Annotated in this window: 54 protein-coding genes and 1 pseudogene (1 of these 55 only partly in view); 32 read left to right on the forward strand and 23 right to left on the reverse strand. The window is 67.0% G+C overall.

The window, feature by feature from the left end:
* Together QFZ61_RS07490 and QFZ61_RS07495 are read right to left on the reverse strand one after the other, a co-directional pair.
* Positions 1-741, reverse strand: partial view of a carbohydrate ABC transporter permease gene (locus QFZ61_RS07490; protein ID WP_373427137.1) — the 5' portion only. It extends 180 nt beyond the left edge of the window; 741 of the gene's 921 nt are visible here — the first part of the coding sequence; it begins with the start codon at positions 739-741; the stop codon falls past the left edge of the window.
* Positions 738-1,688 carry a carbohydrate ABC transporter permease gene (locus QFZ61_RS07495; RefSeq protein ID WP_307034748.1) on the reverse strand — a complete coding sequence of 317 codons (951 nt, stop codon included), beginning with the start codon at positions 1,686-1,688 and terminating at the stop codon, positions 738-740. Before QFZ61_RS07495 ends, QFZ61_RS07490 begins: the two co-directional genes overlap by 4 nt.
* Positions 1,689-1,919: 231 nt before the next feature.
* Between QFZ61_RS07495 and QFZ61_RS07500 the strand changes: the two genes are divergently transcribed.
* From QFZ61_RS07500 to QFZ61_RS07535, 8 genes are all read left to right on the forward strand, one after another.
* Positions 1,920-2,960 carry a P1 family peptidase gene (locus QFZ61_RS07500; protein ID WP_307034750.1) on the forward strand — a complete coding sequence of 347 codons (1,041 nt, stop codon included), beginning with the start codon at positions 1,920-1,922 and terminating at the stop codon, positions 2,958-2,960.
* Positions 2,961-3,128: 168 nt separating this feature from the next.
* Complete coding sequence (infA, locus tag QFZ61_RS07505) at positions 3,129-3,350, forward strand: translation initiation factor IF-1 (protein ID WP_009358723.1); 222 nt, start codon at positions 3,129-3,131, stop codon at positions 3,348-3,350.
* Between the two features lie 69 nt (positions 3,351-3,419).
* Positions 3,420-3,533, forward strand: coding sequence for a 50S ribosomal protein L36 (gene rpmJ, locus QFZ61_RS07510; RefSeq protein ID WP_009358722.1), 114 nt, complete (start codon positions 3,420-3,422; stop codon positions 3,531-3,533).
* 182 nt (positions 3,534-3,715) lie between these two features.
* Entirely contained in the window at positions 3,716-4,090 is a 375-nt protein-coding gene (gene rpsM, locus QFZ61_RS07515; RefSeq protein WP_307034752.1) for a 30S ribosomal protein S13, read from the forward strand.
* A gap of 99 nt (positions 4,091-4,189) precedes the next feature.
* A complete protein-coding gene (gene rpsK, locus QFZ61_RS07520) occupies positions 4,190-4,591 on the forward strand; it encodes a 30S ribosomal protein S11 (protein WP_018773682.1) in 402 nt (133 codons plus the stop codon).
* Between the two features lie 127 nt (positions 4,592-4,718).
* Positions 4,719-5,729, forward strand: a complete 1,011-nt coding sequence (locus QFZ61_RS07525; protein ID WP_307034754.1) for a DNA-directed RNA polymerase subunit alpha — start codon at positions 4,719-4,721, stop codon at positions 5,727-5,729.
* Positions 5,730-5,804: 75 nt separating this feature from the next.
* Positions 5,805-6,401 carry a 50S ribosomal protein L17 gene (rplQ, locus tag QFZ61_RS07530; RefSeq protein WP_307034756.1) on the forward strand — a complete coding sequence of 199 codons (597 nt, stop codon included), beginning with the start codon at positions 5,805-5,807 and terminating at the stop codon, positions 6,399-6,401.
* A 31-nt stretch (positions 6,402-6,432) separates the two neighbouring features.
* Entirely contained in the window at positions 6,433-7,323 is an 891-nt protein-coding gene (locus tag QFZ61_RS07535; RefSeq protein ID WP_307034758.1) for a tRNA pseudouridine(38-40) synthase TruA, read from the forward strand.
* 118 nt (positions 7,324-7,441) lie between these two features.
* Here QFZ61_RS07535 and QFZ61_RS07540 read toward each other — a convergent pair whose 3' ends face one another.
* Positions 7,442-9,124, reverse strand: a complete 1,683-nt coding sequence (locus QFZ61_RS07540) for a cell wall metabolism sensor histidine kinase WalK (protein WP_307034760.1) — start codon at positions 9,122-9,124, stop codon at positions 7,442-7,444.
* A gap of 187 nt (positions 9,125-9,311) precedes the next feature.
* On the opposite strand from QFZ61_RS07540, the gene QFZ61_RS07545 reads away from it, so the two are divergent.
* A complete protein-coding gene (locus QFZ61_RS07545; RefSeq protein WP_307034762.1) occupies positions 9,312-10,070 on the forward strand; it encodes a response regulator transcription factor in 759 nt (252 codons plus the stop codon).
* Here QFZ61_RS07545 and QFZ61_RS07550 read toward each other — a convergent pair.
* From QFZ61_RS07550 to QFZ61_RS07605, 12 genes are all read right to left on the reverse strand, one after another.
* Complete coding sequence (locus tag QFZ61_RS07550; RefSeq protein ID WP_307034764.1) at positions 10,067-10,525, reverse strand: Hpt domain-containing protein; 459 nt, start codon at positions 10,523-10,525, stop codon at positions 10,067-10,069. The genes QFZ61_RS07545 and QFZ61_RS07550 overlap by 4 nt on opposite strands.
* Positions 10,526-10,611: 86 nt before the next feature.
* Positions 10,612-11,493, reverse strand: coding sequence for a type II secretion system F family protein (locus QFZ61_RS07555; protein WP_307034766.1), 882 nt, complete (start codon positions 11,491-11,493; stop codon positions 10,612-10,614).
* Between the two features lie 7 nt (positions 11,494-11,500).
* Positions 11,501-12,433, reverse strand: a complete 933-nt coding sequence (locus tag QFZ61_RS07560; protein ID WP_307034768.1) for a type II secretion system F family protein — start codon at positions 12,431-12,433, stop codon at positions 11,501-11,503.
* Between the two features lie 7 nt (positions 12,434-12,440).
* Entirely contained in the window at positions 12,441-13,961 is a 1,521-nt protein-coding gene (locus tag QFZ61_RS07565) for a CpaF family protein (RefSeq protein WP_307034770.1), read from the reverse strand.
* A 1-nt stretch (position 13,962) separates the two neighbouring features.
* A complete protein-coding gene (locus QFZ61_RS07570; RefSeq protein ID WP_307034772.1) occupies positions 13,963-15,153 on the reverse strand; it encodes an AAA family ATPase in 1,191 nt (396 codons plus the stop codon).
* Positions 15,150-15,917, reverse strand: a complete 768-nt coding sequence (locus tag QFZ61_RS07575; protein WP_307034774.1) for a Flp pilus assembly protein CpaB — start codon at positions 15,915-15,917, stop codon at positions 15,150-15,152. The genes QFZ61_RS07570 and QFZ61_RS07575 overlap by 4 nt, the downstream gene beginning before the upstream one ends.
* 42 nt (positions 15,918-15,959) lie before the next feature.
* Positions 15,960-16,994, reverse strand: a complete 1,035-nt coding sequence (locus tag QFZ61_RS07580; protein ID WP_307034776.1) for a pilus assembly protein TadG-related protein — start codon at positions 16,992-16,994, stop codon at positions 15,960-15,962.
* Positions 16,982-17,356: a TadE/TadG family type IV pilus assembly protein gene (locus QFZ61_RS07585; RefSeq protein WP_307034778.1), complete on the reverse strand. Its 375-nt coding sequence runs from the start codon at positions 17,354-17,356 to the stop codon at positions 16,982-16,984. Before QFZ61_RS07585 ends, QFZ61_RS07580 begins: the two co-directional genes overlap by 13 nt.
* Positions 17,357-17,457: 101 nt before the next feature.
* Complete coding sequence (locus tag QFZ61_RS07590; RefSeq protein WP_307034780.1) at positions 17,458-17,697, reverse strand: Flp family type IVb pilin; 240 nt, start codon at positions 17,695-17,697, stop codon at positions 17,458-17,460.
* Between the two features lie 58 nt (positions 17,698-17,755).
* On the reverse strand, positions 17,756-17,983 hold the full coding sequence (locus QFZ61_RS07595; RefSeq protein ID WP_307034782.1) for a Flp family type IVb pilin: 228 nt from the start codon (positions 17,981-17,983) through the stop codon (positions 17,756-17,758).
* A 212-nt stretch (positions 17,984-18,195) separates the two neighbouring features.
* Positions 18,196-18,357 carry a hypothetical protein gene (locus QFZ61_RS07600; RefSeq protein WP_307034784.1) on the reverse strand — a complete coding sequence of 54 codons (162 nt, stop codon included), beginning with the start codon at positions 18,355-18,357 and terminating at the stop codon, positions 18,196-18,198.
* 260 nt (positions 18,358-18,617) lie between these two features.
* The gene (locus QFZ61_RS07605) at positions 18,618-19,283 is read right to left on the reverse strand and encodes an A24 family peptidase (RefSeq protein WP_307034786.1); all 666 of its coding nucleotides are present in this window, start codon (positions 19,281-19,283) and stop codon (positions 18,618-18,620) included.
* 307 nt (positions 19,284-19,590) lie between these two features.
* Between QFZ61_RS07605 and rplM the strand changes: the two genes are divergently transcribed.
* The 3 genes from rplM (at position 19,591) to glmM (ending at position 22,084) form a co-directional block, all read left to right on the forward strand.
* Positions 19,591-20,034, forward strand: coding sequence for a 50S ribosomal protein L13 (gene rplM / locus QFZ61_RS07610; RefSeq protein ID WP_015937805.1), 444 nt, complete (start codon positions 19,591-19,593; stop codon positions 20,032-20,034).
* Positions 20,035-20,073: 39 nt separating this feature from the next.
* Positions 20,074-20,580, forward strand: a complete 507-nt coding sequence (rpsI, locus tag QFZ61_RS07615) for a 30S ribosomal protein S9 (protein WP_307034787.1) — start codon at positions 20,074-20,076, stop codon at positions 20,578-20,580.
* A 142-nt stretch (positions 20,581-20,722) separates the two neighbouring features.
* Complete coding sequence (gene glmM / locus QFZ61_RS07620; RefSeq protein WP_307034789.1) at positions 20,723-22,084, forward strand: phosphoglucosamine mutase; 1,362 nt, start codon at positions 20,723-20,725, stop codon at positions 22,082-22,084.
* A gap of 17 nt (positions 22,085-22,101) precedes the next feature.
* Here glmM and QFZ61_RS07625 read toward each other — a convergent pair whose 3' ends face one another.
* Both QFZ61_RS07625 and coaA read right to left on the reverse strand, forming a co-directional pair.
* The gene (locus tag QFZ61_RS07625) at positions 22,102-22,974 is read right to left on the reverse strand and encodes a D-alanyl-D-alanine carboxypeptidase family protein (protein WP_307038053.1); all 873 of its coding nucleotides are present in this window, start codon (positions 22,972-22,974) and stop codon (positions 22,102-22,104) included.
* Positions 22,975-23,033: 59 nt separating this feature from the next.
* Complete coding sequence (coaA, locus tag QFZ61_RS07630; RefSeq protein WP_307034791.1) at positions 23,034-23,999, reverse strand: type I pantothenate kinase; 966 nt, start codon at positions 23,997-23,999, stop codon at positions 23,034-23,036.
* Between the two features lie 117 nt (positions 24,000-24,116).
* Here coaA and glmS point away from each other — a divergent pair, with 117 nt between their 5' ends.
* The 8 genes from glmS to QFZ61_RS07670 all read left to right on the forward strand — a co-directional run bounded on the left by glmS (position 24,117) and on the right by QFZ61_RS07670 (position 36,666).
* Positions 24,117-26,009, forward strand: coding sequence for a glutamine--fructose-6-phosphate transaminase (isomerizing) (gene glmS / locus QFZ61_RS07635; RefSeq protein ID WP_307034793.1), 1,893 nt, complete (start codon positions 24,117-24,119; stop codon positions 26,007-26,009).
* 4 nt (positions 26,010-26,013) lie between these two features.
* Complete coding sequence (locus tag QFZ61_RS07640) at positions 26,014-26,361, forward strand: holo-ACP synthase (RefSeq protein WP_307034795.1); 348 nt, start codon at positions 26,014-26,016, stop codon at positions 26,359-26,361.
* Positions 26,362-26,366: 5 nt separating this feature from the next.
* Positions 26,367-27,905: an NAD(P)H-hydrate dehydratase gene (locus tag QFZ61_RS07645; protein ID WP_307034797.1), complete on the forward strand. Its 1,539-nt coding sequence runs from the start codon at positions 26,367-26,369 to the stop codon at positions 27,903-27,905.
* Positions 27,906-27,994: 89 nt separating this feature from the next.
* Entirely contained in the window at positions 27,995-30,235 is a 2,241-nt protein-coding gene (gene glgX, locus QFZ61_RS07650; RefSeq protein ID WP_307034799.1) for a glycogen debranching protein GlgX, read from the forward strand.
* On the forward strand, positions 30,232-32,556 hold the full coding sequence (gene treY / locus QFZ61_RS07655) for a malto-oligosyltrehalose synthase (RefSeq protein ID WP_307034801.1): 2,325 nt from the start codon (positions 30,232-30,234) through the stop codon (positions 32,554-32,556). The genes glgX and treY overlap by 4 nt, the downstream gene beginning before the upstream one ends.
* Before the next feature lie 34 nt (positions 32,557-32,590).
* Positions 32,591-34,354 (forward strand): malto-oligosyltrehalose trehalohydrolase, encoded by a 1,764-nt coding sequence (gene treZ / locus QFZ61_RS07660; protein ID WP_307034804.1) that lies wholly within the window; start codon positions 32,591-32,593, stop codon positions 34,352-34,354.
* Between the two features lie 41 nt (positions 34,355-34,395).
* Entirely contained in the window at positions 34,396-35,433 is a 1,038-nt protein-coding gene (gene mgrA / locus QFZ61_RS07665) for an L-glyceraldehyde 3-phosphate reductase (RefSeq protein ID WP_307034806.1), read from the forward strand.
* Positions 35,434-35,580: 147 nt separating this feature from the next.
* Positions 35,581-36,666, forward strand: coding sequence for an inositol-3-phosphate synthase (locus QFZ61_RS07670; RefSeq protein WP_307034808.1), 1,086 nt, complete (start codon positions 35,581-35,583; stop codon positions 36,664-36,666).
* 279 nt (positions 36,667-36,945) lie between these two features.
* Here the strand turns inward: QFZ61_RS07670 and QFZ61_RS07675 are convergent, their stop codons facing one another.
* The 3 genes and pseudogenes from QFZ61_RS07675 to mshA form a co-directional block, all read right to left on the reverse strand.
* On the reverse strand, positions 36,946-37,905 hold the full coding sequence (locus QFZ61_RS07675) for a hypothetical protein (protein ID WP_307034810.1): 960 nt from the start codon (positions 37,903-37,905) through the stop codon (positions 36,946-36,948).
* A 224-nt stretch (positions 37,906-38,129) separates the two neighbouring features.
* Positions 38,130-39,792 (reverse strand): annotated as a pseudogene (locus QFZ61_RS07680) (formate--tetrahydrofolate ligase).
* Between the two features lie 212 nt (positions 39,793-40,004).
* Entirely contained in the window at positions 40,005-41,273 is a 1,269-nt protein-coding gene (gene mshA / locus QFZ61_RS07685; RefSeq protein WP_307038055.1) for a D-inositol-3-phosphate glycosyltransferase, read from the reverse strand.
* 105 nt (positions 41,274-41,378) lie between these two features.
* On the opposite strand from mshA, the gene QFZ61_RS07690 reads away from it, so the two are divergent.
* Entirely contained in the window at positions 41,379-41,909 is a 531-nt protein-coding gene (locus QFZ61_RS07690) for a GNAT family N-acetyltransferase (RefSeq protein WP_307034812.1), read from the forward strand.
* On the opposite strand, the gene QFZ61_RS07695 is transcribed toward QFZ61_RS07690, so the two are convergent.
* A complete protein-coding gene (locus tag QFZ61_RS07695) occupies positions 41,906-43,339 on the reverse strand; it encodes a 6-phospho-beta-glucosidase (RefSeq protein WP_307034814.1) in 1,434 nt (477 codons plus the stop codon). The two genes, QFZ61_RS07690 and QFZ61_RS07695, sit on opposite strands and share 4 nt — an antisense overlap.
* Positions 43,340-43,421: 82 nt before the next feature.
* Between QFZ61_RS07695 and QFZ61_RS07700 the strand changes: the two genes are divergently transcribed.
* The 6 genes from QFZ61_RS07700 to tsaD are packed head-to-tail and all read left to right on the forward strand — an operon-like array spanning position 43,422 to position 48,713.
* Positions 43,422-44,513, forward strand: a complete 1,092-nt coding sequence (locus QFZ61_RS07700; protein WP_307034816.1) for a carbohydrate kinase family protein — start codon at positions 43,422-43,424, stop codon at positions 44,511-44,513.
* Positions 44,514-44,571: 58 nt separating this feature from the next.
* Positions 44,572-45,795: an alanine racemase gene (gene alr, locus QFZ61_RS07705; protein ID WP_307034818.1), complete on the forward strand. Its 1,224-nt coding sequence runs from the start codon at positions 44,572-44,574 to the stop codon at positions 45,793-45,795.
* Complete coding sequence (gene tsaE / locus QFZ61_RS07710) at positions 45,792-46,418, forward strand: tRNA (adenosine(37)-N6)-threonylcarbamoyltransferase complex ATPase subunit type 1 TsaE (RefSeq protein WP_307034820.1); 627 nt, start codon at positions 45,792-45,794, stop codon at positions 46,416-46,418. The genes alr and tsaE overlap by 4 nt, the downstream gene beginning before the upstream one ends.
* Before the next feature lie 2 nt (positions 46,419-46,420).
* Entirely contained in the window at positions 46,421-47,092 is a 672-nt protein-coding gene (gene tsaB / locus QFZ61_RS07715) for a tRNA (adenosine(37)-N6)-threonylcarbamoyltransferase complex dimerization subunit type 1 TsaB (RefSeq protein ID WP_307034821.1), read from the forward strand.
* 47 nt (positions 47,093-47,139) lie between these two features.
* On the forward strand, positions 47,140-47,613 hold the full coding sequence (gene rimI / locus QFZ61_RS07720; protein WP_307038057.1) for a ribosomal protein S18-alanine N-acetyltransferase: 474 nt from the start codon (positions 47,140-47,142) through the stop codon (positions 47,611-47,613).
* Complete coding sequence (gene tsaD / locus QFZ61_RS07725; RefSeq protein WP_307034823.1) at positions 47,610-48,713, forward strand: tRNA (adenosine(37)-N6)-threonylcarbamoyltransferase complex transferase subunit TsaD; 1,104 nt, start codon at positions 47,610-47,612, stop codon at positions 48,711-48,713. Before rimI ends, tsaD begins: the two co-directional genes overlap by 4 nt.
* Before the next feature lie 39 nt (positions 48,714-48,752).
* Here tsaD and QFZ61_RS07730 read toward each other — a convergent pair whose 3' ends face one another.
* A complete protein-coding gene (locus QFZ61_RS07730) occupies positions 48,753-49,904 on the reverse strand; it encodes a glutamate--cysteine ligase (protein ID WP_307034825.1) in 1,152 nt (383 codons plus the stop codon).
* A 437-nt stretch (positions 49,905-50,341) separates the two neighbouring features.
* Between QFZ61_RS07730 and QFZ61_RS07735 the strand changes: the two genes are divergently transcribed.
* Together QFZ61_RS07735 and QFZ61_RS07740 are read left to right on the forward strand one after the other, a co-directional pair.
* Positions 50,342-51,832: a glycoside hydrolase family 3 protein gene (locus QFZ61_RS07735; protein WP_307034827.1), complete on the forward strand. Its 1,491-nt coding sequence runs from the start codon at positions 50,342-50,344 to the stop codon at positions 51,830-51,832.
* A 28-nt stretch (positions 51,833-51,860) separates the two neighbouring features.
* On the forward strand, positions 51,861-52,688 hold the full coding sequence (locus QFZ61_RS07740) for a shikimate 5-dehydrogenase (RefSeq protein ID WP_307034829.1): 828 nt from the start codon (positions 51,861-51,863) through the stop codon (positions 52,686-52,688).
* Between the two features lie 40 nt (positions 52,689-52,728).
* On the opposite strand, the gene QFZ61_RS07745 is transcribed toward QFZ61_RS07740, so the two are convergent.
* Positions 52,729-53,955 carry a class I SAM-dependent methyltransferase gene (locus QFZ61_RS07745; protein ID WP_307034831.1) on the reverse strand — a complete coding sequence of 409 codons (1,227 nt, stop codon included), beginning with the start codon at positions 53,953-53,955 and terminating at the stop codon, positions 52,729-52,731.
* 56 nt (positions 53,956-54,011) lie between these two features.
* Between QFZ61_RS07745 and QFZ61_RS07750 the strand changes: the two genes are divergently transcribed.
* The 3 genes from QFZ61_RS07750 (at position 54,012) to groL (ending at position 56,634) form a co-directional block, all read left to right on the forward strand.
* Positions 54,012-54,425, forward strand: coding sequence for a hypothetical protein (locus tag QFZ61_RS07750; RefSeq protein WP_307034833.1), 414 nt, complete (start codon positions 54,012-54,014; stop codon positions 54,423-54,425).
* Positions 54,426-54,649: 224 nt separating this feature from the next.
* Entirely contained in the window at positions 54,650-54,946 is a 297-nt protein-coding gene (groES, locus tag QFZ61_RS07755; RefSeq protein WP_307034835.1) for a co-chaperone GroES, read from the forward strand.
* A 77-nt stretch (positions 54,947-55,023) separates the two neighbouring features.
* Positions 55,024-56,634: a chaperonin GroEL gene (gene groL, locus QFZ61_RS07760; RefSeq protein WP_307034837.1), complete on the forward strand. Its 1,611-nt coding sequence runs from the start codon at positions 55,024-55,026 to the stop codon at positions 56,632-56,634.
* The last annotated feature ends 97 nt before the right edge of the window (positions 56,635-56,731 follow it).

The raw sequence follows: 56,731 nt of genomic DNA on the forward strand, positions 1-56,731 counted from the left end.
GCGGTCGGTAATGATGAGCGGCCAGATGTAGTCATTCCATTCGCTCACCACTGTGACCAGGGCGACCGTGGCGATTGAGGGCCCGGAGACGGGGACCACCACCTGCCACAGCCGGCGCCAGTGGCCGGCACCGTCGATCTCGGCCGCCTCCAGGATGGAGCCGGGCAGCGTCATGAAGTGCTGACGCAGCAGGAACGTGCCGAAGGCGGTTCCCAGCCCCGGCAGGATGATGCCCCACAGCGTGTTCTTCCCACCCACACCGGCGATCAGAATGTAGTTGGGCAGGATGGAAACCTGCGGCGGCACCATGAGCGCGACCAGGATGACGATGAAAATGACGTTCTTGAAGGGGAAGCGGACAAACACCAGGGCATAGGCCGTCAGGATGGCCAGGATCACCTTCACAGTGGCACCCACGGTGGTGACGATCAGGCTGTTCACGAAGAACCTTGCGAACGGCACGGTCGTCATCGCGATCTGGTAGTTCTCCAGGGTCACGCTCTGGGGCAGGATCTTGAGGTCCATCGTGACGATTTCGCCGGGCTGTTTGAAGGAGCTCAGCACCATCCAGAGCAGGGGCAGGACCACCACGAGGGTCGCCACGATGAGCGGGACGTAGCCGCCGGCAATCGTCTGGACCAGATTGGCGCGGGACAGTGGCCGGTTCCGCTGCGGGGGAGCGTCCGGTCCGGAAGCGGCACCGGCTGCCGGATCGGGGCTCACGGGGGAGAGCGTGCTCACGAGTAGTGCACCTTCCGTTCGACGAACCGCACCTGCAGCACGGTAATAACCAGCAGGATCACGAAGAGAACCACGGAGATGGACGCCGAGTACCCGGCGCGGTTGAAGGCGCCGAAGGCCTGCAGGTACGCCTCGTAGATCAACGTGCTGGTACCGCTGCCCAGGGGGGTCATGATCCGGATAAGGTCGAATGCCTGCAGCGAGCTGAGCATGGTGGTGATCAGCAGGAAGAACGTGGTGGGCGAGAGCAGGGGAATCGACATGCTGATGAAACGGCGGAAACCGTTGGCGCCGTCCAGTGAGGCCGCTTCCATGACGTCCTGCGGGAGTGATTGCAAGCCGGCGAGATAGACCACCGCGCAGTAGCCCAGGTTCTTCCACACGTAGACGATGATCACCATCACCAGGGACAGTTGCGGGTCATTGATCCACTGCGGGCTCTGCTGCCCGATCCCGCGGAGCAGCCAGGAGAGCACCCCGTAGCCCGGGTCGAAGATGAACAACCAGACCAGACCGACACCGACCCCGCTGAGCACATACGGGGCAAAGACCGCGGACCGGGCGAAAGTCGTGCCGCGGACCTTCGAGTTCAGGGCGAGGGCGACCAGCAGGCCGAGGACCATGGAGCCGCCGACAGTTACGACGGTGAAAATCGCTGTGGTCCCCAACACCTTGGAGGCGTCGGGACTGGTGAAGAAGGTGACGTAATTGTCCAGGCCGACGACGGTTGCGGAGGCTGAGCCGAGCGTCCAGTCCAGCGTCGAGTAGTAGATGTTGTTGATCAGCGGCAGGTACGTGAACACCGCTATCAACGCCAGGTTGGGCAGGGCGAGCGCGAGGAACACCAGGAAGTCCCTGCGTGTCCGACGAGACCAGCGTCGCCGCCGCGGGCTCTGCGTGACGGTCCCGGCGGTGGCCGGAGGACTGTCGGTCAATTGTCTTGTCATGGGGGTCTCTAACAGATCCAGGCCTGCCAGTGGCAGACAGTCGGGCGGGACATCAACAACACTTCACCACACAGATGATGGGCGGAATCCCGCACAAAGCCTTGTCAGAGCCCTGTTATGCCAGGCTTCCTTGCCCGTTTACCTGTCGTTGGTTGCAGTATTCCACAACGTTCGCTTGCGGGCAGGCAGATGCGGTGCCCAGTTTTCCGGGAGGCGGCGCACAATTGAGCCATGACAGCCATCACTGACGTGCCCGGAATCCGTGTTGGCCATGCATCTCTGGCCGGGGAGGGCTGGTTGAGCGGGGTGACGGTGGTGCTGCCGCCGCCGGGCACGGTCGGATCCGTCGATGTCCGCGGCGGCGGGCCCGGGACCCACGAGACTGACGCGCTGGACCCCACCACGCTAACGGCCACCGTCGACGCGGTGGTCCTCACCGGCGGAAGTGCCTTCGGGCTGGCGGCCGCCCACGGAGCCCAGCGCTGGTGCGAGGAGCACGGCAGGGGATTCGCCGTCCCCGGCGGCGTCGTGCCGATCGTGCCGGCGGCCGCCATCTTCGACCTGGGCCGCGGCGGCAACTTCAATGCCCGGCCCGACCCGGCTATGGGCTACGTAGCAACCGCCGATGCCGCCTCCCGACAGGACGGCCACAACGTCGAACGAGGCAACACCGGCGCCGGCACCGGAGCCCTCATCGGCCGGGGCCAGTTCAAGGGCGGCATCGGCACAGCCTCGATCACCCTGGACAACGGCGTTGTGGTCGGCGCTTTGGCGGTGGTAAACGCGCTGGGGTTACCTTTTGACCCGACGACGTCGGCGGCCGGAGACAGCGACGCCCCGGAACAGGCGGCACATCCGGAACCCGGAAACGTGCGTCTAAGCGACGAAGGAGCGAGCACGCGGAGGGTTTCGGATGCGTCGCCGGACGCTTCGATGGTGCAGCCCCTGAACACGACGCTGGTTGTCGTGGCCACGAATGCGGCACTGGACAAGGCAGAGTGCAAGAGAACGGCCACGGCAGCCCACGCCGGCCTTGCTCGGGCCCTCAACCCCAGCCACACCCTGGCCGACGGCGACACGGTGTTCGCTCTCGCCACGGGCGCCGTCGCCCTGGACCGCAGCACCGAAGCCGCGCGGCAGCTGAGCCTGATCTCCTTACAGAGCGCGGCGGCCGACGTCGTCCGCTTGGCAATCCTCGACGGCGTAGCGGCCGCAGCCGGCGTGGAGACACCGGCGGGTCGGTTTCGTGCATACGGCGACGGAGTGCGCTAGCATGGCTGGATTTAACTTTCGGCCCGCTATGCCGTAGTGTTGACTGTTGGTTGTCTGCCCTGTTGTGCCCTTTTGTGGCCGAGCGGCTTCGACCAAGCAATCAAAAAACGTCCGCAGTGATCGCCGGTGCAACCGGAGGGGCTGTGGCAACAACAGTTAGCGGAGGGTATGGCCAAGAAGGACGGGGTCATTGAGATCGAGGGCGTTGTGACTGAGGCGCTGCCTAACGCGATGTTTCGCGTTGAGCTCACCAACAAGCACATCGTTCTGGCACACATCTCTGGAAAGATGCGCCAGCACTACATCAGGATTCTCCCTGAGGACCGAGTAGTGGTGGAGCTGAGCCCTTACGACCTGACACGTGGTCGTATCGTCTACCGCTACAAGTAAACACTGGCCGGTCAGGGCAGCAGCCCAGGGCCGGTCCAGCTGACCAACTGCCACACGCAAAGGAACGCCATGAAGGTCAAGCCGAGCGTCAAGCAGATCTGCGAAAAGTGCAAAGTGATCCGCCGTAATGGCCGGGTCATGGTGATCTGCGAGAACCCGCGCCACAAGCAGCGCCAGGGCTAATTTCCCTCACCGGAAACCCTGGGTTGCTAACCCACGCAAGTAAATAAAGGCAGCACAAGCTGATCTGGGACACTGAGCAATAACGAGTCCGGACAGCTAACCCCCGGTCGGAGGCTGGGGCCGTACGGATTGTACGGGTGTACTGCCTACGACCTCCGGTTTATTCAAGGAGCACTGCCACTATGGCTCGTCTCGCTGGCGTAGACATTCCCCGCGAAAAGCGGCTGGAAATTGCGCTTACTTACATCTACGGCGTGGGCAAGACCCGTGCACACGAAACCCTGGCTGCCACCGGCATCAGCTCGGACGTCCGGGTCAAGGACCTGACGGACGCTGAACTGGTTCAGCTGCGTGACTACATTGAAGGCAACTACAAGGTTGAGGGTGACCTTCGCCGCGAAGTAGCAGCTGATATCCGCCGCAAGGTCGAAATCGGCAGCTACGAAGGTATTCGCCACCGCAAGGGCCTGCCCGTACGCGGTCAGCGTACGAAGACGAACGCACGTACCCGCAAGGGCCCGAAGCGCACCGTCGCAGGCAAGAAGAAGACCCGCTAGTCCCCACTTGCTCCTAAAATCGCTGGCGCGATTTCAAGGAACCCGGCAAGTGTGGGCCAAGCGTAGGCTTCCCCCCAATAACTTTCTGTAGGAGAAATAATGCCCCCGAAGACTCGTGGCGCGGTTCGCAAGCCGCGTAAGAAGGACAAGAAGAATATCGCGCTGGGCCAGGCGCACATCAAGAGCACCTTTAACAACACCATCGTTTCCATCACGGACCCGAACGGTGCTGTCATCTCCTGGGCTTCGTCCGGTGAGGTTGGCTTCAAGGGCTCCCGCAAGTCCACTCCGTTCGCCGCGCAGATGGCTGCCGAAGCCGCCGCGAAGCGTGCACAGGAGCACGGCATGCGCAAGGTTGACGTATTCGTCAAGGGTCCGGGCTCCGGACGCGAGACCGCCATCCGCTCGCTGCAGGCCGCTGGCCTCGAGGTTGGGTCCATCCAGGACGTAACCCCCAGCGCGCACAACGGCTGCCGCCCGCCGAAGCGCCGCCGCGTCTAACGTCTTAGCCGGAGCTTGCCCGGACCGTCACCGGTCCGGGCAAGCCCAGCCGCGTTAAGTTCGTAGACCGATCTTTCCACCACCTGTGTTGCGTCATATAGCGGATGCTCGCCGAAAGGAAACCTAAGTGCTCATTGCACAGCGCCCCACCCTCTCCGAAGAGGTCGTCTCCGATAACCGTTCACGTTTCATTATTGAACCGCTGGAACCGGGCTTCGGATACACCCTCGGAAACTCCCTCCGCCGTACCCTGCTCTCCTCCATCCCCGGTGCCTCTGTCACGAGCATCCGGATCGATGGCGTGCTGCACGAGTTCACCACGGTTCCGGGTGTCAAGGAAGATGTCACTGAGATCATCCTGAACATCAAGAACTTGTCGGTTTCCTCCGAGCACGACGAGCCGGTTGTTGCTTACCTGCGCAAGCAGGGCCCGGGAGTCGTCACCGCCGCGGATATCGCTCCGCCGGCCGGCGTCGAATTCCACAACCCGGATCTGCACATCGCAACGCTGAACTCGAAGGGCAAGTTCGAGCTCGAACTGACCATCGAGCGCGGCCGCGGTTATGTTTCGGCAGCTCAGAACAAGTCCGGCGATTCCGAGATTGGCCGCATCCCGGTCGACTCGATCTACTCGCCGGTCCTGAAGGTTACTTTCCGCGTGGAAGCTACCCGTGTTGAGCAGCGCACCGACTTCGACAAGCTGATTGTCGACGTCGAGACCAAGCAGGCCATCGCCCCTCGCGACGCAGTCGCTTCGGCCGGTACCACCTTGGTGGAACTGTTCGGCCTTGCCCGCGAGCTGAACACCGCAGCTGAAGGTATCGAGATTGGCCCGTCGCCGACGGACGCTGCCCTGGCAGCAGACATGGCCCTGCCGATCGAGGATCTGGACCTCACCGTCCGTTCCTACAACTGCCTCAAGCGTGAGGGCATCCACTCCGTGGGTGAACTCGTTGCCCGCTCCGAGGCTGACCTGATGGACATCCGCAACTTCGGTGCGAAGTCCATCGATGAGGTCAAGGCAAAGCTCGTTGAACTGGGTCTGTCCCTGAAGGACTCCCCTCCCGGTTTCGACCTTGCAGCCCGCGCCGCAGCCATCGAAGAGGACGACGCCGCGTTCAGCGACGACGAGCTCTAAAACAGATCTTGGCCAGCGGGCTGGACGCACCCCAGCGTGCACAGCCCGCCGGCTTCCATATGAGGAGAAATAGTTATGCCTACCCCCACTAAGGGTCCGCGCCTCGGAGGCGGCCCGGCTCACGAGCGTCTCATGCTCGCGAACCTGTCCGCTGCACTGTTCGAGCACAAGCGGATCACCACCACGGTGACCAAGGCCAAGCGGCTCAAGCCGTACGCCGAGCGCCTCGTCACCTTCGCCAAGCGCGGCGACCTGGCTTCCCGCCGTCGCGTCCTCGGCCTGATCAGCAACAAGGGCGTCGTCCACGAGCTGTTCACCGATATCGCCCAGGCGATGGAGAACCGCGACGGCGGCTACACCCGCATCACCAAGATCGGCAACCGTAAGGGCGACAACGCTCCCATGGCTGTCATCGAACTGGTTCTCGAGCCGGTTTCCGCCAAGCAGGCCGTGGTAGCCGAGGCCACCACCGCCGCCAAGCGCGACGCCGACAAGCAGGGCGCTTCCAAGGTTGAGGCTGCTCCGGTTGCCGAAACCGAAGTTGCGGCTGCCGAAGAGGCCCCCGAGGCCGACGTCGTCGAGACCGAAGCTGTCGAGACCGAAGCAGCAGCAACCGAAGAGGCCCCGGCCGCCGAAGAAGCTGCCGCTGAGTCCGAGAAGGACGCGAAGTAGTCCGCTAGGACTTTCTTATAGACTTAAGTCTATGAACCAGCAAGGACCCGTCGCCCCCGTTAGCGGGGACGGCGGGTTTTTGCGTGTCCGGCTCGATTTGTCGTACGACGGCGGCCCGTTCAACGGCTGGGCCCTGCAGCCTGGGCGCCGCACCGTCCAGGGGGTCCTGGAGGAGGCCCTGGCCCTGCTGATCCGCCGTCCCGTACGGGTGACCGTAGCCGGACGCACGGACGCTGGCGTGCACGCACGGGGTCAGGTGGTGCATTTTGATCTGAGCGGAACAGAGTGGAAGGGCCTTAACCGTGGGGCCGAACTGGACCCTGCCGCGGCGCTGCTGAGACGGCTCCGCGGTGCGCTCAACCGGGGGCTGGGCGAGCTCAGTGGAGCGGTGGTGGTACACCGTGTCTCGCTGGCGCCGGAAGGTTTCGACGCCCGCTTCTCCGCCCTCTGGCGGCGCTACAGCTACCGGATCGCTGACGGCCCTGCCCGGTGGGATCCGCTGGGCCGCAACTCGACGCTCTGGCACAAGGAACCGCTGGACACTGCCCTGCTGAACGAGGGCGCTTCCCTGCTGTTGGGGCTGCAGGACTTCCGGTCGTACTGCAAGCCTCGCGAGGGCGCCACAACCATCCGGGAACTGCAGCGCTTCGAATTCGCTCGCGGCGCTGACGGAATCATCGTAGCCACGGTCCAGGCGGATGCTTTCTGCCACAATATGGTCCGTTCACTCGTCGGTTCGGCGCTTTATGTGGGAGCCGGAGCGGAGCAGCCCGGCTGGCTGTACGAGCGGCTGATTGCCCGCCAACGGGACGCGCGCTCGGTCTTGGCCGCTCCGCATCCGCTGGTCCTGGAAGAGGTGGCTTATCCATCCAAGGACGGGCTCTTGGCCCGGGCCGAGCTGACCCGAGCCCGGCGCGCCTGAAGCGGCGCACCGCGGGCCACGCAGCGCGGCGGGCCCACAGGGCGGCGGACAATGGAGCGTGCGGTGCGGCGGGCAGCGCCAGGCACCGCTATGGGGCGTCCCGCCGGCTGAGGGCCGGTCAGAATGCCGGAGGTGGCTCGTCCGCGGGGAGGTCCAAGGTAAAGGTGCTTCCGCACCCCGGCTGGGTGCGGCAGGTAATTGATCCGCCGTGTCCTTCGACGATCGCCTTGGTGATGGACAGGCCGAGTCCGGCGCCGGGAATCGCACCGTCGCGGACGGCTGGGCTGCGGAAGAAGCGAGTGAAGACCTTCTCGGCGTCGGCGGCGGTCATGCCGATGCCGCTGTCTTCCACGCAAAGCAGGACCCGGTCGTCCTCTGTCCGCGCCGAAACCGTCACAGCTCCACCGTCCGGTGAGTATTTGATGGCGTTGGAGACGAGGTTGTCGAGGGCCTGCCGGATCCGCAGCGGGTCCACATTGGCCCACAGCGGCGACGGTACGTCCATCGCCAGGGAAACCTGTGCAGCCTGGGCGTGGGCCTGGGCGGAGCCCAAGCTCGCTTCCACCAGCCCTGCGAGGTCGGTCTTCCGCGGGTGGACGTGGACCGCAGAACTGGCGCTCATCAGCAGGTCCGAGACCAGGGCCAGCAGGCGTTCGGCGTTACGCTGCGCCACTTCAATGCGGCGCAGCACCGGCGGCGTCAGTTCCTCGCCCAACACCAGGTCAAGGTTGCCAATAATCGACGTAAGCGGGGTCCGGAACTCATGTGAAACCGTCGCGACGACGTCTTCCTTGGCCGCGAGGGCGTTTACCAGTCCCGTCACCTCGTTGTAAACGACGACCGCGCCGCCGAAGCTGCCGTCGTCGTTTCTGAGCGGCCGGGCGCCCGTCGACACGGCCCGTCCCGCCGGCGCCGCCCCGAAACAGACGAGATGATCAGCGAAGGACTCCCCGGCCAGGGCACGGCGCAACGGACGCCGGTTAGGCGGGAGTGGCGTTGCCTGGTCCCGGCCCGTCAACACCAGTTGGTCCTCCCACTCCGGCTCGGCGGGGCGGGACGCTCCCGGGGGCGCTGCGGACGACTCAAGCCGGGCCTGCCAGCTGTTGGTGAGTAGCCGCCGGCCGTCCGCTCCGACAGCGATGATGCCGACATCGACGGCATCGAGGATGGCATTCAGCAGCCGTTCCCGCTCGCGGCTTTCGCCGAGGTGGGACTGCAGTTGCGCTTCCTTGGACTCGACTTTGCGCTGCTGCCGCAGCAACTGCGCCTTGACGAACTCAATCGCCAACGCAACGGACAGCGTGGTCAGCGCCAGGAGGAGGATGGTCGCAAAACGGCCAGAGGTGCCGCTGGCCGCGGCGCCGAAGAACCAGGGAAAGCCGGCCAGCAGCGGCCCGAAGAAGCTGAGGCAGGCGCTGGCCCCCGGAGAGAGCCGCGATGCAGCGACCCAAACAACGGGCAGGACCGAGAGTACGCCGAGGCCGGGCAGTTCGTCCGCGGCGGCCGCTCGGCTCATGCCGATGGCTGCCAGGTCCAGGACCGGAACAATCAAGGCAGCCAGCGGGCTGAACCGCTGCCATGGCACCAGGAGGCATCCGAGGAAGATCGCGGCGTGCAGGGCCACCGCCGTTTGGCCCCAGCCGCTGGAAAGGTGAAGTTCCCAAGCGGCCGGAGCGGCGGCCAGGCCGGCTGTCAGGAGCAGCGTCAGGGGAAGCTGCGAAGCCAGGACGAGGAGGCGTGGGTGCAGGGGGCCACCGTGGCGGTCCACCCGCACGCCACGAACCAGCCGCCATTCACCCAAAGATAAACGCCCCTTCCACGCTCGTTGAGTTTACATTGCTGTCATACAAACTTGACTCAAAACATATATTTGTTGCCAGAGTTACTCCGCAGGACACCGTCAGGGTCCTCGAGGTGGGTATTGTGACAGGAAAGGTCGTACTTATTCGGCGGCCTGTTGCGGAACTGCAGAAAACATGAGGGGTGTCATGACTGACCTTGGGGTGGCCGTCGTTGTTGAGGACGATGCGGATGTGCGCAACCTTGTCGAAGCCGTCCTGCGGCAGGCAGGCTTTGAGGTGCATTCGGCAGCCGAGGGCAGGGAAGGTGTCGACATCGTCCGGCGTGAAGACGCCAATGTCGTCACCCTCGACGTGGGGCTCCCCGATATCGACGGCTACGAGGTGCTGCGGCGGATCCGACAGTTCAGCGATGCGTACATTGTGATGCTTACCGCCCGGACCGACGAGCTCGACACGCTGACAGCCCTCCACACCGGTGCCGACGATTTTCTGACTAAGCCCTTCCGGCCGCGTGAGTTGCGGGCCAGGGTTGCCGCGATGATGCGCCGGCCGCGCAGCGGTGGTCCAGCAGCAAGCCAGGCAGCCCCGCAAGCGCAACCCGCCCCTGCGCCGGACAACGTCCTGCGCCACAACGGGCTGGCCCTGAACCCGGACACTCGCTCGGTGACGGTCGACGACGAACCGCTCGCCCTGACCCGCAGTGAGTTCGACCTCCTGCACGCCCTTCTTCGGGGCGCCGGCTCGGTGAAGTCGAAGACTGACCTGGTGCGCGTCGTGCGCGGCGAGTACTACCGTGCCGACGCCTACATCAGTGAATCGGACGAACGCGCCGTGGAGGTGCACATCGGCAACCTGAGGCGGAAGCTGCAGGAAGACCCGGTGCAGCCGCGCTGGCTGCAGACGGTGCGGGGAGTGGGCTACCGGCTCGCGCCGGCTCGCTCCTAGCGGTCCCAGAGGACGTAGCTGAACTGCAGCTCGTCCACCGTTTCGCTGCCACGGGCGGCCACCTCGCCGAGCCGGGGAACAGCTTCACCCAACCTGCCGGCGCGGATCAGCTCTTCGAGCTCGGCGGCGAGCTCGGCCAGGCGAACGCCGCCCACCATGGAGGAGGACGTCTTGAGGCTCAGCACGGCGTCGAGCGCGGCGGCCTCGTCATGGCGGTCCAGGGCCGCCGACAAAGACTCATAGCGCTGGTCCCACATCTCTGCGTAATCCCGGGCAAAGCCTTTCGCCACGGCGGCGCTGTTCACCTGCTCGCCCAGATCCTGGAGGGCACTGGGGTCCACCAGGGGCGCCGGGCCGGGGGATGGAGCCGTCAGTCCTGCTCCGCTGGCGGAGACGTCGGCGCCGAGCAGGGGGCCCGCTACTGAGTCGTCGGGGCTGGCAGCTAAAAGAGACATGTGACTACGGTACTCGCTGTCCGGACCGGAGCCAGAGGTGGCGGGGGATTCTGCGGAAACCCTGCGGCTATCCTTTGCGCGGTCCGCTAGTGGCCACTGAACGTGGCGATGGCATTGATGACGGCCGGCCCCAGGATGGCGATGAAGAGCACGGGGAAGATGAAAAACAGCAGCGGGAAAAGGATGGTGACCGGCAGTTTCATCGCCTTTTCCTCTGCCCGCTGGCGACGTTTGACCCGCATGACTTTGGCCTGGATGCGGAGCACCCGGCTGATCGCAATGCCGTAGGTGTCGGCCTGAACGACTGCCTGGACGAAGCTGCGCAGTTCGGGGATGCTAGTCCGCTCCGCCAGGGCCTGGTAGGACTCGCGCCGGCTGCGTCCCACCTGCATGTCCTGCAGGGTGCGTACCAGTTCTTCGGCGAGGGGACCCTTGCCGTTCTCGCCGGCCCGGGCCATGGCTCCTTCAAAGCCCAGGCCGGCTTCGACGGAGATCAGCATCTGGTCGAGCGTGTTGGCTAGCTCCAGCTGCATGAGTTTTTGGCGCTCCTGGCCTTTGCTGTAGAGCAGGAGGTCCGGAATGAAATACCCCAGCAGCATCACAAACAGGCCGACGAGCTTCAGGACCGGCGCCGGGGTGCTGGCGAACCACAGGCCCAGCAGGGCTCCCGTAACGCCCAGCAGCGGTTTGGCGGCCAGCACCCGGCCAAGGGGCAGCGATGCGGGCCGGCCGGCTAGAGCGAGCAGCCCGTCGAGTTTGCGGACATAGCCTGGCGGCGTCAGCCGGTGGCCGATCTGTTCCAGCAAGCCCGTCTGCTTTGGCCCGGCGGTTTCCGCCGGACCGGTGCCCACCGAGAGGATTTCCCGGACAGCACGCTGGGACTTGCGGTCCACGGAAAGCAGCGACCAAGCGAGGTAAGCCAGCGGAAGGCAGATCAGCAGGAGAGCGGAAATGATCAAGGGATTCATCCGGGCCTCAAAACTTCAGGTCAATGATCTTGCGCATCCAAAGTCCACCGATAGTCATCAGGATTAGGGAAGCCGCGATCATGCCCCAGCCCAGCGGGTTGGTGAACATGACATTCATGTAGCCGGGGTTGACCAGCATCAGCATGAGCACGATGCCGACCGGCATCGCCATCAGGATGTAGGCGGAGAACTTACCTTCGGCTGCCAGCGATTTGATGTGACCCTTGATCTCGCTGCGCTCGCGGATGGTCTCGTTCACCTGGTCCAGCACCTCGGCCAGGTTGCCGCCGACTTCACGGTTGATCTGGATGGCCTGGGCGATCCAGACGAAGTCCTCGTTGTGCATCCGCTCTGCAGTGTCGTTCAGTGAGGCCAGCAGGTCACGGCCAAGACTGGTTTCGGTGATGACGCGGCGCATTTCCTCCGCTGTGGGACTTTGCGATTCGTTGCCGGCAGCGTCGATGGCCCGCAGGATGCTGTGCCCGGCCCGGAGGCCGCCAGAGAGCAGCTGCAGCGTGTCGCCGAGTTGGTCATCGAACTTGGCCCGGCGTTTACCGGTCAGGAAGCTGAGGACCAGATGGCCGGCCACGGGCGCCAGCAGGACCAGCAGCAAGGCCAGCAGGGGACCGCCCACGACGAGGCCCGCAAGTGCGCCGACTAAGGCGCCGGCCAGCACCAGTATGTAGAAGTCGCCCTGTCCCATCCGCAGCCCCGCCTGTTCCAGGACGTCGCGATTAAACAGCCGGACTTTCCGCTGGGCGAAGAACCCCTCGGCAGCACCCGCCGCGGAGCCCGCGAAGCGGGTCAGGGAGGACTCCGCGGAGGCGTCCATCGGGCGCCGCCGGTCCAGCGGAACGCGGACTGCCCCCGGCGAAAGCACCGCCAGGGTCAGCAGCAGCACGGCAGTAACAAGGAGGGCGACGCCGATCGGAAGGGTCATGGCCGGCTCACGTCCTGCTGGTGGGGGCCAGCGGTGCCGCGAACACGGCGGGGGAGACGAAGATGCCCATGTCCTCGAACCGGTCAATGAAGCGGGGCCGGATGCCGGTGGCCACCGGTTTGCCAAGGAATCGGCCGTGGGCGTCCACCCCGGCGGAATAGTCGAAGACAAAGGCGTCCTGGAGGGTGACAATGTCGCCCTCCATGCCCTGCACCTCCGTGACATGGGTGATGCGGCGGGTGCCGTCCCGCAGACGGGAGATCTGCACGATCAGGTTGACGGCGGAGGCGATTTGTTCGCGGATTGCGCGCAGCGGCAGGTCCATGCCGGCCATCAGGACCAGCGTCTCCAACCGGGCGACGGCGTCGCGCGGCGAGTTTGAGTGGACCGTGGAGAGGGAACCGTCGTGGCCGGTGTTCATGGCCTGCAGCATGTCCAGGGACTCGCCGCCGCGGACCTCGCCCACCACGATCCGGTCCGGCCGCATACGCAGCGAGTTGCGCAGCAGGTCGCGGATGGTGACCTCGCCCTTGCCCTCGGTGTTCGGCGGCCGGCTTTCCAGACGGACCACGTGTTCCTGCTGGATCTGGAGTTCGACCGCGTCCTCGATGGTGACGATGCGCTCATCGTGCGGGAGGAAGGAGGAAAGGACGTTGAGCAGGGTGGTTTTGCCGGTGCCGGTGCCGCCGGAGACGATGATGTTCAGTTTGGCCCGGACACAGGCGTTGAGCAGCTCCGCCATCTCCGGGGTAAGCGTTCCGAAACCGATCAGGTCGCGGACCGTGAGCGGCACTTTGCTGAACTTTCGGATGGTCAGCGAAGAGCCACCGACCGCGAGCGGGGGAATGACGGCATTGACGCGGGAACCGTCCTCGAGCCTCGCATCCACTAGCGGTGATGATTCGTCGATCCGGCGGCCGACCTTTGAGACGATCCGCTCGATGACCTTGCGCAGGTGGTCCTCGGAGCTGAAACGAGAATCGGTCAGGGTCAGCTGGCCTTTCCGCTCAACATAGATCTGGTCCATCCGGTTAACCATGATCTCGGTAACCGCAGGGTCATCCAGCAGGCGCTGGAGCGGGCCATAGCCAAGCACATCGTCCGCGACATCGCGGACCAGGCGGCTGCGCTCCTCGGCCGAGAGGGGAACCTGTTCGGCGTCGATGATGCGGATCAGCTCATCGCGCGCCGTGGCGCGCAACTCGCCCTCTTTGAGGGCTGAATCACTGAAACGCGCACCCATGCGTTCGAACAGGACGGTGGCTGCCCGCTCCTTGAGCCCTGCCAGGGCGTCCACCGGCTGCTGCCCTTTGGCACGGGCGGTGTCCGGTGCGTCGGCGAAAGTCGGTGCAGTAGCCGCAGCCAGGCGCGATGGCTCACGGCGCGCAGCCTCGGGGCGTACGGCCTCCGGACGGGGGGACGTGGCCGGGGCAGGCGGCTGCGGGGGCACCGACGTCGGCGATGGTGATGGCCCGCTGCGTGCGGCCGGGCCGGCTTCCGCCGCGGAGAGGCGCTCGGAGAGCTTCATCTCAGACCACCACCCGTCGGTGCAGCTTCTTCTGCGCCGTGGCCCGCCAGGCCGGATCAAAGCGGGTCACCAGCTGCCGGAGTCCCTTCACGGCAGGATCCCGGCGTCCGTCCTGGAGCACCGGGATCCCCCGGTTCGTGGAGTAGGCAACGGCCTTGGAACGTGGAATGCTGACGTCCACGGGCGCGCCAATGGTGGCCTCGACGTCCTGGACGCTAAGACCGGATTTGGAGTCCGCCATGTTCAGGACCACATGACGGGAGTCGGGCAGGAGGTCCAGCCTGCGCAGGATTTCCAGCCCGGAGCGGAGCCCGCGGATGCTGGGGACGTCCATCGCGCTGACCCACACGACGTCGGTGCACTGCTCCATCGCGGCCAGCCCGACCTCAGGCAAGCCGGGGGCAGTATCGACGACCACGTACTGGAACTGCTCGGCAAGTTGTTCGAGAAGCCGGCTGACTTGTTGCGGCGTGATGTCATCAGCTTCCACCGGAGTCCGGGGCGCGCAAAGGGCATAGATGCTGCTGGGGTGGACCGTCAGGAAAGCCTTGAGGACCAGCGAGTCCTGGCTGGCCGCGGCCGAGACGGCGTCGGTCACGGTGTGCTCGGGGTTCAGATACAGACCGGACGCTACGTCGCCGAACTGCAGGTCCAGGTCCACGATGACGACGCCCATCGGGGCGACCCGCCCAAGTCCGATGGCGATGTTGGTGGCGATGGTGGTCTTGCCCACGCCGCCCTTGGGCGAGAACACGCCGATCACCAGACCCTTGGGAGCGTCCGGGCTTTTCACCGCCGACGTGCGGTTGCGGCTGGCGAACGACTGGCAGGCCCGCTCCAGCAGCACCCGGATCTGGGCGGGGTCTGACGCGGGGCTGAGGATGTCACGGATGCCGGCGCGCATGGCGAGCAAGACGAAGTCCGGGTCAGGTTCCCCGACCAGGATGACGCTGAGTTCGGGCAGTTGCACGTCGAAGACCGTGGCCAGCAGGAGGGCGTCCTCGACCGGTACGCCCGGTCCCAGAATCAGCACCTCCGGCCGCTCCTGGTCGAGGTTAGCGAAAAGCTCGCTGGGGTCGGCAGGGTTGACGAAGGCAAAGGTCTGAACACCGCCCGGTAGGCCGCCGGCGACGGCCTGGCGCACCCGGGCATCGAAGTCAGCGTTAGGCGTGATGAGGACAAAGCGGCTCACTTGTAGACCTCCGGCTTAGTCATAATGCCAGGACGGCCACTGTCTGTGGCGTCGAGTGGTTCCTTGCTCAACCACATGGTCGCGAACTCGGCTGCATAGACGATCTTTGTGGCATCCACGTCGTTGACGGCAACTGTGAGAAGCAGGGAACCCGTCGGGAGCGAAGTGTCCTCAGCCGGGGCAGCAGACCCACTGGCTGACGGCGCCGGACTGGGCGTCGCCACCGGCGCCCGCTGAACAGAGGTCACGAGGACCTTGTGGACCGTAAGCTGCGTCGTCTCCTTATCCGGTTTCGCCTCCAGTCCGCCGCCTTTGAGATTGATAAAGATGCCGACGTGGTCACCGGGAGCGATGCGGCCCCCGACGACGCGCTGGGGTTCCAATTGGAAGGAAACTTCCTGCAGCCCCTTGGGGACCTCCACCGACCCACTCGCCTTGAGCTCTTCTGGCTGGATGAGGCGCTCTGCAACGAGCTGCTCGCCCGGCAAGAGCTCGACGGCCGTGACTTTGCCGGCCTGCCCGTCGAGGTTCTGTAACGCAGTCTTCGAAACAGCCTTACCGGGTAGCTCCTGGCTGCTGACGAAGGCCGTCAGCGTTGCGACCGGGGTGCCGGCGGGGACGGCCTTCTGCACCACCATTACGCTGACCGGTTCCAGGTTCTGCACTGCCCGGCTGTCGGCGCCGTTGGCGTAACTGACGACGAGAATGGCACCAACGATGGCCAGCACGACGGCGGCCACTCCTGCCAATAAGCGTGACTTCAAAAACTGCTCCTGAACCGGTCGGGGACTGCGGGGTGAAACGTATTACTGAGTGAGACGGACGATGGTGGCGCCGTTGGCGTCCACCGGACCGAGGGTGAAGCCGTCGGCGAGGGAAACGTACTTGATGAAGCTGCCGATGATGCCGCGACAGTTGCCGTCGCAGGCAACCGATGCTGGCACAGCGGGGGTGGTGTTCTGGAATGTGTCCGGGAGCGAGCTGTTGCCGCTGAATTTCCAGCCTTTGACCTTGAAAGCGGCAAAGGTCGTGAGCCCGTAAGTGGCGCCGTTGCCGGTACCGGTGACGCGGTTGAAAACGGGAAGTAGGACGACCACCTCCTTGCCGGCCGTGATGTCGGCGGCCCAGCCGTTCAGAGTGGCGGCACAAATGGCGGGGGAGCTGTTACCAGGGTCGCTCCCGCCCTCGGCGAGAGCAAGGTCGATCAGCCCGCCGCAGACGCCCGGATCGCTGACCAGCCAGCCGAAGCCGCCCTCCACGGCGGCTCCGGAGGGTCCGTAGTTGCAGTCCGGGTTGGCATTGCTGCCGTGGTTCTGCAGTAGTTGCAGGGTGCCGTCGACGTGACCTTGGACCTGGCAGATGGAGAAAGCAACGGGAAACGGCGTTGGGCCTTTGCGTGGGCTGCCCCAAGTGACGCTCGAGGAGGCCGAGACTTCGGCGGAGCTGTACCCAAGCACCCCAGCGAAGAACAATGAGACCCGGTTAGGGTCCTTGCCCGGCTCTTGCGCCGCTGCTGCGACGGTGACGGTGCGGTTTGATTTGTCCAGCAACAACGATTGGATGTTGCTGGCCCCGTCGCCAGCGTTGCCGTTGGCCAGGCTCCGCGCCAGCGTGGAGGTCGCCGAGCAGTCGGCGTCATTGATGTCCTTGGCGCACTTTTGCGCAACGGCCAAGGCGGCCGCATCGGAACCGTTTCGCAGTTGGGTCCGCTCGGCGTACAGCATCCCGACGTCTACGGCGAGGGCCGCGAAGCCGAGCAACACCACCATGAGGATCGCGACCATTATCGCTATCCCGCCGCGCTCGCGGTCCTCACCCTTGGACTCAATCAGCCGCCGCACAGCATGACTCCTTTGCCTTCCATCGGGAACGGTCCGGCAATGCCTGTCATCGTCGCCAGTGTGTAGGTGATCTTGACCGTCACCTGCGCGCCGGAGGTGCATGTGGTGGGGGCGACGGTGATATTCGAATCGGCGAGGGGCGGTTGTAGTCCAGTCACGGCGTTCTTCACTGCGGTGCGGGCATCGGACGCATTGTTATTGATTGCCATCACCCGGACACCTTCCCGGGCCGCGCTGGAAAGCGAAATCTGGACGTTATACGCGCGCCCGAATTCCATTATGCCGAGCAGGATCATGACCAAGACCGGTGCCAGCAACGCGAACTCCACCGCGACGGCACCCCGTTCTTTTGTCTTAGACACGGGGACCGCCTTCCTGGGTGCTGGCTACTCGCGTTTGACAGAGACAGGGTTGGAAAAGGCCGGAGCCTTCCCCAACCCTGTCTGCCGGATCTGGAGCGTTGTTACTTACTGCAAGCCGGGCTGGTGGTCCCGTCGGCGGCAGTCGCCGTAGCCGTCATGGCGCCGCCCTTAACGCTGCAGGCGACGCTTTCGAAGGTGGACTTCAAGTTCCCGCCGAGGAGCGTGACGGCGACGATGATCACGACGGCGATAAGGGAGACCATGATGCCGTATTCAACTGCTGTAGCGCCTCGCTCGTCGCGGCGAAGGCGGGCAGTGAGGGTGCTAAGGGAAAAGCGCACAGATGCCTCCTGGGCGGTAAGTGCGGCCCGCATGGGCCTGTGACGAACGGTGGGAAAACTACTTGGAGCAGGCGCTGGGGACGGTGGCGGTCGCGGTGGACATGGTGCCACCCTTGACACTGCAAGCGACCCCGTTGAAGGTGGTGACCAAGTTGTTGCCGAGCAGCGTCACGGCGACGATGATCACGACGGCGATGAGGGAAACCATGATGCCGTATTCGACGGCGGTGGCGCCGCGCTGGTCGCGGCGAAGACGGGCTGCGATATTGGAGAAAAAGGAACGCATTAGGGGACTCCTGAGCGAGTTGGGCGGCTGGCCCTGCACCAGCACTGAGAGGAACTTAGCAAGCTCCGACACGCCGTCGATCCGACTTTTCAGCATCCTGTGCCAAGGCTTCCCAAACTGCCTTATTCCTGTATCTTCCCTGCGCCTATCCTGCGTTCACGTCCTAGAAAGCCCGCTGGCGGGCAAAGGTATATTCCGTGCGCAGTGGGAAATTAGCCACCAAGTGCGGCAAACAGGTTCGCGCCGCCAATGATTCCTAAAGCAACCAATGCCACGAGCAGCGAGTATGCGGTGGCGTTGGCTCCGCTGTCGGACTGCAGACACATCTTGGCGCGGGCGACAAAGGAGACCAGGGAGACCACGAGACCTGCCATCTTGAATGTCCTTTAAGAGATTCGAACGGTTGGCAGGATTCCGGCAACGCCCCTTTTGCTACCCCCGGGGAACCCCGCTGAAACAACGGTTGCATGCCGGTTAGAAGCCCGGCAATGAAAGCGGCTACTCGACTTCCGATAAAACAAACAAGTGTTCTACTTGTTCCACCCAGCAGGTGTACTTGGTTTAGAAGGCGGTCTCGGCCGGGGCCGCAGCTCAGGGCCGGATAGTGCCTCTGCGCAGAAGCAGGAGACGTGAGCTACGCGGTGACCAGAATGACGGCGAAGGCTGCAGCCAGCATGGAGGGCCCGTACGCCACCTCCGGCGGTTTGTTGGTGCGCTTCCTGAGCAGGAAAGCCAAGGAGGCGACGCCGCCGGCCACGAAACCCAGGGCACCGCCGTAAAAGAGCTGGGACCAGCCCAAGTAGCCCAAATACAGGCCGACGGGCGCGGCCAGCTTAACGTCGCCCATCCCGATGCTGTTGGGGCTGATGAGAGCCAGGATGAAGTAGAAAGAGAAGAGGATGGTGCCGCCGGCAAGTCCGCGGCCGAATTGTCCCCACGCGCCCAGGGCCACCGAAGCGGCCGCGAACGAGATGATGCCGGCCCCCAAGAGCGGCACTACCAGCCGATTGGGCAACAAGTGGTGAAAAATATCGATCCGCGCCAGGTGCACGCCGCCAACTGCCAGAACCAGAAATGCCGGGAGCGCCGGCGACAGTCCGAAGCGCCAGCCCAGCAGTGCACACAGCAGCGCGGCAGCGGCCGACGTCGTCATCCGCTGCGCGGGGGAGGGGTGCGGCGTCAGTCGGGGCAGACTCCGCCGGATAAGAACGTCGCCCAGCAGGGCCAAACACAGCCCCAGGGCAGCGGTCCCGGCAAGGAAGAGCAGCGACGCGGACCCTGCGAGGGCGGGATCGGGCACGGAACCTCCAGGAACACTGCGGGGCCGGAACTGCGCGGCACGCAGGTCGCACGCCACCGGAAACCCCATTTTGACCCATAGCCCGGGCTTCCGCTATTCTTGGTAGTCGTTGTGCGTGTCCTATCTCGATGATGCGTGCCCGCTTGAGAATCCGGTTGCAGGATAGCTACTCAACGTGCACATTCGAGACCACAGGATGACTGGTTACATGGAGCCCTCACCTCTGTTCCGGTAGCGCATAGATAGTAGGTGCACCTCCGTGTGACGCCTAAAACAAGAACGCCAGAACAAGAACGAGGCAAACACCGTGCGTACGTACACCCCGAAGCCCGGCGATATTAACCGCCAGTGGCATGTCATTGACGCCACCGACGTTGTCCTTGGTCGTCTCGCCAGCCAGACCGCAATCCTGCTGCGCGGCAAGCACAAGGCCACCTTCGCGTCCCACATGGACATGGGCGACTTCGTCATCATCATCAACGCTGAAAAGGTTGCCCTCACCGGCGCCAAGCTGGAGCAGAAGCGCGCATACCGCCACTCCGGCTACCCGGGCGGCCTGACCTCCGTCAACTACGCGGAGCTGCTGGAGTCCAACCCGGTCCGCGCCGTGGAGAAGGCCATCAAGGGCATGCTCCCGAAGAACTCCCTCGCTGCCCAGCAGCTGGGCAAGCTGAAGGTTTACCGCGGTGCCGAGCACCCGCACGCCGCCCAGCAGCCCAAGACTTTCGAAATCACCCAGGTCGCCCAGTAGTCCTGGCCACCAAACAACTTACTTAACACAAGGAGAACCGTGGCTCAGAACGAAGAGACCACCGAAGCCGTCGAGGCTGAGGAAACCCTGACCAGCTACACCTCGGAAAGCGGTGCTGCAGACGCAGCAGCGCCGAAGAAGGAACGTCCGGCACTGACCGTTGCCGGCGCAGCTGTTGGCCGCCGCAAGGAAGCCGTTGCACGCGTTCGCGTCGTACCGGGCTCCGGCAAGTGGACCATCAACGGCCGCGAGCTGTCGAACTACTTCCCGAACAAGCTGCACCAGCAGGACGTCAACGAGCCCTTCAAGATCCTCGATCTCGAAGGTGCCTACGACGTCATCGCCCGCATCCACGGCGGTGGCCCCTCCGGCCAGGCCGGCGCACTGCGCCTCGGTATCGCCCGTTCGCTGAACGAGATCGACGTCGACAACAACCGCGCCACCCTCAAGAAGGCCGGTTACCTTACCCGTGACGCCCGCGTTATCGAGCGTAAGAAGGCTGGTCTCAAGAAGGCACGCAAGGCTCAGCAGTACTCCAAGCGCTAAACAGCGCCTGGCCAAGCCGGGCACCTGCCCACGCTTGCACGCAAGCCCGTCCCGCTTTCGCGGGGCGGGCTTTCGTCGTTAAACGGTCCTGCAGCCCCCCCGAATCGGTGCCGCTGCCGACCATCGACTAAACTCGGACACGATGTCTAGATTATTTGGAACAGATGGTGTCCGAGGCTTGGCCAATGGCCTGCTGACCGCAGAGCTGGCGATGCAGCTGGCACAAGCCGCTGCCGTCGTGCTTGGCCACGACCGCAATCCCAACCGCACCCGGCCCCGCGCCGTCGTTGCCCGTGACCCGCGGGCCAGCGGCGAGTTCATCGCTGCGGCTGTCGAAGCAGGGCTCTCCAGCTCCGGGATCGACGTCTATGACGCCGGCGTGCTGCCGACCCCGGCCGCGGCGTACCTGGTGGCGGACCTGGACGCGGACTTCGGTGTGATGATCTCCGCCTCGCACAACCCCGCCCCGGACAACGGCATCAAGTTCTTCGCCCGCGGCGGCCAGAAGCTGCCCGACGACGTCGAGGATGCCATCGAAGCGCAGCTCGGCGCGGAGCCGACCCGGCCGATCGGTGGAGAGGTGGGCCGCATCCAGCGTTTCTCCGACGCCGAGGACCGCTACATCGTGCACTTGCTGGGCACGCTGCCGCACCGGCTGGAGGGCATCAAGGTCGTAGTTGACTGCGCGCACGGGGCCGCCAGCGGTTGCTCGCCGCAGGTGTTCAAGACGGCCGGGGCTGAGGTGATCACCATCGGCGCCGAACCGGACGGACTCAACATCAACGACGGCGTCGGGTCCACGCACCTGTCTCCGCTCAAGGCGGCCGTGGTTGCCAACGGGGCGGACCTCGGCATTGCCCACGACGGCGACGCGGACCGTTGCCTGGCCGTTGACCACGAAGGCAACGAAGTGGATGGTGACCAGATCATGGCGATCCTGGCGGTGGCGCTTAAACAAGCGGGCAAGCTCAAGGACGACGTCCTGGTAGCGACCGTGATGAGCAACCTCGGGCTCAAGATCGCCCTGCGGGACGCCGGAATCTCACTCCGGGAAACCGGTGTGGGTGACCGCTACGTCCTCGAAGCCATGCGCGACGGCGGCTTCAGCCTCGGCGGCGAGCAGTCCGGCCATGTGATCTTCGCCGACCACGCGACCACCGGCGACGGCGTGCTCACCGGCTTGCAGCTCGCGGCGCAGGTGGCCCTGACCGGCCGCCCGCTGAAGGACCTGGCCGCCGTCATGGTCAAGCTCCCGCAGGTCCTGATCAACGTCAGGGACGTCGACCGGACCCGCGTCAAGGGCGACGAAACCCTGGCCGCTGCCGTGGCCCAGGCCGAAAAGCAGCTCGGGGACACCGGCCGGGTGTTGCTGCGGCCCTCCGGCACCGAGCCCGTTGTCCGCGTCATGGTGGAAGCAGCCGACCACGAAACGGCGCAGAAGGTCGCCGAAGGGCTGGCTGAGGTGGTCCGGGCAGAACTCGCCCTCGCCGTCGCCGCTGACTGAGTGAGGCTTGGCGGCCCTCAGAGGTAGCTGGGGGCCGGTTCCAGACCGAAGTACTCCTCGACGGTGACGACCGCCCTGGCCCGCATGTCCGTGGCAGCGTCCACCCCGATGTAACGAAGATGCCAAGGTTCGTAGTAGTAACCGGTGATCTCGTGGAACATCCAGGGATAGCGGACCACAAACCCGAAGCGGTGTGCATTGGCTTGCGCCCAGGCCGCCGCAGGCTGCTGGGCGAAGCAGGGCTGGAAGCTGCAGACGCCGCCGCCGTCACCGATGTCGAATGACCAGCCGGTTTGATGCTCCGAATATCCCGGACGCGCTGAAGCAGTGTCGGCTGCGGCGCGACCCTCGGAGGCCACAAAATTGTTGTACGTCGCGGCCTGGGTGGCGTAGGAACGGTAGCCGCTGGCCAGGGTCAAGACGACGCCGGCCGCCGCTGCGTCGGCGAACATCCGCTCCGCCGCTGCCGCCGTCGTGCTGTTGAGCAACGTTGCCTCGCCGGAGGTCGCGAGCCGGACGGCGGGCTGCACGAGATCGCCCGGCACATAGGTCGCGGGGGAAAGCGGGCGATGCTTGTTCACCACTACCCACGGGCTTGCCGGATCGGTCAGGGAGTATTTCCTCCCGGGCGCGGAGGCTGCCGGGGAGCTCGGCATCGGAGCAGCTGGGGCTGGGTTGGCGGTGCCGGTGGGTGTTGGGGCCAGGGTCGGCGTCGCCGAGGGGCCTGGCGTCGCCGGCGGGGAGTCGAAACCTGAGGCGGACGAGGAGGCCGGACCAGTTGGCACGGCTGTGCCGGACGGCGACGGCGGCGGCTGGACCCCGGGGCTGCAGGCGGCCAGAGCCGCCAACGCTGCGGTGCTGGCCGTTGCTGCGACGACCCGTGCGAACATCCGCCGGCTTGGGAGATCCGGCGGCCCTGCCACGCCGGGGGCGTCGTGGTACACGTGTGTTAAACCTTGCGCAGGAGCATGCGCCGGATGGAGTGGTTGGCGTCCTTGGTCAACACGAGTTGCGCCCTGCCCCGGGTGGGAAGGACGTTTTCTTCCAGGTTCGGCTCGTTGATGCGCTTCCAGATGCCGCGGGCTGTCTCTTCAGCCTCGGTATCGGAGAGCGTCGCGTAGCGGTGGAAGTACGACTCCGGTTGCGCGAAGGCCGTGGTCCTCAGCTTGCGGAAGCGGTCCACATACCACTCCTCGATGTACGACGTCTTGGCATCAACGTAAATCGAAAAGTCGAAGAAGTCGCTCAGTGCGAGTCCCTGGCGGCCGTCGTGCCGCGGGCGGGCCGGGGCCAGGACGTTGAGCCCCTCGACGATCAGCACGTCGGGACGGCGGACCACCACTTCCTTGCCCGGAACGATGTCGTAGGTGACGTGCGAGTACCAGGGCGCGCGCACTTCCTCCGCGCCGCCTTTGACTTCGCTCACAAAGCGGAGCAGCGCGCGGCGGTCGTAGGATTCCGGGAAGCCCTTGCGTTCCAGGAGTTGCCGGCGCTTCAGCTCGGCGAGCGGGTACAGAAAGCCGTCGGTGGTGATGAGCTCCACGTTCGGCGTGCCGGGCCAGCGCCGCAGCATCTCGCGGAGTACGCGGGCGATGGTCGACTTGCCGACGGCGACGGAGCCCGCGACGCCGATCACAAACGGCGTGCGCTGCGTTTTCTCGCCGAGGAACGTGGTGGTCGCCGCGTGGAGCTGGTTCGCGGCCTCGACGTAAAGGTGCAGCAGCCGGGAGAGCGGCAGATATACCTCCCGCACCTCTTTCATGTCGAGCGGATCACCCAGGCCGCGGAGCCGGAGCACGTCCTCTTCATTGAGGGGCTGCTCCATTTGGGCAGCGAGCCGGGACCACGTTTGCCGGTCCAGCTCAACGAACGGGGAGACGCCCTCGCCGTTCGCATCATTGCGTTGCGAAGTCACCCTAGAGATTCTGCCCTTGACCGCGCCCAGAGCGAAATGGGCGCCCCGGGGCCGTGGCGGCGGTCTGAACGGCCGCTCCTACGCCGGGCACGGTCGAAACCGGTTAGGCTTGTGTCCATGTGTGGAATCGTTGGATATGTAGGCCACTCGGCTGGCCGGGTAAATAGTGACCATAAAGCCTTGGATGTTGTCCTGGAGGGTTTGCGGCGCCTTGAGTACCGCGGCTATGACTCCGCGGGCATCGCCGTCGTCGCGGACGGTGCCATCTCGTCCCGGAAGAAGTCCGGAAAGCTGAGCAACCTGATTGCCGAACTCGAAGCCCACCCGCTGCCCGACGCCGTCACCGGGATCGGCCACACCCGCTGGGCGACGCACGGCGGCCCGACGGACCAGAACGCGCATCCGCACCTGTCGGACGGCGGCAAGCTCGCCCTGATCCACAACGGCATCATCGAAAACTTCGCGGAACTTAAGCTGGAACTCGCCTCCAACGGCGTGACCTTCGAGTCGGAGACGGACACCGAGGTGGCGGCGGCCCTCCTGGGAGACATTTACCGCAACAAGCTCGGCGGCGACAACGCCAACGGTGGCCTGACCAAGGCCATGGAACTCGCCTGCCAGCGCCTGGAAGGCGCTTTCACCCTCCTGGCCGTACACGCTGACCAGCCGGACGTCGTCGTGGCAGCCCGCCGCAACTCCCCGCTGGTGGTGGGCCTGGGCGAGGGGGAGAACTTCCTCGGCTCCGACGTCTCCGGTTTCATCGACTACACACGCCGCGCGGTCGAACTGGGCCAGGACCAGATCGTCACCATCACCGCCGACTCCGTCCAGATCACTGATTTCTTTGGCGCCCCCGCCGAGGGCAAGGAATACCACGTCAACTGGGACCCGGCCTCCGCGGAGAAGGGCGGCTTCCCGTCCTTCATGGAGAAGGAAATCCACGACCAGCCCGACGCCGTGCTCCAGACCCTGCTGGGCCGCTCCGACGTCAACGGCAAACTGACCCTTGATGAGCTCCGGATTGATCCGGAACTGCTCAAGAGCGTCGACAAAATCATCGTCCTCGCCTGCGGCACCTCCGCCTACGCCGGCCAGGTCGCGAAGTACGCGATTGAGCGCTGGTGCCGGATCCCCACCGAGGTGGAGCTCTCGCACGAGTTCCGCTACCGGGACCCAATCGTCGACGCCAACACCCTGATCGTCTCCATCTCCCAGTCCGGCGAGACCATGGACACGCTGATGGCTGTCCGCTACGCGAAGGAACAGGGCGCCAAGACGGTGTCCATCTGCAACACCAACGGTTCCACGATCCCGCGCGAGTCCGACGCCGTGCTCTACACGCACGCCGGCCCGGAAATCGCGGTGGCCTCGACCAAGGCATTCCTTGCGCAGATCACCGCCGCTTACCTGCTCGGGCTCTACCTTGCCCAGCTGCGGGGGAACAAGTTCCAGGGCGAGATCAAGGACATCCTTTCCGACCTCGGCAAGATCCCGGAAAAGATCCAGCGGATCCTCGACAACGAGGGCCAGATCAAGGAACTCGGCCAGTCCATGGCGGACGCCAAGTCCGTCCTGTTCCTTGGCCGCCACGTCGGCTTCCCGGTCGCCATGGAAGGCGCACTCAAGCTCAAGGAACTCGCCTACATCCACGCCGAGGGCTTCGCCGCCGGCGAACTCAAGCACGGCCCGATCGCGCTGATCGAGGAAGGCCAGCCGGTCTTCGTCGTGGTCCCGTCGCCGCGCGGCAGGGACTCCCTGCATGCCAAGGTCGTCTCCAACATCCAGGAGGTCCGTGCCCGCGGGGCCAAGACCATCGTGATCGCCGAAGAGGGCGACGAGACGGTCAAGGCCTTCGCCGAGCACGTCATCTACGTTCCGGAGACGCCGACGCTCCTGGCCCCGCTGCTGACCACCGTACCGTTGCAGATCTTCGCTCTGGCTCTCGCCAGCGCCAAGGGCTACGACGTCGACCAGCCGCGGAACCTGGCCAAGAGCGTGACCGTAGAATAACCGCATGATTGTTGGCATTGGCGTAGACGTCGTAGATATCGAGCGGTTCGGCCGGCAGCTGGAGCGTACCCCCGGGTTGCGCGACCGGCTGTTCGTCCCGGCCGAACGGGAACTGAACACCCGCTCCCTGGCCGCGCGGTTCGCCGCCAAGGAGGCCGTGGCCAAGGTGCTCGGAGCTCCCGCAGGCATGAACTGGCAGGACTGCTGGATTGGCCTGGACCAGCACGGACCCACCGTCCAGGTCAAGGACACGGTGCTCGCCGTGGCCCAGGCCAAAGGCGTCAAACGCTGGCACCTCTCGATCAGCCACGACGGCGGCATCGCCACCGCCACGGTGATCGCCGAGGGCTAAGCACCATGATCAGCGCCTATACCGGAACCCACATCCGAGCCGTCGAAAAGCGGCTTCTTGAGGACAGTGCGGACCCCGGTATGGGCGCTGTTCTCATGCAACGCGCCGCGTACGGCCTCGCCAACGCCGTCGTCGACGAGCTGCACCTCCGCGGCCGGCGGCGCTACGGCTCCAACGTCACGGTACTTGTGGGCAAGGGCAACAACGGCGGCGACGGCCTCTACGCCGCGGCCTTGCTGGCACGGCGGGGTATGCGCACGACGGCGGTCCTCACCGCCGGGGACGGGCACCCTGCCGGCCTGGCAGCGTTCCGTACCGCCGGCGGCCGCGACACCATCCTCAGCGAGGCCAACGCGGCCGCCCTCGCCGCGGAAGCCGCCCGCGCCGACGTCGTCATTGACGCAATCCTCGGAACCGGCGCGCAGGGCGGATTGCGCGGGGCCGCGGCGCTCCTGCTGGACGAACTGCAGCGCGCAGCGGGACACCTCAGCCGGCACAGACTCGTAGTGGCCTGCGACGTCCCCAGCGGCGTCAACGCCGACACCGGCCAGGCGCACGCCCCCGTCCTGACCGCCGATGTGACCGTGACGTTCGGGGCGCCCAAGGCCGGGCTGCTCACGGACCCCGGCGCGGACTTCGCCGGGCGGATCCGGACCATTCCTATCGGGATCGAGGGCCAACTGGCCCGTCCGGAACTCCGGCGCCTCGAGGACGAGGACCTGGCAGCCCTGCTCCCGCACCCTGCCCGGCGCTCCCACAAATACTCGCGCGGCGTGCTGGGTGTAGTGGCGGGCTCCGTCCGCTACCCCGGCGCCGCTGTCCTTGCCTGCCGGGGCGCCCTCGCCGCCGGGGCGGGCATGGTCCGCTACGTCGGGCCGCCCGAAGTTGCCGACCTGGTCCGCCAGTCCTGCCCGGAAGTGGTCTGCGGGACCAGCGTCGCAGAGGCCCACGTCCAGGCCTGGCTGCTGGGCTCCGGCCTGGACGAGGGGGCGCAGGAGCAACTGGACCGCGTCCGCGAGGCGGCAGCCGCCGGTCTGCCCACCGTCGCCGACGCCGGGGCGCTGCCGGTCCTGCCCCGCCGCCTTTCCGCCCGGACTGTCCTCACCCCGCACGCCGGGGAACTGGCCGCCCTCCTGGACCGCTACGACTCCGGCCCCGACCGCGCCGCCGTGGAGGACGACACCCTCGCCGCAGTGCGGCAGGCCACCGGCCGGACCGGGGCAACCGTGCTGCTCAAGGGCGCCACCACCCTCGTCGCCGCGCCGTCGGGAGCGGTCTTCAGCCAGGCCGAAGCCAGCCCCTGGATGGCGACCGCCGGCAGCGGCGATGTGCTGGCCGGCATTCTTGGCTCCCTGCTCGCCCAGGTGGCCGACAACGCTGATGCCTTTGCCGCCCGCGGCATCGACGGTCCCGACCGGTGGGCAGCCATCGGCGCGATGGCTGCGAGCCTCCACGGCCGCGCCGGGGTCCTGGCGTCCAACGGCGGCCCGCTCGCGGCGTCGGACCTTGCCCGGACGCTGCCGGAGGTCATCGCGAAGCTGTAACAAAGGCCCGCGCGGGACCCGTGGTCAATTAGTAACCCTGCTTACAAGTAGTCTGTCTAGAGATAGTTCGCAACGCACGAGGAGTACACATGGAAGTCTGGCCCGGATCGGCTTACCCGCTGGGAGCCACTTTTGACGGCACCGGCACCAATTTTGCCCTGTTCAGTGAACTCGCCGAACGGGTGGAGCTCTGCCTCCTGGCCGATGACCTGACCGAGACCCGGATCGAGCTGACCGAGGTCGACGGCTACGTGTGGCACTGCTACCTGCCGATGATCCAGCCCGGCCAGAAGTACGGCTTTCGCGTGCACGGCCCGTACGACCCCGCGAACGGCAACCGTTTTAACCCGAACAAGCTGCTTATGGACCCCTACGCCAAAGCCATCCAGGGCCAGATCGACTGGGACCCGGCGCTCTTTTCCTACGAGTTCGGTGACCCGGATTCGCGCAACGATGCCGACTCCGCGCCGCACACCATGCACGGCGTCGTCATCAACCCGTTCTTCGAATGGGACGGCGACCGCCAGCTGCGGATCCCGTACCACGAGTCGGCTATCTACGAGGCGCACGTCAAGGGGCTGACCGAACTGCACCCCGAAGTTCCCGAGGAGCAGCGCGGCACCTACGCCGGCGTGGCGCACCCGGCCGTGATCGAACACCTCAAGAAGCTCGGCGTCACCGCCGTCGAGCTGATGCCGGTGCACCAGTTCGTCAACGACGGCACCCTGGTGGAGAAGGGCCTCAACAACTACTGGGGCTACAACACCATCGGCTTCTTCGCCCCGCAGAACACGTACAGCTCCTCCGGGGACGTCGGACACCAGGTCCAGGAATTCAAGGCCATGGTGCGCGACCTGCACCGCGCCGGCATCGAAGTCATCCTCGACGTCGTCTACAACCACACCGCCGAAGGCAACCACCTGGGCCCCACGCTGTCTTTCAAGGGCATCGACAACCAGGCGTACTACCGCCTCGTCGACGGTGACCAGAAGCACTACATGGACTACACCGGCACCGGCAACTCGCTCAACGTCCGGCACCCGCACTCCCTGCAGCTGCTGATGGACTCGCTGCGCTACTGGGTGACGGAAATGCACGTAGACGGTTTCCGGTTCGACCTCGCCTCCACGCTGGCACGCGAGTTCTACGACGTCGACAAGCTTTCCACCTTCTTCGAACTGATCCAGCAGGACCCGATCGTCTCCCAGGTAAAGCTCATTGCCGAGCCCTGGGACGTCGGGCCCGGCGGCTACCAGGTGGGCAACTTCCCGCCGCAGTGGACCGAGTGGAACGGCAAGTACCGCGACACGGTGCGCGACTTCTGGCGCGGCGAACCGTCCACGCTGGGTGAATTCGCTTCCCGCCTGACCGGCTCGGCGGACCTGTACGAGAGCTCCGCCCGGCGCCCGGTGGCGTCGATCAACTTCGTCACCGCCCACGACGGCTTCACCATGCGGGACCTGGTCTCCTACAACGAGAAGCACAACGAGGCCAATGGCGAAGGCAACAACGACGGCGAATCGCACAACCGGTCATGGAACTGCGGCGCCGAAGGTGACACCGACGACGAGAAGGTGCTCGCCCTCCGCGCCCGCCAGCAGCGCAACTTCATCGCCACCCTGCTGCTCTCCCAGGGTGTGCCGATGCTGCTGCACGGCGACGAGCTCGGCCGGACGCAGCAGGGCAACAACAACACCTACTGCCAGGACTCCGAGCTGAGCTGGATCCACTGGGAAGCCATGGACCAGCCGCTGGTGGAGTTCACCGCCTTCGTCAACAAGATCCGGCACGACCACCCGACGTTCCGCCGCAGCCGCTTCTTCGACGGCCGCCCGGTGCTTCGTGGTGAGGGCGAGAAGCTGCCCGACATCGTCTGGCTGAAGACTGACGGCACCGAAATGCTGCCCGAGGACTGGGGCAGCGGCTTCGGCCGCACCATCGGTGTCTTCTACAACGGCGACGGCATCCAGGAGCAGGACTCCCGCGGCCGCAGGATCACCGACGACAGCTTCCTCATGGCCTTCAACGCCCATGACGACGCCGTGGACTTCTGCATTCCCGCCGAGGAGTTCTCGCAGTACTGGGAGGTCCTGTTCGACACCGCCGCCCAGGCTGATGACTACGAACCGCTGAAGGCGGGCGCCACGCTGAACCTGCAGGCAAAGTCGATGGTGGTGCTGCGCGCGTACTCCGGCCCGGAGGAAGAGGTTGACTACTCCGCCGCCGCTTCCCTGGCGTCCATGGCCGAGCAGGAGGAAGCCCAAGGGGAGATGGTGGAGGCCCAGACCAAGGCCGCGGAAGCCAGCGAGGCAAGGGCCACTGAGGCATGAGGGCCCCGGTCTCCACTTACCGCCTGCAGATCCGCAACAGCTTCACCCTCTTCGATGCCGCTGAAAAGGTCCCGTACCTGAAGGACCTCGGGGTGGACTGGGTGTACCTGTCGCCGATCCTCACTGCGGAAAAGGGTTCGGACCACGGCTACGATGTAACCGATCCTTTGACGGTGGACCCGGACCGCGGCGGCCCGGAAGGGCTGCTGGCGCTGTCCAAGGCGGCCCGCGAACACGGCATGGGCGTCCTGGTGGACATCGTGCCCAACCACGTCGGCGTCGCCACCCCGGTCCAGAACCCGTGGTGGTGGTCGCTGCTCAAGGAAGGCCGGCAGTCGCCGTACGCCCAGGCGTTCGACGTCGACTGGGACTTTGGCGGCGGCCGGATCCGGATCCCCGTACTCGGCGACGATTCCGACGTGGATGCCCTGGAAATCCGCGACGGGGAGCTGCGCTACTACGACCACCGTTTCCCGCTCGCCGAAGGCAGCTACACCGCAGGGGACAACCCGCGTGAGGTGCACGACCGGCAGCACTACGAGCTGGTGGGCTGGCGCCGCGCCGACAACGAGCTGAACTACCGCCGCTTCTTCGCCGTCAACACCCTCGCCGGGATCAAGGTGGAGGTCCCGGAGGTCTTCGACGAGGCCCATGAGGAGATCGTGCGCTGGTTCCGTGAGGACCTTGTGGACGGCCTGCGGATTGATCACCCGGACGGCCTCGCGGACCCGGAGGGCTACCTGCGGCGCCTGCGCGAAGTGACCGGCGGTGCCTACCTGCTGATCGAGAAGATCCTCGAGCCCGGGGAAGAACTTCCGGCCAGCTTCGAATGCGAAGGCACCACCGGCTACGACGCCCTCGCCGACGTCGACCGCGTGTTCGTTGACCCGGCCGGCCAGACCGGCCTGGACGCGCTGGACGCATCGCTGCGCGGCGGGGAAACCCCGGACTACCAGGAGATGATCCGCGGCACGAAGCGGCGGATCACCGACGGGATCTTGCATTCGGAGATGCTGCGGCTCGCCCGCCTGGTTCCGGCCGACGCCGGACTGAGCACGGAGGCCAGTGCCGACGCGCTGTCCGAAGTCATCGCAGCGTTCCCCGTCTACCGCAGTTACCTGCCCGAAGGCGAAGACGTGCTGCGTGAAGCATGCGAGCTTGCGGTCCGCCGGCGGCCCGAACTGGAAGCCGCCGTGAAGGCGCTGCTGCCCCTGCTGCTGCAGGCCGGCCCTGGCGCGGACGAAGAGCTCGGCCGCCGTTTCCAGCAGACCTCCGGCATGGTGATGGCTAAGGGCGTGGAAGACACCGCGTTCTTCCGCTACACCCGGCTGGGGACCCTCACGGAAGTCGGCGCGGAGCCGACCGAGTTCGCGCTGCCAACCGGTGAGTTCCACAACCGGATGGAACGCCGGCAGGCGCGCCTGCCGCTGTCCATGACCACGCTCAGCACGCACGACACCAAGCGCAGCGAGGACACCCGGGCCCGGATCACGGTGCTCGCCGAGGCTGCCACCGAGTGGACTGAATCCCTGCGCCGGCTTCAGGAACTGGCGCCCCTGCCGGACGGCCCGTTGGCGAACCTGCTGTGGCAGGCCATCGCGGGTGTCTGGCCGGCGGACCGGGAACGCCTCCAGTCCTACGCCCAGAAAGCCGCCCGCGAGGCCGGCAACTCCACCGACTGGCTTGACCCGGACGCGGACTTCGAAGCGAAGCTGACGGCCGCCGTCGACGCCGCGTTCGACAACTCCGAGGTGCGCGCCGAACTGGATTCGCTGGTGGAACTGCTGGACCCGTACGGCTCCGTCAACGCTCTCGGTGCCAAGCTCGTCCAGCTCACCATGCCGGGGGTGCCCGATGTGTACCAGGGCACCGAGTTCTGGGACCGTTCACTGACCGACCCGGACAACCGCAGGCCGTTCGACTTCGGCGCCCGCCGCGCCGCGCTCACCGCGCTCGACGCCGGCGAGCTCCCGGCGTCGTACCGCGACGATGCGGCGAAGCTGCTGGTGACGTCCCGGGCCCTCCGCCTGCGGCGCGACCGGCCGGAACTGTTCACCGGGTACAGCGCCGTCGAGGCTACCGGTGCCGCAGCAGAGCACCTGATCGCGTTTGACCGGGGTGACAGCGGGCCGGGAGCCATCACCTTGGCAACCCGGCTGCCCCGTGGCCTGGAACAGCGCGGCGGCTGGCAGGACACCGCCATCCGCCTCAGCGCCGCCATGACCGACCAGCTCAGCGGCAAGTCCTTCGGGCCCGGAACGGTGGAGGTGGGGGACATCCTCCGCGACTATCCGGTGGCCCTGCTCGTGCCGACCGTCTGAAACACGTACCACCAACCGACATAGGGGAAACTGCATGACTCTGCCCGCACACGGACCCGTTCGCTTCGACCTCTGGGCGCCGGAGGCACAGGAAGTCACCCTGCTCGCCGACGGGCAGCGCTACCCGATGAGCCGGTCCGTGGGCGGGCAGGACGGCTGGTGGACTGCGCCGGAGGCTCCGGCCTCCGGCGACGTGGACTACGGCTACCTGCTGGACGGGGACGGCACGCCGCTGCCGGACCCGCGCTCCCGCCGGCAGCCCGAGGGCGTGCACTCCCTCTCGCGGACCTTCGACCCCGGCTCCCACCAGTGGGCCGACGCTGGCTGGAAGGGCCGTGAACTCCAGGGGGGCGTGATCTACGAACTGCACCTGGGCACCTTCACCCCCGAGGGAACACTCGACGCGGCGATCGGGAAGCTCGACTACCTTGCCGGGCTCGGCGTCGACTTCGTTGAGCTGCTGCCAGTCAACGGCTTCAACGGCACCCACAACTGGGGCTACGACGGCGTCCTCTGGTACACCGTCCATGAAGGCTACGGTGGACCCGCCGCGTACCAGCGCTTCGTGGACGCCGCGCATGCCGCCGGGCTGGGCGTCATCCAGGACGTGGTGTACAACCACCTCGGCCCCAGCGGCAACTACCTGCCCCGGTTCGGGCCCTACCTCAAGTCCGGGGAGGGCAACACCTGGGGTGATTCGGTCAACCTGGACGGCCCAGGTTCCGACGTCGTCCGCGACTACATCCTCGACAACGCCGCGATGTGGCTGCGCGACTACCACGTCGATGGGCTCCGGCTCGACGCCGTCCACGCCTTCAAGGACGAGCGCGCGGTCCACCTGCTGGAGGAGTTCGGCGCCCTCGCCGACAGGGTCGCCGCCGAAACCGGGCGTCCCGCGACCATGATCGCCGAGTCGGACCTGAACAACCCGCGCCTGCTCTACCCCCGGGACCTGAACGGTTACGGCCTGGCCGGACAGTGGAGCGATGACTTCCACCACGCCGTCCACGTGAACGTCAGCGGCGAAACCACCGGCTACTACGAGGACTTCAATTCGCTTGGCGCCCTGGCGAAGGTCTTGGAAAAGGGCTTCTTCCACGACGGCAGCTACTCCAGCTTCCGGGAACGGCACCATGGCCGGCCGATCGACACCGGCCTCGTGCACCCGGCCGCCCTCGTGGTGTGCAACCAGAACCACGACCAGATCGGCAACCGTGCCACCGGCGACCGGCTCTCGCAGAGCCTGGGCTACGGGCAACTGGCGCTCGCCGCCGTCGCGACCCTGACCGCTCCGTTCACCCCGATGCTGTTCATGGGCGAGGAATACGGCGCTACCACGCCGTGGCAGTTCTTCACCTCGCATCCGGAACCGGAGCTGGGCAAGGCCACCGCCGAGGGCCGGATCAAGGAATTCGAACGGATGGGCTGGGATCCCGCCGTCGTCCCCGACCCGCAGGACCCGGAAACCTTCACCCGCTCCAAGCTGGACTGGGCCGAGGCGGAGGCGGGGGAGCACGCGCGGCTGCTGGAGCTGTACCGGAAGCTGATCGCGCTGCGCCGCTCGACGCCGGAGCTCGCCGGGGCCGGTTTCGCCGAGACCGCGGTCGACTTCAGCGAGGACGAGGGCTGGCTGCTGCTGCGGCGCGGCAGCGTGGAAGTGGCACTGAACTTCTCCACCGAACCCCGCCCGGTGAGCGTGGAGGGTGGCTCGCTGCTGCTGGCCACCGAGGACGCCGTCGCGCTCGAGGACGGCCGGCTCAAGCTGCCCGGCCACAGCGCCGCCGTCGTCGCGCGCTAAGGCGCATCACCAGACAAGCCGTACCTTCGGGAGGAACAACCATGACCTACGTTGCAGCGGAGACCCGCTACGACTCCATGCCGTACCGCCGGGTGGGCCGCAGCGGACTGAAACTGCCGGCCATTTCGCTGGGCCTGTGGCACAACTTCGGCGACGACAAGCCCTTCGAGGTGCAGCGGGCCATCCTGCGCCGCGCCTTCGACCTGGGCGTGACGCACTTCGATCTCGCCAACAACTACGGCCCGGCGGCTGGTTCCGCCGAGACCAATTTCGGCCGGCACCTCAAGGACGACTTCGCGCCGTACCGGGACGAACTGGTCATCTCCAGCAAGGCCGGCTACAACATGTGGCCCGGGCCGTACGGCGAGTGGGGATCACGGAAATACCTGCTCGCCAGCCTGGACCAGTCGTTGACGCGCATGGGCCTGGATTACGTGGACATCTTCTACAGCCACCGCCCGGACCCGGAGACGCCGCTGGAGGAGACCATGGGCGCGCTTGACCAGGCTGTGCGTTCCGGCAAGGCCCTCTACGCCGGGATCTCCTCCTACACCCCGGAGCAGACGGTTGAGGCGGCACGGATCCTCAAGGAGCTCGGCACGCCGCTGCTGATCCACCAGCCCAGCTACTCCATGCTGAACCGCTGGACCGAGAACGGCAGCCCCAGCCTCTATGAGGCGCTGGAGCAGGTGGGCGCCGGGTCCATTGCCTTCTCACCGCTGGCCCAGGGCATGTTGACGGACCGCTACCTGAACGGTGTTCCGGAAGACTCCCGCGCCGCCCAGAACAAGTCCCTGGATGAAGCCACCATTACCGGTGAAAAGCTGGACCGGGTGCGCGGACTCAACCGGATCGCCGAGGGCCGCGACCAGACCCTCGCTCAGATGGCCATCGCCTGGGTCCTGCGTGACCAGGTGAAGGGTTCCCCGGTAACGTCGGCGCTGGTCGGTGCTTCCAGCGTCCGCCAGCTCGAGGACACCCTGGCTGCGGTCAACAACCTGGGGTTCACGGCTGATGAGCTGGACGCGATCGACGAGTTCGCCGTGGAATCTGATATCAACCTCTGGTCGCAGAAGTAGGAAGCCGCCGGGGCCGGGAACAAGCCAGGTCCCGGCGCCGTTGACTAGAATGCAAGGGCGCCGCATGGCGCTGTGCCCGTGGGCCGCCGTCGTACATCAGAGTGCGTCCGCGCCGGGCACGTGAAGTTCGTTCTCAAAGGGAGTTTCGTGTCTGCAAATCCGATTCGTGTTGCAATCGTCGGCGTGGGTAACTGTGCCACTTCGCTGGTCCAGGGTGTCCAGTACTACCAGGATGCTGACCCGGAGACCACGATCCCTGGTCTGATGCACGTCCAGTTCGGCAAGTACCACGTCAACGACGTCCAGTTCGTTGCAGCGTTCGACGTCGACGGCAAGAAGGTGGGCCAGGACCTGTCCGCCGCCATCCTTGCCAGCGAAAACAACACCATCAAGATCGCCGACGTCCCGCCGACCGGTGTCACCGTCCAGCGCGGCCCGACCCTCGACGGCCTCGGCAAGTACTACCTCGAGACCATCGAGCAGTCCCCGGAGGAGCCGGTCGACGTCGTCCAGGCCCTCAAGGACGCCGAGGTCGATGTGATGGTCTGCTACCTCCCGGTCGGATCCCAGGAAGCGGCCGAGTTCTACGCCCAGTGCGCGATCGACGCCGGTGTGGCCTTCGTCAACGCCTTGCCGGTCTTCATCGCCGGGACCAAGGCCTGGGCCGACAAGTTCACCGCAGCCGGTGTGCCGATCGTGGGCGATGACATCAAGAGCCAGATCGGCGCCACCATCACGCACCGCGTCATGGCGAAGCTGTTCGAAGACCGCGGCGTCACGCTGGACCGCACCTACCAGCTGAACGTCGGCGGCAACATGGACTTCAAGAACATGCTCGAGCGGGACCGTCTCGAGTCCAAGAAGATCTCCAAGACTCAGGCCGTCACCTCCAACGTCGAGGCCGAGCTCGCCGCCAAGGACGTGCACATTGGTCCGTCGGACTACGTGCAGTGGCTCGATGACCGCAAGTGGGCCTTCGTGCGCCTCGAGGGCCGCAACTTCGGCGACGCCCCGGTGTCGCTCGAATACAAGCTGGAGGTCTGGGACTCGCCCAACTCGGCCGGTGTGATCATTGACGCCGTCCGCGCCGCGAAGATCGGCCTGGACCGCGGCATCGGCGGTCCGCTGCTGTCGGCGTCGAGCTACTTCATGAAGTCCCCGCCGGAGCAGTTCAACGACGACCTGGGCCGCGAAAAGGTCGAGGCCTTCATCCGCGGCGATTTGGAGCGCTAACCCCGGGTTTCCGCTTTCCCTGGTTGCCCTAGACGCCCCCGCACCCCGGTGCGGGGGCGTCGTGCGTTTCCCGACGCTCCCTCAGGTTTGGCTGTTTGGGTTGTGACGCTCCCTCAGGTTTGGGTTGTGACGCTCCCTCAGGTTTGGCTGTTTGGGTTGTGACGCTCCCTCAGGTTTGGTCGTTTGGGTTGTGACGCTCCCTCAGGTTTGGTCGTTTGGGTTGCGACGCTCCGTCCCGACCCCAGGCGGTGTCTTCTTTGGAGTGCGCAGGCGCTTGGCTCAGCCGGTGTTGGAAAAGCCGGCGGCCGACGCCGGACTTTGAGAGGCGGTCCGCAAACTCCGTTTAATCCTAGAGATCGCGTTCCTAAAGTCGTCCGCCAGATCGTCCTTTGTCAGGACGAGGACGATCCATCCGGCTGCTTCGAACGCCTTGTCACGCCGTCGGTCGCTGAAAATTTGCGCGGGAAGCAAGTGGTGGCCGCCGTCGTACTGAATGGCGACGCGACGACGGCGGTACCCGAGATCGGCGGTCGGGGAACCAAGGCGCCCCGGGTGGAGCGCGACCTGGAGCTCCGGTTCCGGCAGACCGGCATCACCCATCGCCAGACGTAGCAGGGTCTCGGGTCCGGAATCGGATCCAACCCGCATCAAATCAAGGGCCGCCCGCGCACGGACGATTCCCTGCAAGTTTGGGTGGCGTATCACCATAGAACGCAGCTGATCTGTGGTCGCGAAGGGCTCGCGCCGCCCCTCGAGTTGGAACCGCGGGATCCGGACAAGCTCATCGCCCATGCAGACCAGCTCGGGAAGGCTCAGCCGCCGGGCGAGATCGAGCCACGTCCGAGAACGCGTGCTGATACGGATGCCGTCCACCGTTTCGACCTCATCGTCCAAGGTCAGCACCGTGTGCCCGACAATGCCTTTGCGGCGGACCTCGGGCAGCGCGCGCGGCTTGCTCAGGTGTAGCTCCTCGGTGTCTGACAGCCAAGGTGGCAGAATCTGGCATCGAAGTCTCGCGGCTGTTACGTGCGAGATCCAGGCTCCGGGCGACGCGTCGGACAACGCGCGGGCCGCGGCCTCCAATTCGAAGCTCCACCCGGCGGGCCGGTAGAGACCCCTGCTGACGTGATTGATATCGGACTGTCTGAGCCTCGATCTCGATATGCCTAACAATCTCGCATCCGCGAAGGTGAAAGGTGCTGCGCTGAGGGGAACCGGAAGTTCCGTGCGGCGTTTCATGCTGGGATTGTGAACCCATTCGGACAATCCGCGCAGAAGTTATCCACAGGTGCCCCACTCGCCATCGAAAGCGCCAAGTGAAGGAGCCGCCGCTTACTGTCGGCACTGCACCAGATCTGAGGGGGCGTTGGGTAAATCGGCGCCGGAGCTGAGGGAGGGTCGGGTAATGGCGCGCCGGAGCTGAGGGAGGGTCGGGGAGTGGACGCCGGATCTGAGGGAGGGGTTTAGAAGAGGCCGACGGGGTTGCCGGCGGCGTCGACGTCCATCCGCATCGCCGCCGGCACCTTGGGCAGCCCCGGCATGGTCATCACCGCGCCGGTGAGGGCCACAATGAAGCCGGCCCCGGTCTTGGGAATCAGGTCCCGCACATGCACGGTGAAGCCCTTCGGGGCGCCGAGTTTGGCGGCATCGTCGCTGAAGGAATACTGCGTCTTCGCCATGCAGACCGGCATCGACGACCAGCCGTTCTTCTCGATTTCGGCGAGCCGCTTCAGTGCCGGTACGGAGAATTCGACGCCGTCAGCGCCGTAGATCTCCTGCACGATGGTCCGAATCTTGTCCTCGACCGGCATCTCCAGCGGATACAGGTGCCGGAAACTGTGGGGCGCGTCGATCGCCGCAGCCACCTTCGCGGCCAGTTCGTCGCCGCCGTCGCTCCCGCCGCCGCGTCCCCAAACATCCGCCACCGCGGCCTGCACGCCTTCGGCGGCGCACCAGTCCAGCAGCCAGTCGAGCTCCTCCTGGCTGTCGGTGCCGAACTTGTTGATCGCCACCACCGGGGCTATCCCGAACTTCTCCACGTTCCGCACGTGCCGCCGCAGGTTCACGACGCCGGCGGCCAGCGCTTCGACGTCGGGCTTCTTGAGCTGGTCCTTGGCGACGCCGCCATGCATTTTGAGCGCCCTGATGGTAGCCACCACGACGACGGCGGACGGCGCGACGTCGGCGACCCTGGACTTGATGTCCATGTACTTCTCGGCGCCCAGGTCCGCGCCGAAGCCGGCCTCGGTGACGACGATGTCGGCGAGGCTGCGGGCGGTCTGGGTGGCGATCAACGAGTTGCAGCCGTGCGCGATGTTGGCGAAAGGGCCGCCGTGGACGAGGGCCGGGGTGCCCGCGATGGTCTGCACCAGGTTCGGTTTCAGGGCATCCTTGAGCAGCATGGTCAGGGCGCCCTGAACGCCGAGGTCGGCCACCGTGACGGGCTCACGGTCGTAGGTGTAGCCGAAGGTGATCCGGCCTAGCCGGGCCCGCAGGTCGTCCAAGTTCGTGGAAAGGCAGAACACCGCCATGATTTCCGAGGCGACCGTGATGTCGAAGCCGTCCTGCCGGGGGACGCCCTGGGTCGGACCGCCGAGGCCAATCACCACTTCGCGCAGCGACCGGTCGTTCATGTCCAGCACCCGCTTGAACGTCATCCGGCGCGGATCGATGTTCAGCGCGTTGCCTTGGTAGATGTGGTTGTCCACGAGCGCCATGAGGGCGTTGTTGGCCGAGGTGATGGCGTGGAAGTCGCCGGTGAAGTGCAGGTTGATTTCATCCATCGGCAGGACCTGGGAGTAGCCGCCGCCGGTCGCGCCGCCCTTCATGCCCAGGATCGGACCCAACGAGGGCTCACGCAGCGCGATCATCGCCCGGTGCCCGGCGCGGGCCAGGGAGTCCGCCAGACCCACCGTCACCGTGGACTTTCCCTCGCCGGCCGGAGTCGGGGACATCGCTGAAATCCAGCACCACCTTGCCCTGCGGCTGCGAGCCGCGGCCGGCGAGCCTGGCCGGATCGATCTTGGCCTTGAACCGGCCGTAGAAGTCCAGGGCCTCGGGATTGATGCCGGCAGCGGCGGCGACCTCCTCGATGGGCCGGATGGCGGCCCGCTGCGCGATCTCCAGATCGGTCGGGACCGGGCTTTCAGCCGGCGTTGCGGCCGGGGTAGCGCCCTGCGCGCCGCCCGGAGTTGCGGCAGCGGCACCGTCTGGGAATGGCCCGCCGTCGGGAAGTGCGGCGGCTGCGGTTTCCGTGGTGTTCTCAGACATCGTTGTCCTTAAGCTCGTGGCTTGGTCGTGGTTCGGCCGGTCGTGGCCGGCAGTGCGGGCGGGCCGGGTCAGGGTGTGTGGCCCGCGGGAATGCTGCTTCGTGTTCCAAAATACTGGACCAGCGCGGCCTGGTAGCTTTCCAGCGTGATCGCGGCGGTGCGTTGCCAGCCGAACCCCTGGGCGTGCACCGATGCCGCCCGGCCCATGTCCTCGCGGGTTGCCGGGTCGTCGTGGAGGGCTTCGAGGGCGTCGGCCCAGTCCGCGGCCTTGTGTCCTTCGACCAGCAGTCCGGTGCGGCCGTCGAAAATGGCCCGCGACAGCCCGCCTACCTTCGTGGCGACCACGGGCGTGCCGCAGGCCTGGGCCTCCAGGGCGACCAGCCCGAAGGACTCGCTGTAGGAGGGCATCACGACGACGTCGGCGGAGCGGTACCAGCCCGCCAGCTTGGGCGCGCTGACCGGCGGGTGGTGCGTCACGACGTCGTCCATTCCGGCCGCGGTGATCAGGGCCTTGAGATCGAAGTCCTTGTTCCCGCTCACCGCGCCGAGGATCGTCAGCTGCAGGTCAATGTCCGGCCGTCGGGCGCGGAGCAAGGCGGCGGCCTTGATCAGGATCTGCGGGCCCTTGAGCCGCTGGATCCGCCCGGCGAACAGCAGATGGAAGCGGCCCGGCGGCACCCCGTGCTGGCTCCGGGCACGGCCCCGGAAAGCCGGGGTGAAGATGGTCAGGTCGACGCCCGGGGGCGCGACGTCGATGTGGTCCGGGTCGGCGTCGTAGTGCGAGACCAGCTCGGCGGCTTCCGCGCCGGTGTTGGCGATCAGCCGGGTGGCGCCGTCGACGATCCGGTGCTCGCCTTCCTCGCGGCGGCGCGGCTCGGGCTGCTCGCCGGACTCCAGCAGCAGGTTCTTGACCTTGGCCATGGTGTGCATGGTGTGCACCAGCGGCACTCCCCAGAGCTGCGAGAGCTCCAGCCCCGCGGCCCCGGAGACCCAGTAGTGCGAATGAATGACATCGTAGCGGCCGTGCGGCTGCAGCTGTTTGATCCGGTCAATCTCGGCCACCATGCTGTGCAGCAGCGCCGGCAGTTCCTCCTTGGGGACCTTGTGCGGCGGACCGGCCAGCACGTTGTGGACGCACACGCCGGGGGAGGGGTGTTCGACGGCGGCCTGGCCCGCGGCGGTGGACCGCGTGAAAATCTCGACCTCGACGCCGTCCTCCGCCAGAGCTGCGGCGAGGGCGCGGATGTACACGTTCATGCCCCCGGCGTCGCCGGAGCCGGGCTGCTCCATCGGCGAGGTGTGCAGGGAAAGGAAGGCGACCCGGCGGACCAGCGGCATCGTGCTCCCTTCCCTTGCTGCGACGTGGATTCGGTAAAACACTACTCCTGAACCGGGGGCCGGTCCGCGGCGGGAGGTCGGCGGGCTGCTGCTAACGTGGCCGCTGTGAGCACAAATGACGAAAGCCGGCAGGTGCCCTGGCTCATCCGCGAGGCGACCGGCGAGGACTGGCCCGGTATCTGGCAGATTGTCGAGCCGGTGGTCCGCGCCGGCGAAACGTTTGCCTGGGACCGGGACACCACCGAGGACCAGGCCCGAGCCAAGTGGTTCCAGTCGCCCCCGGGCCGCACCTTCGTCGCGGTAGGGACGGGCGAGCTCGACGGCGTCGTGCTGGGCACCGGGGAAATGCACCCGAATCAGCGCGGCGGCGGAAGCCACGTCGCCAATGCCGGCTACATGGTCCGTGCCGGGCAGGGCGGCCGCGGCCTGGCCCGCGCACTGTGCGCCTACTCCCTGGAGGCAGCCCGGACGGCAGGGTTCCGGGCCATGCAATTCAATGCCGTGGTGGAAACCAACACCCGGGCCGTGGCCGCGTGGCAGGCGATGGGCTTCGAGGTCCTGGCCACGACCCCGGAGGCTTTCAACCACCCAAGCCAGGGCTACGTCGGCCTGCACGTGATGTACCGCAGGCTTTAGGAGTCCCGGCGCCAGAGCTCCCTGAGCTGCGGGAACGCCGCCTCATAGCCGGAGAGCAGCCGGGCTGCCAGGGCGTCGGAATCAACCAGCGGGTGCCGGGCGAACGCCGCCAGGGCGGCTTCCCTGCGCGTACCCGGGCCGGCCCAGCCTGGACCGGCCGGAGCAGCGCCGGCCGGGGCAGCGGCCCGGACCACGAGCCGTTCGACCTCCTTGACCCGCAGCATCAGCGCCAGCTGCGCCTCCGCCGGTCGAGCCTGGGGGAGGGGGACGACGCCGCCGGCCCCTACCCGGGCGGGCACCTCCACGACAGCGTCCGCCGGTAGGCCGGGGATCGCGGCGTCCGGCACACCGCCGGGGCCGGGGACCGTGTTGGGGGTATTCAGGACCAGTTCCGCGTCGCCGCCGCCGGCGAGGGCACGCATCACGGCCAGCGCGACGCGCTCGTACCCGCCGCCGGCCAGATCCTCCTCGTCCCGCTGCTCGCCGCCGCTCCGGGCCTCCGCCAGGTAGCCTTCCTCGCGGGACCGGCGGGCAGCGTCCCACAACCGGTACGCGTCCGCGCCGGCGGAGGCGAGCCGCGGGTACAGCTCAACCTGCTGCCGGTGGATGGACTCCCCGCGGGTCGTCGCTGCGGCGCGCATCGCGGCGACGGCGCGGGCGGTCTCGTAGTAGTAGTACAGGTACTCGTTCGGCAGGCAGCCCAGGGCGGCCAGGAACGGTTGCGGGAACAAGCGGCCCTCCTCGAACCCTGCCAGCGCCCCGGCGTCGGCGAGCAGGCCGGGCAGGACGTCCTCGCCGCCGGCTTCGAGCCGATACAGCCAGCCCAGGTGGTTGAGCCCGTAGTAGCCCACGCCGTCGAGCCTTCCTTCGGGCAGCCCGACGCCGGCCGCCCGGGCCGCGCGGCGCACCAGGCTGCCGGCCGAATCACAGATCCCAACGACCCTGGACCCCAGCACGGGGACCAGCGCCTCGGTCACCATGCCGGCCGGGTTGGTGAAATTGACCAGCCAGGCGCCGGGGCAGAGCCGCTGCATGGCCTGCCCGAGCTCCAGCATCGGCGGGATGGTGCGCAGCGCGTAGGCGATCCCGCCGGCGCCGGTCGTCTCCTGGCCCAGCAGGCCCAGGTCCTGCGCCACCCGCTCGTCGAGGGTCCGTCCCGCCGTGCCGCCGGGACGGATAGCGGCGAAGACCATGTCGACGCCGGTCAGCGCGTCGTTCAGTGCGGTGGTGGTGCGTACCGGCGGGCCCTGGGAGCCGGGCGGCGCCTGCTCCCGCAGGCAGGCCAGCACGGCCTCAATGGCGGCGAGCCGGCCGGCGTCGACGTCATAGAGCACCAGCTCCCGGACCAGCCCCGCAAAGGGGCCGGCGGAGAGCGCCCGGTAAACAAGCGGCACGCGGAAACCGCCGCCGCCAGCAATCATGAGCCGCATTCCAGCAGTCTATGCCGGGCAGGTTTGCGGGACCGGCATGTCCGGCTGTCGCCGCCCGCCGGGACGGCGTAGTGTGCGTTCTATGGACGCCATTCCAGCGCCTCGCTTCGACCCGCTTGCCGCCGTCCGCACGCCCGGGGCGGAGGGTTTTGACCTGCTGCTGACGGGCACCGTGTTCCAGGACATCATTTTCACCGGGTTGCCGCACGCGCCGCAGCCCGGGACGGAAGTCTGGAGCGAGGGGATGGGCAGCTGCCCCGGCGGGGTGGCGAACCAGGCGATCGCCGCGGCGCGGCTCGGTCTGCGGACCGGCCTTGCAGCCGCCTTCGGCGACGATGGCTACGGCGATTACAACTGGAAGATCCTGGACCGGCAGGAGCACGTTGACCTTTCCCTGTCCCGGCGCGTCCCTGGCTGGCATTCGCCGGTCACGGTGTCACTCAGCGTGGAGCGGGACAGGTCCATGGTGACGCACGGACACCCGGCCCCGGTCACGTCGACGGAACTGATCGGTTCACCGCCACCGGCCCTCGCCGCCGTCGCCGACCTCACGGAGGAGCTTGAACCGTGGGCTGCTGATGCGCACCGGGCCGGTGTCCGGCTTTTCGGCGACGTCGGCTGGGACCCCACGGGCGCGTGGGCCCAGGCCCGGCTGAAGAATCTGCAGTACTTCCACGCCTTCATGCCCAACCAGCAGGAAGCGATGGCCTTCACCGGAAAGGACAACCCCTGGGGGGCGCTCTACGCGCTCGCGGATAAGGTTCCGGTCGCCGTCGTGACGCTGGGAGCGCAGGGCGCCATGGCAGTGGACTCTGAAACCGGCGAGGAAGAGTGGGTGCCGTCGCTGCCGGTCCCGGCCTTCGATCCCACCGGGGCCGGTGACTGCTTCGGGGCCGCGTTCATCGTTGGCTGCCTGGCCGGCTGGCCGCTGGGGGACCGGCTCCGCTTCGCCAACCTGTGCGCCGCCCTGGCCGTGCAGCATGTGGGTGGCTCATTGGCCGCGCCGGGCTGGGGCGACCTGGCCGATTGGTGGCAGCGCGCCAACGCCCGCAAGGAACGCCAGGGCAGCCAGTGGCTCCGGCGCTACCGGTTCCTGGAAGAAATCGTCCGTGACGTGCCGGCGGAGGCCCAGCGGCGGGCCTCTGCAACCCTGGCCCACCTGTCCGACGCGTAGGAGACCCGGTGCGGGACCTGGATTCAGCAGCGTCTGTGGCCACCCGTAGAATCGTTGGGTGATATACCCAGCAGCAACAGGTGATTTTGAGCCCCTCGCGGACGCGGCGCCGTCCCGCGTCGAGGAGCGCTCGGCGGTAATCGACCTTGAGGCCATCCGGCACAACGTCCGCCGGCTGGCGTCCGTGGCTTCCCCGGCCAAGGTGATGGCCGTGGTGAAGGCCGACGCTTACGGCCATGGCGCCGTCCCTGTGGCCCGGGCCGCCCTCAGCGCGGGGGCCACCTGGCTGGGCGTCGCGCACATTTCCGAGGCCCTTGCCCTGCGTGCCGCCGGGATCGAGGCGCCGATGCTGGCGTGGCTGCACACCCCCGAAAGTAACTTCGGCGCCGCCGTGGCCGCCGGCATCGACATCGGTTGCTCCGGCTGGGAGCTGGGCCGCATCGTGGCCGCCGCCCGGGAGCAGGAGCGCCCCGCGCGGATCCACCTGAAAGTCGACACGGGGCTCGGCCGCAACGGCGCCACCCTGGCGACGTGGGACTCGCTGCTGGGCGAGGCCATCGAGTACCAGGACCAAGGGCTGCTGCGGGTCGTGGGGATCTTCTCCCACCTGGCCGTCGCGGACGAACCCGAACGACCGGAGACCGACGAGCAGCTGGCCGTGTTCCGCGAGGTCCTGGCCATGGCCCAGGATGCGGGCGTCGACCCCGAGGTCCGCCACCTTGCCAACACCCCGGCAACCTTGTCGCGGCCGGATACCCACTTCGACCTGGTGCGGGTGGGGCTGGGCATTTACGGGCTCTCCCCGTTCGAGGGGCAAAACTCGGCGGAAGTCGGGCTGCGTCCGGCGATGACGGTCCGGGCCCTCGTCTCGCATTGCAAGGACGTGCCGCCGGGCCAGGGCGTTTCCTACGGCCTGAACTACCGCACCAGCGGCAACAGCACGCTCGGCCTGGTCCCGCTGGGCTACGCCGACGGCGTGCCGCGGGTCGCCACCGGCGGCCCCGTCCGGGTGGCCGGTGTGAATTACCCCGTGGTGGGCCGCATCGCCATGGACCAGATGGTCATCGACCTGGGCCCGCTCTCTGTCTCCGCCGGCGGGACCTCGCTGCTCGGCGCGGAAGCGGTGCTGTTCGGTGACGGGACCGACGGCGGCCCCACCGCCGAGGACTGGGCCAGGGCAGCGGGCACCAACAACTATGAGATCGTCACCCGGATCAGCCCGCGCGTGCCCCGCCGCTACATCAACGAAGCGCCAATGCCCGGCGCCGGGACCATGCAGTGAGCGGCCCCGCCTGGGAGCGGACGCTCGACGTCGGGACTGCCGCCGGCACCCACGCCCTCGCGGCCGCGCTTGGTGCCGAGCTGCAAGCCGGGGACCTGCTGGTCCTCACCGGCGAGCTTGGCGCGGGGAAGACCACCTTCACCCAGGGGCTGGCCGAAGGCCTCGGCGTCCGGGCCGGAATCATTTCGCCCACGTTCGTGCTGGTCCGGATTCACCCCAATTTGCCGGACGGACCGCGCCCGGGCGGCCCGGACCTGGTCCATGTTGATGCGTACCGGCTTGGCTCGGCCGCCGAGGTCGATGACATCGACTTGGAGAACACGCTGGACAGTGCGGTGACCGTCGTGGAGTGGGGCCGGGACCGGGTTGAACACCTGAGCGAGAGCCGGCTCGAAGTGGAGCTCTACCGCCAGCTGGGCAGCGCCGGTACCGCCGGCAACAGCGCCGGCACGGGCTCGCAGCAAAGCGACCATCCCCCCGCAGGCCCGGTGCTGGACTTCGACACCGACGACGCCGACGAGCCCCGCACCGTGGTGTTCCGCGGCTTTGGCCCACGCTGGGCGGAGCCGCCGGCCGCCCTGGCCGGTCTGCCTGCCTCTCCCGCGACCCCGGAAACGGACTGAAGATGCTCATTCTCGCCATCGATACCTCGGCTGTCGCCAGCGCGGCACTCGTTTCCGACGACTCGCTGGAATCCGCTGTGGCCAGCTTCGCCACCGAGGACACCCGCAGCCATGCCGAGGTTCTCGCCCCGGGCATCGACCGGCTGCTGACCGGCGCGGGCCTCCGGGGCGCCGACGTCGACGTCATTGTCACCGGGGTGGGGCCGGGGCCGTTCACCGGCCTCCGCTCGGGCATTGTCACCGCGCGCAGCCTGGCTTTTGTCTGGCAAAAGCCGCTTTACGGGCTGATGAGCCTTGATGCGATTGCCCTTGAGGTGGCCGAATCGACGGAATCCGCCGCGGAGTTCATCGTCGCCACCGACGCGCGGCGCAAGGAAGTCTACTGGGCCCGGTACGCCCTCGCCGGCGGCCAGTTGCCGCAGCTGCTGGACGGGCCGCACGTGGGCTTCGCCGCCGACCTGCCCGACCTTCCGGTCTACGGTGCCGGTGCCGGCCTGTATGCGGACGTGCTGAAAGCTGTCCCGGAATTTGCGGGCCGGCAACCCGAGGCACTGTCGCTGGGCCAGTTCGCGCTGGCACGCCTGGCCGCGGGCGGGCAGCTCCTGGACACCACCCCGTTGTACCTGCGCGAATCCGATGCGCAGGTTCCCGGCCCGCGGAAGCGCGCGCTGTGAGCGCCCCGGCCGCTAAGCCGGAACGGACCGGCGCCGTCCTGAGGTCGATGGTGCCGGCTGACATCCCGGCTGTGCACGCGCTGGAGGCCAGCCTCTTCCCGGTGGACGCCTGGCCCGTGCAGATGTTCGTCGACGAACTGTCCCAGACCGATACCCGGCGGTATCTGGTCGCCGAGGCCGACGGTGAGATCGTCGGTTACGCCGGATTGATGTGCATCGAGCCCATCGCGGACGTCCAGACCATCGCCGTCGTGCCCGAACACGAAGGCCGCGGCATTGGGTCAGCCATGTTGACCGAGCTCATCGAGGAAAGCCGGTTGCGGCACGCCGCCGATGTGCTGCTGGAAGTGCGGGCCGACAATCCCCGCGCCCAGCAGCTCTACCGGCGCTTCGGCTTCGAGCAGATCCACGTCCGGCCGCGCTATTACCGCGACGGCGTCGACGCGCTGATCATGCGGCTCCAGCTGCAGACCGCGGACACGAGCCACACCACACCGTCTACCGAAACAGGCCCAGCATGAACCGGCAAGAATCCCAGCCGCTGGTGCTGGGCATCGAATCCTCCTGCGACGAAACCGGCGTCGGCATTGTCCGCGGCACCCGGCTGCTGGCCAACACCGTCTCCTCATCCATGGAGGAGCACGTCCGCTTCGGCGGGGTCATTCCCGAAATCGCTTCACGAGCACACCTTGACGCTTTCGTGCCCACGCTCCGGGAGGCGCTCGCAGCCGCGGACGTCACCCTGGACGACGTCGACGCCATTGCCGTCACGTCCGGCCCCGGCCTGGCCGGTGCGCTGATGGTCGGGGTCTGTGCAGCCAAGGCGCTCGCCGTCGCTACCGGAAAGCCGCTGTACGCGATCAACCACCTGGTCGCGCACGTCGGTGTCGGCCTGCTCGAACCGGACACCCCGGAGGCAGGCGCAGCCGCGCCGGCTGCCCTTCCGGAGAACCTCGGGGCGCTGCTGGTCTCCGGCGGCCACACCGAGATCCTGCGGATCCGCAGCATCACGGACGACGTCGAACTGCTTGGTTCCACCATCGATGACGCCGCCGGCGAGGCCTACGACAAGGTCGCCCGGCTGCTGGGGCTCGGCTACCCGGGCGGCCCGGCCATCGACAAGCTCGCGCGCACCGGCAACGCCAAAGCCATCCGGTTTCCGCGCGGCCTCACCCAGCCCAAGTACATGGGCACCGCGGAGGAACCCGGCCCGCACCGCTACGACTGGTCGTTCAGCGGACTCAAGACCGCCGTCGCACGCTGCGTGGAGCAGTTCGAGGGCCGCGGTGAAGAATTGCCGGTAGCGGACATCGCCGCGGCCTTCCAGGAGGCGGTGGTGGACGTGATCACCTCGAAGGCCGTGCTGGCCTGCCGCGAAAACGGCATCACCGAACTGCTGCTGGGCGGGGGAGTCGCCGCCAACTCGCGGCTCCGCCAGCTCACCGAGCAGCGCTGCACCTCCGCGGGTATCCGGCTGACTGTTCCGCCGCTCTCGCTGTGTACGGACAACGGCGCCATGGTGGCCGCGCTCGGTGCCCAGCTGGTGATGTCCGGAACTGCCCCCAGCGGGATCGGCTTCGCGCCTGATTCGTCGATGCCGGTGACGTCCGTCTCTGCCTGACGTCCGTGTGCGTCTGACCGCCGGAGCCCGGCCGGGGGACTAGGCTTCCGGCCCCGTGCGCATCTGGTCGACCAGGTCCAGGACGACGGCGCGCAGGTCACCGCCGTGCTCGGCCGCCACCCGGCGCTGCCGCTGGCAGCCGGCGCCGCGCTGGATGATTTTTTCGACGTCCGCGAGTTCGGCGCTGCAGCCAAGCCGGGCGGCGACGGGCTCGAGCCGCTTCAGCGTCTCGCGCAGGTGTTCGGTGACGAGCTGTTCGTTCCCGTCGGCGTCGAGGATGATGATCGCGTCCAGCCCGTAGCGGGCAGCACGCCATTTGTTTTCCTGGACATGCCAGGGCGGCATGGTGGGAATGGTCCCGCCGTTGTCCAGCGTGGTGGAGAAGTCATCGACCAGGCACTGGGTCAGGGCGGCAATCGCGCCGACCTCCTCCAGCGTGGCCAGACCGTCGCAGATGCGCATCTCGATCGTGCCGAGGTTGGGCACGGGGCGGATGTCCCAGCGGATTTCGGAGATCGCGTCGATCACCCCGGTGGTGAACATGTCCTGGACGTAGGACTCGTATTCGGCCCAGCTGGAGAACTGGAACGGCAGGCCCGCGGTCGGCAGCTGCTGGAACATCAACGCGCGCTGCGAGGCGTAGCCGGTGTCCTCGCCGCCCCAGAACGGACTCGACGCGGACAGCGCCTGGAAGTGCGGGAAGTAGTTGACCAGGCCGTCGAGAACCGGAAGCACTTTGTCCCGGCTGTCGAGCCCCACATGGACGTGGACGCCGTAAATCACCATCTGACGCCCCCACCACTGGGTGCGGTCGATGAGTTTGGCGTAACGCGCTTTGTCAGTGACTGGCTGCAGCTGCGGCGGGCTAAAGGGATGGCTTCCGGCGCAAAAGACTTCCACGCCCATCGGGTCGGTGACCTCGCGCAGCGCCGCGAGGGAACTGTTGAGGTCCGTCTTGGCTTCCGCGACCGTGGTGCAGATGCCGGTGACCAGTTCCACCGTGTTCAGCAGCAGTTCCTGCTTGATGTGGGGATGCTCGTCATCTTCGTTCAGTTCGGGGTGGCGGGCGGCCACGCCGCGGAGCACCTCGGCGGCCACGGAGGCCAGCTCACCGGTTTCAGCGTCGACGAGCGCGAGTTCCCATTCCACACCAAGAGTTGATTGCCGTGATGAAGCGAAATCAATCTTCATGTGGTCCCTTCGCATATTTTGGCGGCGTTATCGCCGGCCGGTGTTGTCAGCCGTTGCGGTGGCCAGGCGGGTGCGGCGGGAAGGCAACGGTGCTCCAAGTGTAGTGCAGGGGTAGCATCGAGCTGGTGGTCAAGTTACAGCTGGTACGTGAGAGTTTTCACAGGAGAACCCTTTTACCCGCGACTTTGGCCACTCTGATCGGGCTTGCGGCAGGCGCAGCAGGTTGCGCCGGCCCGGCCGGTTCAGCAGCGGGCGGTCCCGGTCCGGCGGGTTCGGGGCCGGCTGTTTCAGCCCCTGCCGTTACAGAGCCTTCGGACTCCCGCCCGGCCGCCTCCCTCCCGGCAGCGTTGTCTGCGGTCCCGGGAAGAGCCACCGCAGCCGCGCCCCCGAGCCTGAGGCCGCTGCAGCCGGCCAGCGCCGCCGGCAAGCTCCGCCCGTTGGGTTGGGGCCCGGACCAGCGCGACGCGGATGCCGCGGGCAGGGCTGTCGCCGCCATGACCCTGGAGCAAAAAGCCGGGCAGGTGCTGCTGCCGTTCTTCACCGGCCTCGACGCCGAAGCGCACGCCAGGACCGTGGAACGGCTGCATCTGGCCGGTTCGATCATCATGGGCGATAACGTCCCCGGAACTCCCGACGGTCAGGTGGACACCGCCGCCATGCGGGCGGCAACCGACCGCCTGCAGCGGGCCGCACGCGCCGACGGCCGCGGCTGGCCCGGCCTGGTCGGCGTGGACCAGGAAGGCGGGACGGTTGCCCGGCTTCGAGCCCCGCTGACCGAGTGGCCGGCCCCGATGAGCTACGGAGCAGCCGGCAACGGACCGCTCGCGGCCGATGCGGGCCGGGCCATGTCTGCGGAACTGGCCGGCGTCGGCTTCAACGTCGATTTCGGCCCGACGGCGGATGTGACCATGGGTCCCGCCGATCCCACGATCGGCGCCAGGTCCATCTCCGGCAGCGCGGACACCGCCGCCGCTGTCGGCACCGCCTTCGCCAAGGGCATGCTTAACGCCGGGGTCGTTCCCGCCGCGAAGCACTTCCCGGGCCACGGCTCGGTAACAGTGAATTCGCACGAGGGGCTGCCGGTTCAGGGGGCGAGCCTGGAACAACTGCGCGCCAAGGACTTAAAACCGTTCCAGGCGGCCATCGACGCGGGGCTGCCGATGGTCATGACGGGACATATCGCCGTCAAGGCACTGCAACCCGGCGTGCCCGCCTCCGTCTCGCCGGCGTCCTACGCAGAGCTGCGCCGGATGGGCTTCAAAGGTGTCGCCGTGACCGATGCCCTGAACATGGGCGCCATCGTGCAGCAGTACCCCAACGACGCCGCCGCCCCGCTGGCGCTGGCCGCGGGCGCCGACCTGGTGCTCATGCCGGCGTCTGTCGACGCCGCCCATGCCGCCATCGTGAACGCGGTCCGGACCGGCACCCTGCCGGCAGCACGCCTCAACGAGGCGGCGCAGCGGGTGGCAACGATGCAGCTCTGGCGGGGCCGCAGCCAGCCGGCACCGGCCAGGGCCCCCGGCAGCGGCTCGGCCCTGTCGGAGCAGGTCTCGCAGCAGGCCATCACCGTCCTGGCGGGGCCCTGCAACCGTCCGATCATCCCGGCCAGCGTCCGGGTCAGTGGCGGCTCAGAACAGGACCGGGCCCGGTTCGCAGCCGCGGCCAGGCGCGCCGGCATCGGCATCGGCGCCGGTCCGCTCGTCACGCTCATCGGATACGGCGGATCCCCCGCCACCGCCGACGTGGCGGTGTCGCTCGATGCGCCGTGGCCGCTGGAGAAGTCCGTCGCCCCGGCGAAAATCGCCCTGTACGGCCGGAGCCAGGAGGCCTTCGACGCCTTACTCGGCGTATTGGCCGGCGCAGCCGCTGCACCCGGGAAACTGCCGGTCGCCGTCGGGACGCAGGCTCCAGGGACGGGCTGCCCCTGAAGGGGGCCCGGTGGCGTTTAATGGTGCTGTGCCCATCCTGAATAAAGACATGACGCTCTGCATCTCGCTCTCGGCCCGGCCGAGCAACAACGGGACGCGGTTCCATAACCATCTCTATGAGCAGCTGGGCCTGAACTGGATCTACAAAGCCTTCGCGCCCGCGGACCTGGCGCAGGCAATCGCCGGGGTTCGGGGGCTGGGACTGCGCGGGTGCGCGGTGTCAATGCCTTACAAAGAGGACGTCATCGCCCTCGTGGATGTGATGGACCCGTCGGCAAAAGCCATCGATTCGGTCAACACCATCGTCAACGACGGCGGCACCCTGACGGCCTACAACACCGACTACACGGCGATCGAGCAGTTGCTGCAGCGCAACAGGATCCCTGCGGACTACTCGGTGTGGCTGCTGGGCGCCGGCGGCATGGCCAAGGCCACGGCGGCGGCGCTGCGCGACGCCGGTTTCCGGAACGTCACCATCATCGCCCGGAACGAGACGGCCGGCCGTGCGCTCGCTGAGCTTTACGGGTTCGCGTGGCGCGCGGCGGTCCCGGCCTCGAGTGAGGGTGCGGCGGACCTGCTCATCAACGTGACGCCGATCGGGATGGCGGGCGGGCCCGAGGCCGACGTGTTGGCTTTCCCGCAGGAAGCGGTGGACGCGGCGAAGGCCGTCTTCGACGTTGTGGCGCTGCCCGCCGAGACGCCACTGATCAAGGCCGCCCGGGCGGCCGGCAAGCCGGTGATCACCGGCGCCGAGGTCGCCACCATCCAGGCCCTTGAGCAGTTCGTGCTCTATACCGGCATCCGGCCCAGCGACGAACAGGTTCGGGCCGCCGAGGAGTTCATGCGCGCGCAGTAACCCGGCCGCGGACCGGCGGGGCCGCCGGAGAGCTGCAGTCCTAGACCGGTTGCACTGAGATGGCCACCCGCTCCTCGCCGATTCTGGTGAGGACCAGGGTGGCCGGCTTTTTGCCCGTGTCCCTGGCGTTCTTTCCGCCGGGGAGGAGTTGTTTGCGCAGTTCTTCCGGCGTGACCGACACGCCCCGCTTTTTGATCTCCAGGACGCCGATGCCGTTGTCCTTGACCCAGGCCTTGAGTGCCTTGACGTTGAACGGCATCACCTCCAGCACTTGGTACGCCCGGGCGAACGGGGTGTCGCCCAGCTCCGGCGCGCAGATGTAGGCAATGTGCTCGTCCAGCAGGTGCCCGCCCAGTTGGAGCGCAACGTCGGCCACCAGACCGGCGCGGATAATGGCCCCGTCCGGCTCGTACAGGTAGCCCTCCACCGGACCCACCGGGGCCGCCGGGCCGGCGTCGAAGTCCTCCGCACTGGTGAGTTCCGCGGCGCCCTGCGGGCCCAGGACCAGCGCGGCGCGGCGGATTCCGGGACGGCGCACCGCATTGAACCACAACGACACCTCGGTGACGTCCCCGCCCACGGAGACCCACTGCGCCTCGCAGTCCGCCGGCACCGACGCGTGCGGCATGCCGGGACCCATCTTCACGCCGACGGCGCGGCCGGACGCGGCCAGGGACTCTACGAAGGACAGCGGCGGGGAGAAATCTTCCGGGTCCCAAAGCCGCTTGGTGCCGGAGCTCGAGGTGGTCCGGCGGGCCGGATCGAGCCAGACGCCGTCGATGCCGTCGAGGGGCACGGCGGCGGCGTCGGCATGGACCACAGTGGCGTTGCGGAACGGGATCAGGTTCATGGTGGCGCACGCGGCGGTGGTTTCGTCCAGCTCCACGGCGGTGACTTTGAGGTCAAGGGAAGCCAGCGCCATCGCGTCGGCGCCCAGGCCGCAGCCCAGGTCCGCCACGTGGGTGATCCCGGCGGCGGCGAACCGCTGGGCGTGCCTGGCCGCGACGGTGAGCCGGGTGGCCTGCTCCAGCCCGGCGCGGGTGAAGATCATCTGCCGGGCAAATTCGCCGAACTTGGCTTCCGCCTTGGTCCGCAATCTCGACTGGGTCAGGGCGGCCGAGACCAGCTCGGGGGAGTGGCCCGCCTTCCGCAGCGAGGCGTTCAGCCGGAAGGCTTCCTCTTCGCGGTACGGACCCAGCGATGCCAGCAGTTCCCAGCCCTCCGGATTGAGCAGCGGCGCGATCTGGTCCTGCGTAGTCTCAGCCATGCAATCCAGCGTAGTTCAGGCGGGCAGCGGCCGGCACGCGCACTAGGCTGGACGGCATGGATGACAGGAACACGCACGACGTCGGCACGCCAGGAAACCCGGAGTCCGGGGGCGGGGAAAGCCGGGGCCGCCGCCAACTGTCCCGTTACGCCCGGCCCGCGCTCGTCGCCGGCAGTGTTGTCGCCGTCGTCTGTATCGCCCTGCTCGTCATTATCTTTTTCCTCGACTCTTTCAACGCGACCGTGTATTCCGTGGGCGGCAAGAACGTCCAGGACAGCACCGATGAAGCGCGGGCCATCCGCGGGACCTATGCCGCCGCCCGGGCGGGCGGCATCGTTTTCCTGGTCCTCGGGGCCGTGGCGGCCCTTGCCGGCGGGCTGCTGCTGTACCGCAACCGGAACAGTTCCCCGCGCATCGACGAAGACGACGACGGCCAGGACTGGGATTACGAAGACCTCGCCGGTCGGTAGCGGCCCGGAGCGCGCGCGGCGGCCTCCGCCCGGGGCGAACTTCTGGCACTCACCTTGACCGAGTGCTAACTCCTTACATAGAGTCGTCATTGGCACTCTCCCTAGGCGGGTGCTAACACCTGAAGCTTCACAGCCAGGCTGCGGCCGGCACCGCGACGACGGTCTGTACGCCTTGGCACCACAGCTTTAAAGTCCACGAATTTGCTGACGAAAAGGAGAGGTCCTTGTCGGTCTCTATTAAGCCTCTTGAGGATCGTATTGTTGTCCGCCCGCTCGAAGCCGAGCAGACCACGGCTTCCGGCCTGGTCATCCCGGACTCCGCCCAGGAGAAGCCGCAGGAAGGCGAAGTTGTTGCTGTAGGCCCCGGCCGCTTTGACGACAACGGCAACCGCGTTCCCGTCGACGTCGCTGAGGGCGACGTTGTCATCTACTCCAAGTACGGCGGAACCGAAGTTAAGACCGGCGGTGTCGAGTACCTCGTACTGTCCGCCCGCGACGTTCTGGCGATCGTCGTAAAGTAACTCCCTTGGACCCCGCGCGCCGCTCCTTCGCTCTGAACGGACGGCTGCGCGGGGTTCTGTCTTGAAAGGACAAAACCATGGCAAAGCAGCTCGCGTTTAACGACGCTGCCCGCCGGTCGCTCGAAGCCGGCATCGATAAGCTCGCCAACACGGTCAAGGTGACGCTCGGCCCGCGCGGCCGCAACGTCGTGCTGGACAAGAAGTGGGGCGCCCCCACGATCACCAACGACGGTGTCACCATCGCCCGCGAAGTCGAACTGGACGACCCGTACGAAAACCTCGGCGCCCAGCTCGCCAAGGAGGTCGCCACCAAGACCAACGACGTCGCCGGCGACGGCACTACCACCGCCACCGTACTGGCTCAGGCTCTGGTCAAGGAAGGCCTGCGCAACGTTGCTGCCGGTGCCGCCCCGGGCCAGATCAAGCGCGGCATCGAGGTTTCGGTCGAGGCCGTTGCCGCCCGCCTGCTGGAAAACGCCCGCCCGGTCGAGGGAACCCAGGTGGCCAACGTCGCCGCCATCTCCGCGCAGAGCGAAGAGGTCGGCGAGCTGCTGGCCGAGGCCTTCGGCAAGGTCGGCAAGGATGGTGTGATCACCATCGAGGAATCCTCCACGACGCAGACCGAACTGGTCCTCACCGAGGGCATGCAGTTCGACAAGGGCTACCTCTCCCCGTACTTCGTCACTGACGCCGAACGCCAGGAGGCAGTGCTCGAAGACGCCCTGATCCTGATCAACCAGGGCAAGATCTCCTCGGTCCAGGAATTCCTGCCGCTGCTGGAAAAGGCGCTGCAGAGCTCCAAGCCGCTCTTCATCATCGCCGAGGACGTCGACGGCGAAGCCCTCTCCACGCTGATCGTCAACCGCATCCGCGGCACCCTGAACGTCGTCGCCGTCAAGGCCCCGGGCTTCGGCGACCGCCGCAAGGCCATGCTGCAGGACATCGCGACCCTCACCGGTGCACAGGTCGTCTCGCCGGAACTGGGCCTCAGCCTGGACACCGTGGGCCTTGAGGTGCTGGGCACCGCCCGCCGCATCACCGTCACGAAGGACAACACCACCATCGTCGACGGCGCCGGTTCGGCAGAGGACGTAGCAGCCCGGGTCGCGCAGCTGCGCGCCGAGCTGACCCGCACCGACTCCGACTGGGACAAGGAAAAGCTGCAGGAGCGGCTTGCCAAGCTCGCCGGCGGCATCGGCGTGATCAAGGTCGGAGCTGCCACCGAAGTGGAGCTGAAGGAAAAGAAGCACCGCATCGAGGACGCCGTGTCCTCCACCCGCGCTGCCCTTGAAGAGGGCATCGTGGCCGGCGGCGGCTCCGCCCTCATCCACGCCCTCAAGGCGCTCGACGAGGATCCCGCCGTCCAGGCGCTCGACGGCGACGCGGCAGCCGCCGTGGGCATTGTGCGCCGGGCGCTGACCCAGCCGCTGCGCTGGATCGCCCAGAACGCGGGTTTCGACGGCTACGTCGTCGTCGCCAAGGTTGCTGAAGCCGAAGTCAACCAGGGCTTCAACGCCAAGACCGGCGATTATGAGGACCTGATCACCGCCGGCGTCATCGACCCCGTCAAGGTCACCCGCGCTGCCCTCCGCAACGCTGCCTCGATCGCCGCGCTGGTCCTCACCACCGAGACCCTCGTGGTGGAGAAGCCGGCCGAAGAGGACGAGCACGCAGGACACCAGCACTAAGACAGTCGATCAGGGACGTTCGGGCCTTCCGCCGGAACGTCCCTTTTCTGTGCCGCGCGCCGTTCCCTGCGCCGGTTGACGGCGTGCCCGGTTCAAA

It is taken from the genome of Arthrobacter sp. B3I4, assembly GCF_030816855.1.
Lineage (GTDB): Bacteria > Actinomycetota > Actinomycetes > Actinomycetales > Micrococcaceae > Arthrobacter.

Bases quoted from the DNA above. Each gene is read 5' to 3' on its own strand.
- rpsK (WP_018773682.1), top strand. From the start codon at position 4,190: ATGCCCCCGAAGACTCGTGGCGCGGTTCGCAAGCCGCGTAAGAAGGAC.
- QFZ61_RS07500 (WP_307034750.1), top strand. From the start codon at position 1,920: ATGACAGCCATCACTGACGTGCCCGGAATCCGTGTTGGCCATGCATCT.
- QFZ61_RS07565 (WP_307034770.1), bottom strand. From the start codon at position 13,961: ATGAAGCTCTCCGAGCGCCTCTCCGCGGCGGAAGCCGGCCCGGCCGCA.
- QFZ61_RS07550 (WP_307034764.1), bottom strand. From the start codon at position 10,525: ATGTCTCTTTTAGCTGCCAGCCCCGACGACTCAGTAGCGGGCCCCCTG.
- glmS (WP_307034793.1), top strand. From the start codon at position 24,117: ATGTGTGGAATCGTTGGATATGTAGGCCACTCGGCTGGCCGGGTAAAT.
- infA (WP_009358723.1), top strand. From the start codon at position 3,129: ATGGCCAAGAAGGACGGGGTCATTGAGATCGAGGGCGTTGTGACTGAG.
- QFZ61_RS07730 (WP_307034825.1), bottom strand. From the start codon at position 49,904: ATGAAGATTGATTTCGCTTCATCACGGCAATCAACTCTTGGTGTGGAA.
- QFZ61_RS07545 (WP_307034762.1), top strand. From the start codon at position 9,312: ATGACTGACCTTGGGGTGGCCGTCGTTGTTGAGGACGATGCGGATGTG.
- mgrA (WP_307034806.1), top strand. From the start codon at position 34,396: ATGACCTACGTTGCAGCGGAGACCCGCTACGACTCCATGCCGTACCGC.
- treY (WP_307034801.1), top strand. From the start codon at position 30,232: ATGAGGGCCCCGGTCTCCACTTACCGCCTGCAGATCCGCAACAGCTTC.
- QFZ61_RS07750 (WP_307034833.1), top strand. From the start codon at position 54,012: ATGGATGACAGGAACACGCACGACGTCGGCACGCCAGGAAACCCGGAG.
- tsaB (WP_307034821.1), top strand. From the start codon at position 46,421: ATGCTCATTCTCGCCATCGATACCTCGGCTGTCGCCAGCGCGGCACTC.
- QFZ61_RS07625 (WP_307038053.1), bottom strand. From the start codon at position 22,974: ATGTTCGCACGGGTCGTCGCAGCAACGGCCAGCACCGCAGCGTTGGCG.
- QFZ61_RS07535 (WP_307034758.1), top strand. From the start codon at position 6,433: ATGAACCAGCAAGGACCCGTCGCCCCCGTTAGCGGGGACGGCGGGTTT.
- QFZ61_RS07495 (WP_307034748.1), bottom strand. From the start codon at position 1,688: ATGACAAGACAATTGACCGACAGTCCTCCGGCCACCGCCGGGACCGTC.
- QFZ61_RS07675 (WP_307034810.1), bottom strand. From the start codon at position 37,905: ATGAAACGCCGCACGGAACTTCCGGTTCCCCTCAGCGCAGCACCTTTC.
- tsaD (WP_307034823.1), top strand. From the start codon at position 47,610: ATGAACCGGCAAGAATCCCAGCCGCTGGTGCTGGGCATCGAATCCTCC.
- QFZ61_RS07700 (WP_307034816.1), top strand. From the start codon at position 43,422: ATGGACGCCATTCCAGCGCCTCGCTTCGACCCGCTTGCCGCCGTCCGC.
- rplQ (WP_307034756.1), top strand. From the start codon at position 5,805: ATGCCTACCCCCACTAAGGGTCCGCGCCTCGGAGGCGGCCCGGCTCAC.
- mshA (WP_307038055.1), bottom strand. From the start codon at position 41,273: ATGCCGCTGGTCCGCCGGGTCGCCTTCCTTTCCCTGCACACCTCGCCG.
- QFZ61_RS07645 (WP_307034797.1), top strand. From the start codon at position 26,367: ATGATCAGCGCCTATACCGGAACCCACATCCGAGCCGTCGAAAAGCGG.
- treZ (WP_307034804.1), top strand. From the start codon at position 32,591: ATGACTCTGCCCGCACACGGACCCGTTCGCTTCGACCTCTGGGCGCCG.
- QFZ61_RS07745 (WP_307034831.1), bottom strand. From the start codon at position 53,955: ATGGCTGAGACTACGCAGGACCAGATCGCGCCGCTGCTCAATCCGGAG.
- QFZ61_RS07640 (WP_307034795.1), top strand. From the start codon at position 26,014: ATGATTGTTGGCATTGGCGTAGACGTCGTAGATATCGAGCGGTTCGGC.
- groL (WP_307034837.1), top strand. From the start codon at position 55,024: ATGGCAAAGCAGCTCGCGTTTAACGACGCTGCCCGCCGGTCGCTCGAA.
- rpmJ (WP_009358722.1), top strand. From the start codon at position 3,420: ATGAAGGTCAAGCCGAGCGTCAAGCAGATCTGCGAAAAGTGCAAAGTG.
- glgX (WP_307034799.1), top strand. From the start codon at position 27,995: ATGGAAGTCTGGCCCGGATCGGCTTACCCGCTGGGAGCCACTTTTGAC.
- QFZ61_RS07595 (WP_307034782.1), bottom strand. From the start codon at position 17,983: ATGCGTTCCTTTTTCTCCAATATCGCAGCCCGTCTTCGCCGCGACCAG.
- QFZ61_RS07560 (WP_307034768.1), bottom strand. From the start codon at position 12,433: ATGACCCTTCCGATCGGCGTCGCCCTCCTTGTTACTGCCGTGCTGCTG.
- QFZ61_RS07600 (WP_307034784.1), bottom strand. From the start codon at position 18,357: ATGGCAGGTCTCGTGGTCTCCCTGGTCTCCTTTGTCGCCCGCGCCAAG.
- rpsM (WP_307034752.1), top strand. From the start codon at position 3,716: ATGGCTCGTCTCGCTGGCGTAGACATTCCCCGCGAAAAGCGGCTGGAA.
- rimI (WP_307038057.1), top strand. From the start codon at position 47,140: ATGGTGCCGGCTGACATCCCGGCTGTGCACGCGCTGGAGGCCAGCCTC.
- glmM (WP_307034789.1), top strand. From the start codon at position 20,723: ATGTCTAGATTATTTGGAACAGATGGTGTCCGAGGCTTGGCCAATGGC.
- QFZ61_RS07555 (WP_307034766.1), bottom strand. From the start codon at position 11,493: ATGAATCCCTTGATCATTTCCGCTCTCCTGCTGATCTGCCTTCCGCTG.
- QFZ61_RS07695 (WP_307034814.1), bottom strand. From the start codon at position 43,339: ATGCGGCTCATGATTGCTGGCGGCGGCGGTTTCCGCGTGCCGCTTGTT.